The 56724-nt window shown below is 70.7% G+C and carries 54 protein-coding genes (2 of these 54 running past the window's edge); 12 read left to right on the top strand and 42 right to left on the bottom strand.

The annotated features are described in order from the left end of the window. On the top strand, positions 1-295 hold the final stretch of the coding sequence (locus tag ACIPJI_RS06590; protein ID WP_402244850.1) for a M28 family metallopeptidase. Its footprint begins 1022 nt before the window's first position; only the last 295 of its 1317 coding nucleotides appear in the window; its start codon lies beyond the left edge, outside the window; the stop codon is at positions 293-295. Between the two features lie 103 nt (positions 296-398). Here the strand turns inward: ACIPJI_RS06590 and ACIPJI_RS06585 are convergent, their stop codons facing one another. The 4 genes from ACIPJI_RS06585 to ACIPJI_RS06570 all read right to left on the bottom strand — a co-directional run bounded on the left by ACIPJI_RS06585 (position 399) and on the right by ACIPJI_RS06570 (position 4822). Then, positions 399-1352 (bottom strand): ABC transporter permease, encoded by a 954-nt coding sequence (locus tag ACIPJI_RS06585; RefSeq protein ID WP_402244848.1) that lies wholly within the window; start codon positions 1350-1352, stop codon positions 399-401. After that, a complete protein-coding gene (locus ACIPJI_RS06580; protein WP_402244846.1) occupies positions 1339-2277 on the bottom strand; it encodes an ATP-binding cassette domain-containing protein in 939 nt (312 codons plus the stop codon). The genes ACIPJI_RS06585 and ACIPJI_RS06580 overlap by 14 nt, the downstream gene beginning before the upstream one ends. 134 nt (positions 2278-2411) lie before the next feature. Next, a complete protein-coding gene (locus ACIPJI_RS06575) occupies positions 2412-3647 on the bottom strand; it encodes an outer membrane lipoprotein carrier protein LolA (protein ID WP_402244845.1) in 1236 nt (411 codons plus the stop codon). A 164-nt stretch (positions 3648-3811) separates the two neighbouring features. Beyond that, positions 3812-4822, bottom strand: a complete 1011-nt coding sequence (locus ACIPJI_RS06570) for a polyprenyl synthetase family protein (RefSeq protein ID WP_307707748.1) — start codon at positions 4820-4822, stop codon at positions 3812-3814. Positions 4823-5029: 207 nt separating this feature from the next. Between ACIPJI_RS06570 and ACIPJI_RS06565 the strand changes: the two genes are divergently transcribed. Together ACIPJI_RS06565 and fahA are read left to right on the top strand one after the other, a co-directional pair. Continuing rightward, positions 5030-7084, top strand: coding sequence for a CocE/NonD family hydrolase (locus ACIPJI_RS06565; protein WP_402244843.1), 2055 nt, complete (start codon positions 5030-5032; stop codon positions 7082-7084). 83 nt (positions 7085-7167) lie between these two features. Further along, positions 7168-8394, top strand: a complete 1227-nt coding sequence (gene fahA, locus ACIPJI_RS06560; protein WP_402244841.1) for a fumarylacetoacetase — start codon at positions 7168-7170, stop codon at positions 8392-8394. A gap of 87 nt (positions 8395-8481) precedes the next feature. On the opposite strand, the gene ACIPJI_RS06555 is transcribed toward fahA, so the two are convergent. From ACIPJI_RS06555 to ACIPJI_RS06475, 17 genes are all read right to left on the bottom strand, one after another. Continuing rightward, the gene (locus ACIPJI_RS06555) at positions 8482-9351 is read right to left on the bottom strand and encodes a carbohydrate-binding protein (protein ID WP_402244838.1); all 870 of its coding nucleotides are present in this window, start codon (positions 9349-9351) and stop codon (positions 8482-8484) included. A 39-nt stretch (positions 9352-9390) separates the two neighbouring features. Then, positions 9391-10344 carry an AraC family transcriptional regulator gene (locus ACIPJI_RS06550; RefSeq protein WP_402244835.1) on the bottom strand — a complete coding sequence of 318 codons (954 nt, stop codon included), beginning with the start codon at positions 10342-10344 and terminating at the stop codon, positions 9391-9393. A gap of 99 nt (positions 10345-10443) precedes the next feature. Continuing rightward, positions 10444-10764 (bottom strand): hypothetical protein, encoded by a 321-nt coding sequence (locus ACIPJI_RS06545; protein ID WP_402244833.1) that lies wholly within the window; start codon positions 10762-10764, stop codon positions 10444-10446. Between the two features lie 222 nt (positions 10765-10986). Further along, the gene (gene nuoN / locus ACIPJI_RS06540) at positions 10987-12642 is read right to left on the bottom strand and encodes an NADH-quinone oxidoreductase subunit NuoN (RefSeq protein WP_307707743.1); all 1656 of its coding nucleotides are present in this window, start codon (positions 12640-12642) and stop codon (positions 10987-10989) included. Then, positions 12639-14210 (bottom strand): NADH-quinone oxidoreductase subunit M, encoded by a 1572-nt coding sequence (locus ACIPJI_RS06535; protein WP_356625321.1) that lies wholly within the window; start codon positions 14208-14210, stop codon positions 12639-12641. Before ACIPJI_RS06535 ends, nuoN begins: the two co-directional genes overlap by 4 nt. 1 nt (position 14211) lies before the next feature. Then, positions 14212-16155, bottom strand: a complete 1944-nt coding sequence (nuoL, locus tag ACIPJI_RS06530) for an NADH-quinone oxidoreductase subunit L (RefSeq protein ID WP_307707741.1) — start codon at positions 16153-16155, stop codon at positions 14212-14214. Between the two features lie 15 nt (positions 16156-16170). After that, entirely contained in the window at positions 16171-16470 is a 300-nt protein-coding gene (gene nuoK / locus ACIPJI_RS06525; RefSeq protein WP_069927518.1) for an NADH-quinone oxidoreductase subunit NuoK, read from the bottom strand. Beyond that, positions 16467-17306: an NADH-quinone oxidoreductase subunit J gene (locus ACIPJI_RS06520; RefSeq protein WP_307707740.1), complete on the bottom strand. Its 840-nt coding sequence runs from the start codon at positions 17304-17306 to the stop codon at positions 16467-16469. The genes nuoK and ACIPJI_RS06520 overlap by 4 nt, the downstream gene beginning before the upstream one ends. Continuing rightward, positions 17303-18031, bottom strand: coding sequence for an NADH-quinone oxidoreductase subunit NuoI (gene nuoI / locus ACIPJI_RS06515; protein WP_356625320.1), 729 nt, complete (start codon positions 18029-18031; stop codon positions 17303-17305). Before nuoI ends, ACIPJI_RS06520 begins: the two co-directional genes overlap by 4 nt. Further along, positions 17985-19346 carry an NADH-quinone oxidoreductase subunit NuoH gene (gene nuoH, locus ACIPJI_RS06510; RefSeq protein WP_356625319.1) on the bottom strand — a complete coding sequence of 454 codons (1362 nt, stop codon included), beginning with the start codon at positions 19344-19346 and terminating at the stop codon, positions 17985-17987. The genes nuoI and nuoH overlap by 47 nt, the downstream gene beginning before the upstream one ends. Next, a complete protein-coding gene (locus ACIPJI_RS06505) occupies positions 19343-21829 on the bottom strand; it encodes an NADH-quinone oxidoreductase subunit G (RefSeq protein ID WP_402244829.1) in 2487 nt (828 codons plus the stop codon). Before ACIPJI_RS06505 ends, nuoH begins: the two co-directional genes overlap by 4 nt. Further along, entirely contained in the window at positions 21826-23202 is a 1377-nt protein-coding gene (gene nuoF, locus ACIPJI_RS06500; protein ID WP_307707736.1) for an NADH-quinone oxidoreductase subunit NuoF, read from the bottom strand. Before nuoF ends, ACIPJI_RS06505 begins: the two co-directional genes overlap by 4 nt. Next, the gene (gene nuoE / locus ACIPJI_RS06495; protein WP_356625317.1) at positions 23202-24032 is read right to left on the bottom strand and encodes an NADH-quinone oxidoreductase subunit NuoE; all 831 of its coding nucleotides are present in this window, start codon (positions 24030-24032) and stop codon (positions 23202-23204) included. The genes nuoF and nuoE overlap by 1 nt, the downstream gene beginning before the upstream one ends. After that, positions 24029-25351 (bottom strand): NADH-quinone oxidoreductase subunit D, encoded by a 1323-nt coding sequence (locus tag ACIPJI_RS06490; protein ID WP_402244827.1) that lies wholly within the window; start codon positions 25349-25351, stop codon positions 24029-24031. Before ACIPJI_RS06490 ends, nuoE begins: the two co-directional genes overlap by 4 nt. After that, positions 25348-26076, bottom strand: a complete 729-nt coding sequence (locus ACIPJI_RS06485; protein WP_356625316.1) for an NADH-quinone oxidoreductase subunit C — start codon at positions 26074-26076, stop codon at positions 25348-25350. Before ACIPJI_RS06485 ends, ACIPJI_RS06490 begins: the two co-directional genes overlap by 4 nt. After that, positions 26073-26627 (bottom strand): NADH-quinone oxidoreductase subunit B family protein, encoded by a 555-nt coding sequence (locus tag ACIPJI_RS06480; RefSeq protein ID WP_018528252.1) that lies wholly within the window; start codon positions 26625-26627, stop codon positions 26073-26075. Before ACIPJI_RS06480 ends, ACIPJI_RS06485 begins: the two co-directional genes overlap by 4 nt. A gap of 18 nt (positions 26628-26645) precedes the next feature. Continuing rightward, positions 26646-27005: an NADH-quinone oxidoreductase subunit A gene (locus ACIPJI_RS06475; RefSeq protein ID WP_003974383.1), complete on the bottom strand. Its 360-nt coding sequence runs from the start codon at positions 27003-27005 to the stop codon at positions 26646-26648. A 701-nt stretch (positions 27006-27706) separates the two neighbouring features. Here ACIPJI_RS06475 and ACIPJI_RS06470 point away from each other — a divergent pair. Then, the gene (locus tag ACIPJI_RS06470) at positions 27707-28510 is read left to right on the top strand and encodes a C40 family peptidase (RefSeq protein ID WP_307707733.1); all 804 of its coding nucleotides are present in this window, start codon (positions 27707-27709) and stop codon (positions 28508-28510) included. Positions 28511-28612: 102 nt separating this feature from the next. On the opposite strand, the gene ACIPJI_RS06465 is transcribed toward ACIPJI_RS06470, so the two are convergent. Together ACIPJI_RS06465 and ACIPJI_RS06460 are read right to left on the bottom strand one after the other, a co-directional pair. Continuing rightward, positions 28613-29167, bottom strand: a complete 555-nt coding sequence (locus ACIPJI_RS06465) for a GNAT family protein (RefSeq protein WP_356625314.1) — start codon at positions 29165-29167, stop codon at positions 28613-28615. Then, positions 29164-30450, bottom strand: a complete 1287-nt coding sequence (locus ACIPJI_RS06460; protein WP_307707731.1) for a geranylgeranyl reductase family protein — start codon at positions 30448-30450, stop codon at positions 29164-29166. Before ACIPJI_RS06460 ends, ACIPJI_RS06465 begins: the two co-directional genes overlap by 4 nt. A 122-nt stretch (positions 30451-30572) precedes the next feature. Here ACIPJI_RS06460 and ACIPJI_RS06455 point away from each other — a divergent pair, with 122 nt between their 5' ends. Beyond that, positions 30573-31103 (top strand): GNAT family N-acetyltransferase, encoded by a 531-nt coding sequence (locus tag ACIPJI_RS06455; protein ID WP_356625312.1) that lies wholly within the window; start codon positions 30573-30575, stop codon positions 31101-31103. A gap of 58 nt (positions 31104-31161) precedes the next feature. Here the strand turns inward: ACIPJI_RS06455 and ACIPJI_RS06450 are convergent, their stop codons facing one another. The 7 genes from ACIPJI_RS06450 to ACIPJI_RS06420 all read right to left on the bottom strand — a co-directional run bounded on the left by ACIPJI_RS06450 (position 31162) and on the right by ACIPJI_RS06420 (position 40164). Then, positions 31162-33699: a zinc-ribbon domain-containing protein gene (locus tag ACIPJI_RS06450; protein WP_402244823.1), complete on the bottom strand. Its 2538-nt coding sequence runs from the start codon at positions 33697-33699 to the stop codon at positions 31162-31164. Positions 33700-33843: 144 nt separating this feature from the next. After that, on the bottom strand, positions 33844-34755 hold the full coding sequence (locus ACIPJI_RS06445; RefSeq protein WP_402245765.1) for a glutaminase: 912 nt from the start codon (positions 34753-34755) through the stop codon (positions 33844-33846). Between the two features lie 31 nt (positions 34756-34786). Then, positions 34787-35482 (bottom strand): demethylmenaquinone methyltransferase, encoded by a 696-nt coding sequence (locus tag ACIPJI_RS06440; protein WP_189467065.1) that lies wholly within the window; start codon positions 35480-35482, stop codon positions 34787-34789. A 166-nt stretch (positions 35483-35648) separates the two neighbouring features. After that, positions 35649-36248, bottom strand: coding sequence for a hypothetical protein (locus tag ACIPJI_RS06435; protein WP_307707728.1), 600 nt, complete (start codon positions 36246-36248; stop codon positions 35649-35651). 7 nt (positions 36249-36255) lie between these two features. Further along, on the bottom strand, positions 36256-37455 hold the full coding sequence (gene mqnC, locus ACIPJI_RS06430) for a cyclic dehypoxanthinyl futalosine synthase (RefSeq protein WP_356624349.1): 1200 nt from the start codon (positions 37453-37455) through the stop codon (positions 36256-36258). A gap of 75 nt (positions 37456-37530) precedes the next feature. After that, positions 37531-39201 (bottom strand): serine/threonine-protein kinase, encoded by a 1671-nt coding sequence (locus ACIPJI_RS06425; protein ID WP_402244820.1) that lies wholly within the window; start codon positions 39199-39201, stop codon positions 37531-37533. Positions 39202-39288: 87 nt separating this feature from the next. Further along, complete coding sequence (locus tag ACIPJI_RS06420) at positions 39289-40164, bottom strand: menaquinone biosynthetic enzyme MqnA/MqnD family protein (protein ID WP_307707725.1); 876 nt, start codon at positions 40162-40164, stop codon at positions 39289-39291. Positions 40165-40459: 295 nt separating this feature from the next. Here ACIPJI_RS06420 and ACIPJI_RS06415 point away from each other — a divergent pair, with 295 nt between their 5' ends. Beyond that, on the top strand, positions 40460-40663 hold the full coding sequence (locus ACIPJI_RS06415) for a cold-shock protein (protein WP_003967102.1): 204 nt from the start codon (positions 40460-40462) through the stop codon (positions 40661-40663). A gap of 196 nt (positions 40664-40859) precedes the next feature. Here the strand turns inward: ACIPJI_RS06415 and ACIPJI_RS06410 are convergent, their stop codons facing one another. Further along, on the bottom strand, positions 40860-42782 hold the full coding sequence (locus ACIPJI_RS06410; RefSeq protein WP_402244817.1) for an AMP-dependent synthetase/ligase: 1923 nt from the start codon (positions 42780-42782) through the stop codon (positions 40860-40862). A 404-nt stretch (positions 42783-43186) separates the two neighbouring features. On the opposite strand from ACIPJI_RS06410, the gene ACIPJI_RS06405 reads away from it, so the two are divergent. Beyond that, the gene (locus tag ACIPJI_RS06405) at positions 43187-44056 is read left to right on the top strand and encodes a MaoC/PaaZ C-terminal domain-containing protein (protein WP_356624354.1); all 870 of its coding nucleotides are present in this window, start codon (positions 43187-43189) and stop codon (positions 44054-44056) included. Here the strand turns inward: ACIPJI_RS06405 and ACIPJI_RS06400 are convergent. The 6 genes from ACIPJI_RS06400 to ACIPJI_RS06375 form a co-directional block, all read right to left on the bottom strand. After that, the gene (locus tag ACIPJI_RS06400) at positions 44025-44702 is read right to left on the bottom strand and encodes a TetR/AcrR family transcriptional regulator (protein WP_307707722.1); all 678 of its coding nucleotides are present in this window, start codon (positions 44700-44702) and stop codon (positions 44025-44027) included. The genes ACIPJI_RS06405 and ACIPJI_RS06400 overlap by 32 nt on opposite strands. A 427-nt stretch (positions 44703-45129) precedes the next feature. Next, entirely contained in the window at positions 45130-46503 is a 1374-nt protein-coding gene (locus tag ACIPJI_RS06395; protein ID WP_356624355.1) for a dicarboxylate/amino acid:cation symporter, read from the bottom strand. Positions 46504-46798: 295 nt separating this feature from the next. After that, complete coding sequence (locus ACIPJI_RS06390) at positions 46799-47095, bottom strand: DUF4229 domain-containing protein (RefSeq protein ID WP_307707720.1); 297 nt, start codon at positions 47093-47095, stop codon at positions 46799-46801. 64 nt (positions 47096-47159) lie between these two features. Next, positions 47160-47684, bottom strand: a complete 525-nt coding sequence (locus ACIPJI_RS06385) for a GNAT family N-acetyltransferase (protein WP_307707719.1) — start codon at positions 47682-47684, stop codon at positions 47160-47162. A gap of 74 nt (positions 47685-47758) precedes the next feature. Continuing rightward, complete coding sequence (gene mqnE / locus ACIPJI_RS06380; RefSeq protein WP_005313880.1) at positions 47759-48922, bottom strand: aminofutalosine synthase MqnE; 1164 nt, start codon at positions 48920-48922, stop codon at positions 47759-47761. 50 nt (positions 48923-48972) lie between these two features. Further along, a complete protein-coding gene (locus ACIPJI_RS06375) occupies positions 48973-49428 on the bottom strand; it encodes an Lrp/AsnC family transcriptional regulator (RefSeq protein WP_005313883.1) in 456 nt (151 codons plus the stop codon). A gap of 129 nt (positions 49429-49557) precedes the next feature. On the opposite strand from ACIPJI_RS06375, the gene ACIPJI_RS06370 reads away from it, so the two are divergent. After that, positions 49558-49704 carry a hypothetical protein gene (locus tag ACIPJI_RS06370; protein WP_307707718.1) on the top strand — a complete coding sequence of 49 codons (147 nt, stop codon included), beginning with the start codon at positions 49558-49560 and terminating at the stop codon, positions 49702-49704. Here the strand turns inward: ACIPJI_RS06370 and ACIPJI_RS06365 are convergent. Beyond that, the gene (locus tag ACIPJI_RS06365; protein WP_402245763.1) at positions 49701-50363 is read right to left on the bottom strand and encodes a UbiX family flavin prenyltransferase; all 663 of its coding nucleotides are present in this window, start codon (positions 50361-50363) and stop codon (positions 49701-49703) included. The two genes, ACIPJI_RS06370 and ACIPJI_RS06365, sit on opposite strands and share 4 nt — an antisense overlap. Positions 50364-50473: 110 nt before the next feature. Between ACIPJI_RS06365 and ACIPJI_RS06360 the strand changes: the two genes are divergently transcribed. Then, on the top strand, positions 50474-51064 hold the full coding sequence (locus ACIPJI_RS06360; protein WP_356624358.1) for a rhomboid family intramembrane serine protease: 591 nt from the start codon (positions 50474-50476) through the stop codon (positions 51062-51064). 13 nt (positions 51065-51077) lie between these two features. Here the strand turns inward: ACIPJI_RS06360 and mqnP are convergent, their stop codons facing one another. Genes mqnP through ACIPJI_RS06345 form a run of 3 tightly spaced genes read right to left on the bottom strand, consistent with a single transcriptional unit; the run spans position 51078 to position 53919 of the window. Beyond that, positions 51078-51998: a menaquinone biosynthesis prenyltransferase MqnP gene (gene mqnP / locus ACIPJI_RS06355; protein WP_356624420.1), complete on the bottom strand. Its 921-nt coding sequence runs from the start codon at positions 51996-51998 to the stop codon at positions 51078-51080. Beyond that, a complete protein-coding gene (locus ACIPJI_RS06350; protein WP_307707715.1) occupies positions 51998-52471 on the bottom strand; it encodes a hypothetical protein in 474 nt (157 codons plus the stop codon). Before ACIPJI_RS06350 ends, mqnP begins: the two co-directional genes overlap by 1 nt. After that, positions 52468-53919, bottom strand: a complete 1452-nt coding sequence (locus tag ACIPJI_RS06345) for a menaquinone biosynthesis decarboxylase (protein ID WP_189467091.1) — start codon at positions 53917-53919, stop codon at positions 52468-52470. The genes ACIPJI_RS06350 and ACIPJI_RS06345 overlap by 4 nt, the downstream gene beginning before the upstream one ends. A gap of 90 nt (positions 53920-54009) precedes the next feature. On the opposite strand from ACIPJI_RS06345, the gene ACIPJI_RS06340 reads away from it, so the two are divergent. Both ACIPJI_RS06340 and ACIPJI_RS06335 read left to right on the top strand, forming a co-directional pair. Continuing rightward, positions 54010-54399 carry a PLD nuclease N-terminal domain-containing protein gene (locus tag ACIPJI_RS06340; protein WP_307707714.1) on the top strand — a complete coding sequence of 130 codons (390 nt, stop codon included), beginning with the start codon at positions 54010-54012 and terminating at the stop codon, positions 54397-54399. 1 nt (position 54400) lies between these two features. Next, entirely contained in the window at positions 54401-55294 is an 894-nt protein-coding gene (locus ACIPJI_RS06335; protein ID WP_402244813.1) for a LysR family transcriptional regulator, read from the top strand. Here ACIPJI_RS06335 and ACIPJI_RS06330 read toward each other — a convergent pair. Continuing rightward, on the bottom strand, positions 55251-56210 hold the full coding sequence (locus ACIPJI_RS06330) for a DMT family transporter (protein ID WP_356624362.1): 960 nt from the start codon (positions 56208-56210) through the stop codon (positions 55251-55253). The genes ACIPJI_RS06335 and ACIPJI_RS06330 overlap by 44 nt on opposite strands. A gap of 109 nt (positions 56211-56319) precedes the next feature. On the opposite strand from ACIPJI_RS06330, the gene ACIPJI_RS06325 reads away from it, so the two are divergent. Then, positions 56320-56724: the 5' portion of a nucleoside deaminase gene (locus tag ACIPJI_RS06325; protein WP_402244811.1), read on the top strand. 45 nt of this gene lie beyond the right edge of the window; 405 of the gene's 450 nt are visible here — the first part of the coding sequence; its start codon is at positions 56320-56322; the stop codon falls past the right edge of the window.

Here is a 56724-nt window from a genome sequence, read left to right as displayed (position 1 = left end):
CGTCACCTCCACCGTGTCCGTCACCGGCCGCACCGGCAACGCGCCCGCCGCCCTCAAGGTCGGCGTGGACATCAAGCACACCTGGCGCGGCGACCTGGTCGTGGACCTGGTGGCCCCGGACGGGACCGCCTACCGGCTGAAGAACTCGAGCGGCAGCGACTCCGCGGACAACGTCATCGCCACGTACACCGTGGACGCGTCCGCCGAAGCGGCCAACGGCGACTGGAAGCTGCGTGTACAGGACGTGGCGCGCTACGACACCGGGTACATCGACAGCTGGAAGCTGACCTTCTGAACCCACCGCCGGCGGGCCGTCACCGCCGACCTGCCGCATGCGCGTGCCTCCGGCTTCCGGGGCATGCGTATGCGGTCGTCGCGCGGGTCGGGGGATGCCGGGCTCAGGACGTGATGTCCCTGGTGGTGAAGCGGGCCCACGCCGCCGAGCCGAACACCGCCGCGTACGCGGCCTGCAGGCCGAGGTTCCGCAGCACCCCGTCCCACAGCAGCGGTTCGCGCATCAGGTCCGCGAAGGACATCCAGTGGTGCGTGAAGAGATACGGGTGGACGGCGTCCAGTTGCGGGACCGACTGAAGGATCTGCACGGTGATCAGCAGCCCCACGGTGGTCGCCATCGCCGCGATGCCGCTGCTCGTCAGCGTCGACACGAACAGTCCGATCGCGGCCAGTCCCACCAGCGATGCCGCGACGACCGCCGCGATCAGCAAGGCCCGCCACAGCCCCTCCGCGAACGGGACGGGAACGCCCGAGATGGTGGTGACGTCGCCGACCGGGAAGAGCAACACCCCCACGGCGAGCGCCGACAGAGCCACCGTCAGCGTGGCAACCAGGCAGAAGGCCATGACGGCGGCGAACTTGACGAGCAGCAGCCTCGCCCGTCCGGCGGGCGCCACCAGCAGGTACCGCAGGGTGCCGGCGCTCGCCTCGCCCGCGACCGAGTCTCCGGCGACGACCCCCACCGCCATCGGCAGGAAGAACGGCAGGGTCGCCGCCAGGGCGGCGAACACCAGGAACAGCCCGTTGTTGGTGATCTGCGAGACGAAGGCGACCCCGGCACCGCCGTCGGGGGCGCCACCTCCGCCCACCCCGCCGCCGTCGCTCGTCTCGATCTTCACTGCGACGCCGATGAGCACCGGCACGGCGGCCAGCACCCCCAGCAGGGCCAGGCTGCGCCAGCGGCGGAAGGTGAGCGTCAGCTCGGAGCGGAACAGGCCCGGCCGGCGGAACAGGCCCGGTGAGCGGAAGCGGCGGGGCGTCGACGGCGGCCCGGCGGCCGCCGGGCTCTCCACCGGCTCGGCCTTCTCCACCGGCCCGGCGGTCTCAGCCTGCGACATCGAAGCCCTCCCCGGTCAGTGCCACGAACGCGTCCTCCAGCGAGGCGCGCTCCACCCCGAATCCCCGTACCCGCACACCGCCGTGGACCAACGCGGCGTTGAGCCCGGCCAGTTCCGCCTCGTCCGCCGGCGGTTCCGCCGTTACCCGCTCGCCCTCACGGACCACACCGGCGAGGCCGTGCTCCGTGAGGATCCGCACCGCCTGCGCAGGATCCGGTGTGAGGACGGCGAGCCGCCCTCTGGCCCCGGCCGCGAGCTCCGCCACCGGGCCCTGGGTGATCAGGCGTCCCTGGGCCATCACCGCCGCGTGGGTGCACACCTGCTCGATCTCGTCCAGCAGGTGCGAGGAGAGGAAGACGGTGGTGCCGTCCGCGGCCAGCTCCCTCACCAGGGTGCGGATCTCCCGCATGCCCTGCGGGTCCAGGCCGTTCGTCGGCTCGTCCAGCACCAGCAGCTTCCTCGGCCGGAGCAGCGCCGCGGCCAGGCCAAGGCGCTGTTTCATGCCGAGGGAGTAGGCCTTGGCCTTCTTGCCGGCCGCCTGGGTCAGGCCCACCCGGTCCAGCGCGGACGCGACCCGCGCTTCACGGGTAAGGGGATCGGCGGCCGGATCGGCCGAGTCGTAGCGCAGCAGGTTGTCCCGGCCACTGAGGAACCCGTACAGCGCCGGGCCCTCGATCAGTGCGCCGACGTGCGGAAGCACCTGACCGGCGGAGCGGGGCATGGGCCGGCCGAGGACCGTCGCCGAGCCGGCGGTGGGCCCGATGAGGCCCATCAGCATGCGGATGGTGGTGGTCTTTCCCGACCCGTTGGGCCCGAGGAAGCCGAAGACGCTGCCGGCCGGCACGCTGAGGTCGAGCCGGTCGACGGCCGGCCGGCCGCCCCGGTAGCGCTTGGTGAGGCCGCGTGTCTCGATGACGGCGGTCATCGACTCTCCCGTTCGTCCGTGTCCGCCCGGTTCGACCTCCGCCCCGCCGTACGGAGCGTACGACGGGGCGGACGGCGGGGTGATGCCTGCTGGTGGTCCGTACCGGCCGGCGGTGCGCCGCCCGGCAGGTGCTGCTACTTGCCCTCGTTCGCGGCCTTCACCAGGGCGTCCTTGGTCACGGCGCCGACGTAGACCGTGCCGTCGTCGGTCATCAGGGCGTTGACCAGGCGGGTCTTGAAGACCGTGCCGGAGCCGAACTTTCCTTCGACCTTGTCGCCGAGGGCGTCGAGGAACTGCTGCGCCTCCGGCGGGACGTCGCCCTTCTCCTTCTTCGTCGCATCGGCGCCCTGGCCGGCTCCGGGTCCTTCGATCTTGGCGATGGACGTCCAGCCCTCGCCGATCACGTCGAGACCGCCCATGTCCCCGAGGCCCTCGAACTCCTCGTGGCCCTTGGGCGCCCGCGTTCCCTTGCCGTCCGCCGGCTCGTCCGCCTCGGTCACCTTGGCGCCCTTCGGCGGGGTGAAGTCGAACGTGGAGGCGGCAGGCCGGGAGAAGTCGACCTTGGTGAAGCCCACGTCGACCACGGCCTTGCCGCCGCTGCTCGGGTTGAGGGTGAACTTCAGCGGCACGCCGTTCTTGGCGTCCACCGCGATGGTGATCGAGCCGACCGTCGAGCCCTCCTGCTTGGGCTTGACGACCAGCTTGTACGCGTCACGCCCGGCGACCTGGGACGTGCCGTCGACGGTGACGGACGTGGTGTCGTCCGCGGCCGTCAGCACTTCGTCGGCGAGGTCCTTGGGGGTGGTGGGCAGGTCGTCCGGCGTCCGGCGGTCCTTGCCGTCCTCGCCCTCGCGCTGTCCGTCGCCCTCGGCGTGGAAGACCTCGTTCGAGGCGCTGTCGTAGCCCCATACGTCGTCGCCGTTGTGGATGAGGCTGTACTCGGAGGAGTCCTCCAGGATGGACACCTTCTGCCGGTCGGGGCCGTCGGCCGCGATCCGCAGGGTGTGGGTGCCCGTGGCGAGCTCGGTCAGCTTGGCGTCAGGAGCGGCGGAGGAACCCTCGCCCTCACCGCTTCCGCCGGTGAGCGAACCGGCGAGACCGCCGAAGGACGGCAGCCCGAGGTCCGTGTTGATCTTGACGGTGCCGGAGAGCTGCTGGGTCTCCGACGCGGCCATCTTCTCGATGAGTTCCTGCGCGCTGATCTTCGGCAGATCCGGGTCACCGGAGGCAGCGAGCGCCGGGACGAGCCCGATGGTCGCGGCCGCCACACCGGCCACCGCGACCGGGACGAGGTAGCGGGCTGTCTTGCGACGCCCCGCCGCGAGGTCCTTGGCCTCTTCGGTGGTCCGTGTGCTGTCGTTCGGTGCCATGGTGTGCCCTACCTCCGTGGTTGGTCAGGGGTGGTGCTCTCCATATGACCAAATCGGCCGGACGGAAGCGTCAGACCGCGGGCGCAACTTCCTCTACCCCTCTGGGATGAGAAGGACCCCCGGCAACTCACCCGTCCCGTAGGGGGTTCGGCGCCGTGAGCGGATCAGCCGGCGCGGTGGACCACCGCGTCACACAGCTCTTCCAGGGCGGCCTTGGCCGAGCAGTCCGGCAGCGGGGCGAGCAGCGCCCTCGCCTCCTGGGCGTACCGCACGGTGTCCTTGCGGGCCTGCTCGAGCGCGGGGTGCTCACGCAGCCGCCGCAGCGCTTCCGCGTGCCGGCCGTCGTCGGTCAGGTCGCTCTCGAGGAGCGCCACGAGCTCGAGGTCCTCCGGCCGGCCGTCGGCGTCCGCCATGGCGCGCAGGCGCAGGACCGGCAGCGTGGGGACCCCTTCGCGCAGATCGGTGCCGGGGGTCTTGCCGGACTCGTGGGAGTCGGAGGCGATGTCGAGCACGTCGTCGGCGAGCTGGAAGGCGACGCCGAGCCGCTCGCCGTACTGGGTGAGGGTGTCGACGACCCGGTCGTCGGCCCCGGACATCATCGCGCCGAAGCGTACGGAGACGGCGACGAGGGAGCCCGTCTTGCCGGCCATGACGTCCAGGTAGTGGTCCACCGGGTCACGGCCGTCGCGGGGTCCGGCGGTCTCCAGGATCTGTCCGGTCACCAGCCGCTCGAACGCCTCCGCCTGGATGCGCACGGCCTCCGGGCCGAGGTCGGCCAGGATGTGGGAGGCCCGGGCGAAGAGGAAGTCGCCGGTCAGGACGGCCACCGAGTTGCCCCAGCGGGTGTTCGCACTGTCCACACCGCGCCGTACGTCCGCCTCGTCCATGACGTCGTCGTGGTAGAGCGTCGCGAGATGGGTGAGCTCGACGACCACGGCGGAGGGCACGATCCCCGGCGCGTACGGGTCGCCGAACTGGGCCGCCAGCATCACCAGCAGCGGCCGGAAACGCTTGCCGCCGGCCCGCACCAGGTGCTGGGCGGCCTCCGTGATGAACGGGACCTCGCTCTTGGTGGCATCGAGCAGGCCCGCCTCGACGGCCGACAACCCGGTCCGGACATCGGCCTCAAGAGCCTGGTCCCGCACGCTCAGCCCGAACGGCTCGACGACGGTCACGAGGAGATCTCCTGTCTGATGACGATCACACGGATTGTCGATGTGTCGCTGGATTCACTCAAGTCAGCGTATCCGGTCGCCTTTCGATCACCATGAGCGCCTTCCCGCCACCCCCGGTATGTTCGTGATCAGCCTCAATGGTAGGAAATGCACCGTTTGATCGTTACCGTCGGACCACCGCCCCTCACGCGCCGCCGAGGTCCCGCCATGCGTATCCGTACCGACTTCCCGTACGAGACGGTCCACACGGATCTCCGCATCACGCTGCCCGGACCGCCGGGGATCGCGGGGGACTCCCCGGACGCCGGCGGACCCGTCGACCTGTACGCGCGGGTGTGGCGGCCGGTCACCGACGAGCCCGTGCCCGCGCTGCTCGAGTACGCGCCGCACCGGCTCACCGACGCGACGGCGGTCCGCGACGGTGAGCGCCACCCCTGGTACGCGGGCCACGGCTACGCCTCCGTGCGGGTCGACGTACGCGGCCACGGGAACAGCGGCGGCGTCCCCGGCGGAGAGTACGACGCGGTCGAGCTCGCCGACGGCGTCGCGGTGATCGAGTGGCTGGCCCGGCAGCCGTGGTGCAGCGGCCGGGTCGGCATGTTCGGGATCGGCGCGGGCGGCCGGAGCGCGCTGCGGATCGCGGCACTCGCGCCGGAGCCGCTGCGGGCGGTGGTGGTCGTGGACGCGAGCGACGACCCGTACGACAACGACGGCCCCTACATCGGCGGCGCCGTCGCCGCCCAGGGGCTGCACTCGACGGCCGCGGGCCGGCTGGCGCTCGCGGCCCGGCCGCCCGACCCGCTCCACACGGGCGACGGATGGCTCGCGATGTGGCTCGCGCGGCTGGAGGCCCTCACCCCCACGGTCCACACCTGGCTGGCCCACCCGCTGCGCGACGAGTTCTGGCGGAGCGCCGGCGTCAGCGACGACACCGCGGCGGTGCGGGCCGCCGTGCTGGTCGTGAGCGGACTGCACACGCCGTACCCGGACACGGTCCTCAGGCTGGTCGGGCAGCTCCCCGCGGACCGGGTGCGCGGACTGATCGGGCCGTGGCCGCACCAGTACCCGGACCGGAACCCCGATCAGGAACACGGGCAGGAGTATCCGCGGGAGCGGGGCCCGGCGATCGGCTTTCTCCAGGAGACGCTCCGGTGGTGGGACCACTGGCTCAAGGACAAGGACACGGGCGTGCTGTCGGAGCCGCTGCTGCGGTGCCGGCTCGGGACGACCGACCCTTCGCGGGGCCACTGGACCGGGACGGACGCGTGGCCGCCGCCGCAGGTCACCGTCGTCCCCTACGCGCTCGGCGGCGGCCCTGTCGTCGTCGACTCGCCGCTCCGCACCGGGACGGACGCGGGCCGCTTCCTGCCGGTCGGCCACGACGGCGATCTGCCGCCGGACCAGCGGGAGGAGGACGCGCGCTCGGCGTGCTTCGAGTTCCCCGTCGGCGACGACGCCCTGACCGTTCTCGGCCGCCCCCGGGTCACGCTGCGGCTGCGCCCCGCCGCCTCCGGCGGGACCGTCGTGGCGCGGCTGAGCGACGTCGCCCCCGACGGTCTGTCCACGCTCGTCACCCGCGGGGCGCTGAACCTCGCCGCCCGGCGCGGTCCGGAGCGTGCGGAGCCCTGGCCCGCCGGCACGGTGGAGGACGTGACGTTCGAGCTCACGGCGGCCTGCCACGTCTTCGAGCCGGGGCACCGCATCAGGCTCGCCGTCTCCTCCGCGTACTGGCCGTGGATCTGGCCGCACCCGGCACCCGGGGGCTTCACCCTCGACCCGGCGGGCTCCCGGCTCGACCTGCCGGTCCGGCAACAGCCCGGGGCACAGGAGCGGGAGGAGCCCGTCCGCTTCGCGGAGCCGGAGCACTCCGCGGCACCCCCGGTCGCCGTCCCGCAGACGCTCGACGAGCCGCCGCCGCGGCTGCTGCTCACCCGCGATGTGCCGGCCGGCCGCTGGACCCTCGCGGCGACACCGCACCGTGGCGGCACCCATGTGCACCCGGACGGCCTGGAGTACACGCAGGAGAGCCACGAGACGTACACGATCGAGGACGGCGACCCGCTCTCCGCCGGCGCCCGCGCCGAGTGGACGATCCGGCTGCACCGGCCGGAGGCGGCCTGGGACGTGCGCGTCGAGACCCGTTCCGGGATCAGCTGCGAGGCGGCCGGCTTCGTCACGTCCGACGAGCTGGTGTGCAGGCACGGCGACGAGATCGTCTTCCACCGCACCTGGGAGAAACGCGTCTCCCGGCCGGCGGGCTGAACCGGCTGCCCGGCACGGTGCCATGACCGTGGGGCGGCCACGTAACGTGTCACCCACATCCGTGGAAAGCGAGGCAAGCACCGATGCCCGAGCAGAGCCCGCTCGATCTCGCCGAGGGCGACCCCTTCGGCCCGCACAACCTTCCGTACGGCGTCTTCACCACGGCCGGCGAACCCGACCGCAGGCGGCTCGGTGTCCGGATCGGGAACCACGTGCTCGACGTCGGCGCCGCCGCGCACGCGCTCGGCTCCCCCTATGCCGGACTGCTGGCCCGGCCGAGTCTCAACCCGCTGCTGGCGGCCGGGCGTACGACGTGGCGCGATGTGCGCAGGGCCGTCACCGCCTGGGTCACGGTGCCGGCGCACCGGCCCGACATAGAGCCGCTGCTGCACCCGCTGGACGCCGTGACGATGCACCTCCCGTACGAGGTGGCGGACTACGTCGACTTCTACGCGAGCGAGCACCACGCCACCAACGTGGGCCGGATCTTCCGCCCCGACGGCGAGCCGCTGACGCCCAACTGGAAGCACCTGCCGATCGGTTACCACGGCAGGGCCGGCACGGTCGTCGTCTCCGGCACCGATGTCGTACGCCCCTCGGGGCAGCGCAAGGCGCCCACCGACCCCGCGCCCGTCTTCGGGCCTTCCGTGAAGCTCGACATCGAGGCCGAGGTCGGCTTCCTCGTGGGTACGCCCTCGGAGCAGGGGAAGCCGGTGGCCCTCGCGGACTTCCGCGACCACGTCTTCGGTCTCTTCCTGCTCAACGACTGGTCGGCACGCGACATCCAGGCCTGGGAGTACGTGCCGCTCGGCCCGTTCCTCGGCAAGTCCTTCGCCACGTCCGTCGCCGCCTGGGTGACCCCGCTGGAGGCACTGGACGCCGCAAGGACCGCCCCGCCCGCCCGTGACGTCGAGCTGCTGCCCTACCTCGACGACTCGGCGGAGGAGGAGCCGGGCGGGTTCGACGTACGGATCTCGGTGGCGATCAACGGCCAGGTCGTCGCGGAACCGCCGTTCGACACCATGTACTGGACGGCCGCCCAGCAGCTGGCCCATATGACGGTCAACGGCGCCTCTCTCCGCACGGGCGACCTCTACGGCTCCGGCACCGTCAGTGGCCCCGAGGTGAACCAGCGCGGCTCGCTGCTCGAGCTCACCTGGAACGGCCGCGACGCCCTCGAACTGCCGGAAGGCAAGCGGACGTTCCTCGAGGACGGCGACGTGGTGACACTGACCGCCTGGGCCCCGGGCCCGGACGGTGTACGGGTCGGGCTCGGCGAGGTCGCGGGGCGCATCGTCCCGGCGCGCTGACGTCCCTCCTGGTCAGCATGAAGGCCCGGCCCCCGGCTCAGGGGTGCCGGGCCTTCGCGCGGTCCCCTCAGCCGCGCCCCGCCGTGGTCACTCGGCCTGCCAGAGCGCCGGGACCGACGGTGGCTCCCAGCCGGGCTGGGCCTGATGCCCCTGGAGGCACACATAGGTGCCACCTCCGTAGCTCACGCGGGCACCCGGCGCGTACGTCGTGCCCGCGGCCCATGTGCCGCCGGGCGGCGGTGTGGTCGGCCCCTCGGTCGGGCCCGGTCCCGGGGTCTGCGGCACGTTCAGCACGAAGTCGAAGGCCGCCTCCCGCGCGCCGCCGCTGTCGCGCACGGTCATCAGCAGCCGCGGGTCGAACAGCGGGTCGGTGTTGTTGCGGGGCTCGTTCGGGAAGTACAGCTGGGTGGTCAGCACCGGGCGGCCGGGGGCCTGCACCTTGACGTGGAGGTGCCGCGTACGGCCCGGGTACAGGCCCGGCACGATCGTGGTGAGGGAGAACGCGCCCCGGGCGTCGGTGAACTGGTGCCCGCGGAAGCGGAAGCCCACGGTGTCGTAGGCGCCGTTGACGTCGGCCTGCCAGAAGTCGAGCAGGACACCGCTCAGCGGGAGGCAGGCCAGCCCGAAGACGTAGCCGGTCACGGTCAGCCGCGTGCCCGGGGTACCGGGCTCCAGCAGCGACGACCGCCTCGGCGAGTCGGGCTTGAAGTAGGGGCCCTCCATCTGCGGCGGCGTCGGGTCGTCGCCGTCGTCGCACTCGGGGGTGAGGGCAGGGGCCACGCCTGCCGCCGAGGCGGTGCGCGCCGGCGCCGGCACGCCCATGAGGGCGATGGGCGCCGCCACGGACGCGGCGAGCGCCGCGCGCAGCACCGTCTTGCGGCTGGGACGGCGGTCCGGTGCCGCCGCGGTGGCCGTCGTCTCTGGAAGTTCACCGGTCGTGCCGGTGTCGCCGTCCATGCCTGCTCCTTGGTGGGGGGCGGGGGGTCGGCAACGAACCTACGCGGACGGCTCCGGGCGGACGATGGACCGGAGCCGGTGGTCGTGGTGAATATCGCCGTGGACGTCGCCGCCACGCCGGAAGGCGCCGGGGCTCACCCCGGTCTCCCGCCGGAAGAAGCGGCAGAAGTACGCCGGGTCGGTGAAGCCCACGCGGTCCGCCACCTGCCGCACCGTGAGGTCCGTCCTGGCCAGCAGCCGCTTGGCCTCATGGGTGCGGGACTCGCGGATCAGCCGGCCGGGAGTCCTGCCGGTCGCCGCCTTGACCGCCTCGGCGAGGTATCCGCCGCTGACGCCGATCCGGTCCGCGCATGCCGCCGCCGACCACAGGGCGGGCTCGTTGCGGGCGACGAGCCGCAGGAACTCCTCCGCCACGGCGCCGGGGCGCGTGAGCGGCGGTGGCGGTGCGGGCTCCGGCAGGCGTGCCGTGCGGACGACGAGGATGTGGAGCAGCGCCCGCAGCACGGTGGCGAACCCCGCCGCGCCGCGGCGGTACTCGTCGTCGAGGTCCGCGATCAGGTGGGCGGTCCGCTCGTGGGTCTGCTCGTCCAGGTCCCGCCACGGGCGCTCCGCGAGCCGCCGCAGCAGCTCCCGGTCGCCGGGATGGTCCAGGAGGAAGTCCTCGGTGAACAGCACGACGGTCCCCTCCAGCCCCTTCGCGCCCTCCCAGTGGTGCACCTGCCCCGGGGCGATGACGCACAGATGCGGCGGCCGCAGCTCCCACCGGGAGAGGTCGACCACATGGGCACCGGTCCCGGCGGTGACATGGACGATCTCGTAGAAGGTGTGGCGGTGCGGAAAGTCGGCCCGGGACATGGGGCCGATGGTGTCGAAGGTGCCGATGGCGAACGGCATGGCGTTGGGCATCGGCACCTCGAGGCGGTGCATGGGCAGCACGCCCTCCCGTGCGGCACGGCAGGGCGTCGTCCCGGGTAACACCGTCGTACCGCGCATGGTCCTGCTCCCTCGCGCTCGCGACCCACCGACAGGTCCGGACCAGTCGCGGTCACCATGGCACGCCTCGCACGGCCGCGGAACAGGGCGTGCGGGCCCCTAACTCTCGACGAGTCGGGCGACGACGACGAAGGAGGCTCCGATCAGCAGCAGACCGGCACCGGCGGCATGCCCCCGCCGGTGCCCGCGCACCAGATTCCGCAGGCACCCGGTGAGGGCGACGGCGGCCGCGGCTATGCCGAGGACGCCGAGCACGGCAGCGGTCCAGTACGCCCAGGAGTGCTCACCCAGGAACCTGAGCAGCAGCATCGACGGCAGGAGCAGCACGACCGGCCAGGTGCCGGCGCTCCGGGCTCCTTCCGGCGCACTCGCCGTCGCCTGTGGAGTGTTCTGGTCCTGCGGAGTGTTCTGGCCGCTCATGGGTCCCCCATGGTCCGTATCGGTCATCGGTCGACAGCGCCGGACGCTGGTCGGGCGCCCGGTACTCGCGCAGGAAGTCAACACGAGGTGATTCCTTCATCCGTGCGCGGGGTGCCGGTCCCTTTCCCCCCGCAACGCGGGCGCTCCCGCGAGCAGCGGGAACACGACGAAGGTCCGGCCTCTCCCCCGAGGAGACGCCGGACCTTCTCGCCGCGTTGCCCGTCAGCGGACGAACACGCCCGCCTGGCTCGCCAGATCCAGGAAGTACTGCGGGGCGAGACCGAGCACCAGCGTGACCGCCACGCCGACTCCGATCGTCGTCATCGTCAGAGGCGACGGCACCGCCACCGTCGGGCCCTCCGGCTTCGGCTCGCTGAAGAACATCAGCACGATGACCCGGATGTAGAAGAACGCGGCGATCGCCGACGAGATCACACCGACCACGACCAGCGCCCCGGCGCCGCCCTCCGCCGCCGCCTTGAAGACCGCGAACTTGCCGGCGAAGCCTGAGGTCAGCGGGATGCCCGCGAAGGCCAGCAGGAACACCGCGAAGACCGCGGCCACCAGCGGCGAACGCCGCCCGAGACCCGCCCACTTGGACAGGTGCGTGGCCTCGCCGCCCGCGTCGCGGACCAGGGTGACGACCGCGAACGCGCCGATCGTCACGAAGGAGTAGGCCAGCAGGTAGAACAGGACGGACGAGATGCCCTCGGGGGTCGTGGCGATGACACCGGCGAGGATGAAACCGGCGTGGGCGATCGACGAGTACGCCAGCAGCCGCTTGATGTCGGTCTGCGTGATGGCGACGATCGCACCGCCGAGCATGGTGACGATGGCGATCGCCCACATGACCGGCTGCCAGTCCCAGGCGAGACCCGGCAGCACCACGTACAGCAGCCGCAGCAGCGCGCCGAAGGCGGCGACCTTGGTGGCCGCGGCCATGAAGCCGGTGACCGGGGTCGGCGCGCCCTGGTAGACGTCCGGCGTCCACATGTGGAACGGCACCGCGCCGACCTTGAACAGCAGGCCCATCAGGATCAGCGCGCCACCGATCAGCAGCAGCGCGTCGTTGCCCATGGTGTCGGCGAGCGCCGGGTCGATGGTGCGCACGTTGCCCTCGACGACGTCCGCGATCCGGGCGTACGAGACGGAGCCCGCGTAGCCGTATACCAGGGCGATGCCGAAGAGCAGGAACGCGGAGGAGAACGCGCCCAGCAGGAAGTACTTCACCGCGGCCTCCTGCGACATGAGCCGCTTGCGCCGGGCCACGGCGCACAGGAGGTACAGCGGGAGGGAGAACACCTCGAGGGCGATGAACAGCGTCAGCAGATCGTTGGCGGCCGGGAAGACCAGCATGCCGGTGATCGCGAACAGCACGAGCGGGAACACCTCGGTGGTGGTGAACCCCGCCTTGACCGCGGCCTTCTCGTGCTCGCTGCCCGGTACGGCGGCTGCCTCCGCGGCGAACGAGTCGATGCGGTTGCCGTGCGCCGCCGGGTCGAGCCGGCGTTCGGCGAAGGTGAACACCGACACCAGCGAGGCCAGCAGGATCGTGCCCTGAAGGAACAGCGCCGGGCCGTCGACGGCGATGGCGCCCATCGCCGCGATCTGCTTCTCGGTGGTGCCGTACCCGCCGGCGGCGAGCCCGACGACCGCCGCGAAGGCGGCCGCGAGCGCGACGGTCGTGAGGAACAGCTGGGTGTAGTAGCGGGCCCTGCGCGGGACGAAGGCCTCCACCAGGATGCCCAGGACGGCCGCGCCGACGACGATCAGCACGGGCGCCAGTTGTGCGTACTCGATGTGGGGCGTGGGGATCTTGCCGAGGGGCTCGACCTCCGCCGCCGTTGTCCACAGGCTGTGGACAGCTGTAGCGCTCACTTGGCCGCCTCCACATCGGGCCGGGGGTCCTGCTTCTGTACGTCGGACATCGTGTGCTCCACGGCCGGGTTGATGATCTCCGTCAGCGGCTTCGGGAAGACGCCGAGGAAGAGCAGCAGGGCGATCAGCGGGGCGACCACCGCCAGTTCACGCACCCTGAGGTCCGGCATCGTGCGCACCTCGGCCTTCACCGGACCGGTCATCGTCCGCTGGTAGAGGACGAGGGTGTAGAGCGCGGCGAGCACGATGCCGAAGGTCGCGATGATCCCGGCCACCGGATAGGCGGCGAACGTGCCGACCAGGACCAGGAATTCACTGACGAACGGCGCGAGCCCCGGCAGCGAGAGGGTGGCCAGGCCGCCGATCAGGAACGTGCCGGCGAGCACCGGGGCGACCTTCTGCACACCGCCGTAGTCGGCGATGAGCCGCGAGCCGCGCCGCGAGATCAGGAAGCCGGCCACCAGCATCAGCGCCGCCGTGGACAGGCCGTGGTTGACCATGTAGAGCGTCGCGCCGGACTGGCCCTGGCTGGTCATGGCGAAGATGCCGAGGATGATGAAGCCGAAGTGCGAGACCGACGCGTAGGCGATCAGGCGCTTGATGTCGCGCTGGCCGACCGCCAGCAGCGCGCCGTAGACGATGCTGACCAGCGCCAGCACGATGATCGCCGGGGTCGCCCACTTCGACGCCTCCGGGAAGAGCTGGAGGCAGAACCGCAGCATCGCGAAGGTGCCGACCTTGTCGACGACCGCCGTGATGAGCACGGCGACGGGGGCCGTCGCCTCGCCCATGGCGTTGGGCAGCCAGGTGTGCAGCGGCCACAGCGGCGCCTTGATCGCGAAGGCGAAGAAGAAGCCGAGGAACAGCAGCCGTTCGGTGGTGGTCGCCATCTCCAGCGAGCCGTTCGCCCTTGCCTCCGCGATCTCGGAGAGCGAGAAGCTGCCCGCGACCACGTACAGCCCGATGACGGCGGCGAGCATGATCAGGCCGCCGGCCAGGTTGTACAGCAGGAACTTGACCGCCGCGTACGACCGCTGGGCGGCGGCGTTCTCGTCGGTGCCGGAGTGGGCGCGGTCGCCGAAGCCGCCGATGAGGAAGTACATCGGGATGAGCATGGCTTCGAACAGGATGTAGAAGAGGAAGACGTCGGTGGCCTCGAAGGACAGGACCACCATCGCCTCGACCATGAGGATCAGGGCGAAGAAGCCCTGAGTGGGCCGCCAGCGTGACGACTTGTTCTCGAGGGGGTCGGCGTCGTGCCAGCCCGCGAGGATGACGAACGGGATCAGCAGCGCGGTGAGCGCCACCATCACGACCCCGATGCCGTCCACGCCGAGCTCGTAGCGGACGCCGAAGTCGGCGATCCAGGCGTGCGATTCGGTGAGCTGGTACCTCTCGCCGCCGGGCTCGAACCGTACGAGCACGATCGCGGCCATGACCAGGGTGGCGAGCGAGAAGAGCAGGGCCACCCATTTGGCGGCGGTCCTGCGCGCGGCGGGGACGGCGGCGGTGACGATGGCGCCCACCGCCGGGAGCACCGCCGTGGCCGTCAGGATCGGGAAGGACATGTCAGACCGCCCTCATCAGCAGGGTCGCGGCGATCAGGATCGCCGTACCGCCGAACATCGAGACCGCGTAGCTGCGGGCGTAGCCGTTCTGCAGCTTGCGCAGCCGGCCGGAGAGCCCGCCGAACGAGGCGGCCGTGCCGTTCACCACGCCGTCGACCAGGCTGTGGTCGACGTAGACCAGGGACCGGGTGAGGTGCTCGCCGCCGCGGACCAGGACCACGTGGTTGAAGTCGTCCTGGAGCAGGTCGCGGCGGGCGGCCCGGGTGAGCAGCGAGCCGCGCGGTGCGGTGACCGGCACGGGCCGGCGCCCGTACATCAGGTAGGCGATCAGCGCGCCGGCCAGCAGGACGACCATGGTCGCGGTCGTGATGGCCGGGACACTGATCACCGGGTGCGGGTGCTCGAACTCGGTGACCGGGGCGAGCCAGTTGGCGAACCGGTCGCCGATGGAGAAGAACGCTCCCGCGAAGACCGACCCGAAGGCGAGCACGATCATCGGGATCGTCATCGACTTGGGCGACTCGTGCGGGTGCGGCATCTCGCCGGGGGTCACCTCGACGCCCGGCTCGACACTCGCGGCCTTGTCCGGGTCGGGCGCCGGCTGCCAGCGCTTCTCACCGAAGAAGGTCATGATCATCACGCGCGTCATGTAGAACGCGGTGATGCCCGCGCCGAGCAGCGCCACTCCGCCGAAGATCCAGCCGCGGATCCCGTCGTCGTAGGCGAACGCCGCCTCGATGATCTTGTCCTTGGACCAGAAGCCGGACAGGCCGGGGAAGCCGATGATCGCCAGGTAGCCGAGACCGAAGGTGACGAAGGTGATCGGCATGTACTTGCGCAGACCGCCGTACTTCCTCATGTCCACCTCGTCGTTCATGCCGTGCATGACCGAACCGGCGCCGAGGAAGAGTCCGGCCTTGAAGAAGCCGTGCGTCACCAGGTGCATGATCGCGAAGGCGTAGCCGATCGGGCCGAGGCCGGCCGCGAGGACCATGTAGCCGATCTGCGACATCGTCGAACCGGCCAGCGCCTTCTTGATGTCGTCCTTCGCGCAACCGACGATCGCACCGAAGAGCAGCGTGACCGCGCCGACGATGACGACGGCGAGCTGCGCGTCCGGGGCGGCGTTGAAGATCGCGCCGGAGCGGACGATGAGGTAGACACCGGCGGTGACCATGGTGGCCGCATGGATCAGGGCGGAGACGGGGGTCGGGCCCTCCATCGCGTCCCCGAGCCAGGACTGCAGCGGCACCTGGGCCGACTTGCCGCACGCGGCGAGCAGCAGCATCAGGCCGATGGCCGTCAGCATGCCCTCGCTCGTCTCCCCGGTCGCCCCCAGCACCGGGCCGAACGCGAAGGTGCCGAAGGTGGTGAACATCAGCATGATCGCGATCGACAGGCCCATGTCGCCGACGCGGTTGACGAGGAACGCCTTCTTCGCCGCGGTCGCAGCGCTGGGCTTGTGCTGCCAGAAGCCGATGAGCAGGTAGGACGCGAGACCGACGCCCTCCCAGCCGACGTACAGCAGAAGGTAGTTGTCGGCGACGACCAGCAGGAGCATCGCCGCGAGGAAGAGGTTGAGGTAGCCGAAGAAGCGGCGGCGCCGCTCGTCGTGCTCCATGTAACCGATCGAGTAGATGTGGATCAGGGTGCCCACACCCGTGATCAGCAGGACGAACGTCATCGACAGCTGGTCGAGCTGGAAGGCGATGTCCGCCTGGAAGCCCTCGACGGGGATCCAGCTGAACAGCTTCTGGTGCAGGGCCCGTTCCTGCGGGCCCTTGCCGAGCATGTCGACGAACAGCACCGCGCCGACCACGAAGGACGCGGCGGCGAGCAGGGTGCCCAGCCAGTGACCGGTCCGGTCGAGGCGGCGCCCGCCGCACAGCAGGACCGCAGCTCCGAGCAGAGGCGCCGCGACGAGCAGCGCAATCAGGTTCTCCACGATTCTTCCGACCCCTTACAGCTTCATCAGGCTGGCGTCGTCGACCGAGGCCGAGTGGCGGGAGCGGAACAGCGACACGATGATCGCGAGCCCGACCACGACCTCCGCCGCGGCGACGACCATCGTGAAGAACGCGATGATCTGGCCGTCGAGATTGCCGTGCATACGGGAGAAGGCGACGAACGCGAGGTTGCAGGCGTTGAGCATCAGCTCGACGCACATGAACACCACGATCGCGTTCCGCCGGATCAGGACGCCCGCCGCGCCGATGGTGAACAGCAGGGCGGCGAGATAGAGGTAGTTGACCGGATTCACCGCTTGGCCTCCTGTCCGTCCCGGTCCCGGGCGTCCTTGTCACGCCCGAGGCGCTCCTCGGAGCGCTGCTCCAGGGCCTTGAGGTCGTCGAGCGCCTCCGTCGAGACGTCCCGGATCTGACCGCGGTCGCGCAGCGTCCTGTTGACGGTGAGCTCGGACGGGGTGCCGTCCGGCAGCAGACCGGCGACGTCCACCGCGTTGTGCCTGGCGTAGACACCGGGCGCGGGCAGCGGGGGCAGATGCTTTCCTTCGCGCACGCGCTGCTCGGAGAGTTCGCGCTGGGTCTTGGCCCGCTCGATGCGCTCCCGGTGGGTGAGCACCATCGCGCCGACGGCCGCGGTGATCAGCAGCGCGCCGGTGATCTCGAAGGCGAAGACGTACTTGGTGAAGATCAGCGCCGCGATGCCCTCGACGTTCCCGCCGTGCGCGGAGTTGGCGGCGCCCAGTCCGTTGAAGTTCTTCAGGGAGGCGTTGCCGATGCCGGCGATCAGCAGGATGCCGAAGCCGAGGCCACAGGCCGCGGCGAGCCAGCGCTGTCCCTTCAGTGTCTCCTTGAGCGAGTCGGCGGCCGTGACGCCGACCAGCATGACGACGAAGAGGAACAGCATCATGATCGCGCCGGTGTAGACGACGATCTGGACGACGCCCAGGAAGTACGCCCCGTTGGCCAGGTAGAACACCGCGAGGACGATCATCGTCCCGGCCAGGCACAGGGCGCTGTGCACGGCCCGCTTCATCAGGATCGTGCAGAGCGCCCCGATCACGGCGATCGTGCCGAGGACCCAGAACTGGACGGCCTCGCCGGTGGAGGTGACGGATGCCGCGAGCGTGTTCATGCGCCGATCACCTTCTTCGAGGCGGGCTCGTCCTCGCCGAAGCTCGACTCGCCCTCCTGCGGCGCGGCCGAAGGCCCTGCCGATCGGTGCGGCTCGTCCTTGGAGACGGCCGCCTGCTGGACGGTGCCGGGGGCGGCCTCGGTGACCAGGCCCCGGTAGTAGTCCTGTTCGTCCATGCCGGGGTAGATCGCGTGCGGCGAGTCGACCATGCCCTCTTCCAGACCGGCGAGCAGCTGCTCCTTGGTGTAGATGAGGTTCTCGCGGCTCGAGTCGGCGAGTTCGAACTCGTTCGTCATCGTCAGCGCGCGGGTCGGACAGGCCTCGATGCACAGACCGCACAGGATGCAGCGGGCGTAGTTGATCTGGTAGACGCGGCCGTACCGCTCACCCGGGGAGTAGCGCTCCTCCTCGGTGTTGTCCGCGCCCTCCACATAGATCGCGTCCGCCGGGCAGGCCCAGGCGCACAGCTCGCACCCGACGCACTTCTCGAGTCCGTCCGGATGACGGTTGAGCTGGTGCCGGCCGTGGAAGCGCGGCGCCGTGACCTTCTGCTGCTCCGGGTACTGCTCGGTCAGCCGCTTCTTGAACATGGCCTTGAAGGTCACGCCGAAGCCGGCAACCGGATTCAGGAACTTGCTCTCGGATTCCTTGCCACCGGATTCCTTGCGCTGGGATTCCTCAGACACCGTCAGCCTCCTTTCCGTCCCGAGGACCATCACTGTCATTGGGGCCGCCACTGACGATCAGCTCGCGCTCGTGCCGGGGCCGCCTGCGCGGCACCGGCGGCAACTCCTGGCCGGGCAGCGGCGGTACGGGGAAGCCGCCCGCCATCGGGTCGAAGGCCGCGGGCGGCGGCTCGGCCGCCTGTTCGGCCTTCTCCTTACGGCCGCGGAAGACGTCGGCGACGAAGGAGAGCAGCAGCACCGCGATCACCGCGCCGCCGACGTACAGCACGATCTGCTGGAAGTCGTAGTTCTCGTTGCGCAGGGCGCGCACGGTCGCCACCAGCATCAGCCAGACCACGGAGACCGGGATCAGGACCTTCCAGCCGAGCTTCATCAGCTGGTCGTAGCGGACCCGGGGCAGCGTGCCGCGCAGCCAGATGAAGAAGAACAGCAGCAGCTGGACCTTGAGGACGAACCAGAGCATCGGCCACCAGCCGTGGTTCGCGCCCTCCCAGAAGGAGGAGATCGGGTACGGCGCCCGCCAGCCGCCCAGGAAGAGCGTCACGGAGACGGCGGAGACGGTGACCATGTTGACGTACTCGGCCAGCATGAACATCGCGAACTTGATGGAGCTGTACTCGGTGTTGAAGCCGCCGACCAGGTCGCCCTCGGACTCCGGCATGTCGAACGGAGCACGGTTGGTCTCACCGACCATCGTGACGACGTAGATGATGAAGGAGACCGGCAGCAGGATGATGAACCAGCGGTCGGCCTGCGCCTCCACGATCGCCGAGGTCGACATCGACCCGGAGTAGAGGAAGACGGAGGCGAACGCCGCGCCCATCGCGATCTCGTACGAGATCATCTGCGCGCAGGAGCGCAGACCGCCGAGCAGCGGGTAGGTCGAGCCGGAGGACCAGCCGGCGAGCACGATGCCGTAGATACCGACGGAGGCGATCGCGAGGATGTAGAGCATCGCGATCGGCAGGTCGGTCAGCTGCATCGTGGTGCGCTGGCCGAAGATCGAGACCTCGTTGCCGGCCGGGCCGAACGGGATCACGGCGATCGCCATGAACGCGGGGATCGCCGCGATGATCGGCGCGAGGATGTAGACGACCTTGTCGGCCCGCTTGACGATGACGTCTTCCTTCAGCATCAGCTTGATGCCGTCGGCGAGCGACTGGAGCATGCCCCAGGGGCCGTGCCGGTTCGGGCCGATGCGCAGCTGCATCCAGGCGACGACCTTGCGCTCCCACACGATGGAGAAGAGCACGGTCACCATCAGGAAGGCGAAGCAGAACACGGCCTTGATGAGGACGAGCCACCAGGGGTCGCGTCCGAACATCGACAGGTCTTCCAATGCCAGGACGGTCATGCCTCCACCTCCGTCGCGCCCGTCGCCGCCGCGATACGGACCAGCTCGCCGGGGCGTGCCCCGGTGTCCGTGGTGACGCCGCCGCCGACGGAGTTCATCGGCAGCCACACCACCCGGTCGGGCATCTCGCTCACCTGGAGCGGCAGCCGTACGGAGCCGGCCGGTCCGCGGACCTCCAGCTCGTCGCCGTCCTTGACGCCGGTCTCCGCCGCCGTGGCCGCCGACAGCCTGGCGACCGCGGCGTGCCGGGTGCCGGCCAGCGCCTCGTCGCCCTGCTGGAGCAGGCCCTGGTCGAGCAGGAGCCGGTGTCCGGCGAGGACCGCCTCGCCGGAACCCGGCCGGGGCAGCGGTTCGGCGCTCTGCGCCGGCTCGGTGGCCCGGGGGCCGTCCCAGCTGCCGAGCCTGTCCAGTTCGGTGCGTACGGACTTGAGGTCCGGCAGGCCGAAGGGCACGTCGAGCGTGTCGGCCAGCATGTGCAGCACCCGTGCGTCCGTCGGCGCGAGGGTCCGGGTCATCTGCTCGGGCTTGAGCGCCGCCTCGAACATCCGGGCCCTGCCCTCCCAGTTGAGGAAGGTGCCGGGCTTCTCCGCGACGGCCGCGACCGGGAAGACGACGTCCGCCCGTTCGGTGACCTCGCTGGGGCGGAGCTCCAGCGACACGAGGAACCCGACCGCGTCGAGCGCCTCTCGCGCCCGCGCCGGGTCGGGCAGGTCCGCGACCTCGACGCCCGCGACGAGCAGCGCGCCCAGTTCGCCGGTGGCCGCGGCCTCGACGATCTGGCCGGTGTCGCGGCCGTAGCGGTGCGGCAGTTCACGTACCCGCCAGACCTCCGCGGTCTCGGTACGGGCCCGCGGGTCGGTCGCCGGGCGGCCGCCCGGCAGCAGCGACGGCAGCGCGCCCGCCTCCACGGCGCCCCGCTCTCCGGCGCGGCGCGGGATCCACACCAGCTGTGCGCCGGTCGCGGCCGAGGCGCGTACGGCGGCGGTGAGACCGCCGGGCACGGCCGCGAGCCGTTCGCCGACCACGATCACCGCGCCCTCGGCGCGCAGCGCCTCCGCCGCCTTCGTGCCGGCCTCGTCGAGGCCGGTGCCCGAGGTGAGGGCGTTCAGCCACTCGGTCTCGGTGCCGGGTGCCGCGGGCAGCAGGGTCCCGCCCGCCTTCTCGAGGCCGCGCGTGGCGTGCGTGGCGAGGGAGAAGGCACGCTGTCCGTGCTTGCGGTGGGCCTTGCGCAGCCGCAGGAAGACGCCGGGGGCCTCCTCCTCCGACTCGAAGCCCGCGAGCAGCACCGCCGGGGCCTTCTCCAGCGACGTGTAGGTGACTCCGGTGCCGGACAGGTCCTTGCCCTGCCCCGCGACCCGCGCCGCGAGGAAGTCGGCCTCCTCCGCGGAGTGCGCCCGCGCACGGAAGTCGATGTCGTTGGTGTCGAGCGCGACCCGGGCGAACTTGGCGTACGCGTAGGCGTCCTCGACGGTCAGCCGGCCGCCGGTCAGGACAGCGGTACGGCCCTTGACGAGGCCGCGGGCCGCGGCCTCCAGCGCCTCCGGCCAGCTCGCCGGCTCCAGCACACCCTGCTCGTTGCGGACGAGCGGCGTGGTGAGCCGGTCACGCTGCTGTGCGTAGCGGAAGCCGAAGCGGCCCTTGTCGCACAGCCACTCCTCGTTGACCTCCGGGTCCTCCGCGGCGAGGCGCCGCATGACCTTGCCGCGGCGGTGGTCGGTGCGCGTGGCGCAGCCGCCCGCGCAGTGCTCGCACACGCTCGGCGAGGACACCAGGTCGAAGGGGCGGGAACGGAAGCGGTAGGCGGCCGAGGTCAGCGCGCCCACCGGGCAGATCTGGATGGTGTTCCCGGAGAAGTACGACTCGAACGGGTCGCCCTCACCGGTGCCGACCTGCTGGAGCGCGCCGCGCTCCAGCAGCTCGATCATCGGGTCGCCCGCCACCTGGTTGGAGAAGCGGGTGCAGCGGGCGCAGAGCACGCACCGCTCTCGGTCGAGGAGCACCTGCGTGGAGAGCGGGACCGGCTTCTCGAAGGTGCGCTTCTTGCCGTCGAACCGCGATTCGGCCTGGCCGTGCGAGACGGCCTGGTTCTGCAGGGGGCACTCGCCGCCCTTGTCGCAGACGGGGCAGTCCAGCGGATGGTTGATCAGCAGCAGCTCCATCACGCCCTTCTGCGCCTTCTCGGCGACGGGCGAGGTGAGCTGCGACCTGACGACCATGCCGTCGGTGCAGGTGATGGTGCAGGAGGCCATCGGCTTGCGCTGGCCCTCCACCTCGACGATGCACTGGCGACAGGCGCCGGCCGGGTCGAGGAGCGGGTGGTCGCAGAAGCGCGGGATCTCGATGCCGAGGAGTTCGGCGGCCCGGATGACCAGCGTCCCCTTGGGGACGGAGATCTCGATGCCGTCGATGGTCAGCGTCACGAGGTCCTCGGGCGGGACCGGGGCCTCGGAGCCCCCGGAGGGGGCAGACGTCGTGACCGTCATGCGTTCACCTCCATGTGCTTGTCCGCCCAGGCCGTCGACCTGGCAGGGTCGAAGGGGCAACCGCCCTGCGTGATGTGCTGCTCGTACTCGTCGCGGAAGTACTTGAGCGAGGAGAAGATCGGCGAGGCGGCGCCGTCGCCGAGGGCGCAGAACGACTTGCCGTTGATGTTGTCGGCGATGTCGTTCAGCTTGTCGAGGTCGGACATGACGCCGTTGCCGGCCTCGATGTCACGGAGCAACTGGACGAGCCAGTACGTCCCTTCGCGGCACGGTGTGCACTTGCCGCAGGACTCGTGGGCGTAGAACTCGGTCCAGCGGGTGACGGCCCGCACCACACAGGTCGTCTCGTCGAAGCACTGGAGCGCCTTGGTGCCGAGCATCGAACCGGCGGCGCCCACGCCCTCGTAGTCGAGCGGGACGTCGAGGTGCTCGTCGGTGAACATCGGCGTCGAGGAGCCGCCGGGTGTCCAGAACTTCAGCCGGTGGCCGGGCCGCATGCCGCCGCTCATGTCGAGCAGCTGGCGCAGGGTGATGCCGAGCGGCGCCTCGTACTGGCCGGGGCTCGCGACGTGACCACTGAGCGAGTACAGCGTGAAGCCCGGGGACTTCTCGCTGCCCATGGACCTGAACCAGTCCTTGCCCTTGTGCAGGATCGCGGGAACCGACGCGATGGACTCGACGTTGTTCACCACGGTGGGGCAGGCGTACAGGCCGGCGACCGCGGGGAAGGGGGGCCGCAGCCGGGGCTGGCCGCGGCGGCCTTCCAGGGAGTCCAGCAGCGCGGTCTCCTCACCGCAGATGTAGGCGCCGGCGCCCGCGTGCACGGTGAGTTCGAGGTCGAGGCCGCTGCCGAGGATGTTCTTGCCGAGGAATCCCGCCTCGTACGCCTCGCGCACCGCCTCGTGCAGCCGCCGCAGGACGGGGACGACCTCGCCGCGCAGATAGATGAAGGCGTGGCTGGAGCGGATCGCGTAGCAGGCGATCACGATTCCCTCGATGAGGGAGTGCGGGTTGGCGAAGAGAAGGGGGATGTCCTTGCAGGTGCCGGGCTCCGACTCGTCGGCGTTGACGACGAGATAGTGCGGCTTGCCGTCACCCTGCGGAATGAACTGCCACTTCATGCCGGTGGGGAAGCCGGCGCCGCCGCGGCCGCGCAGGCCGGCGTCCTTGACGTACGCGATCAGGTCGTCGGGCGACATGGCGAGCGCCTTGCGCAGGCCCTCGTAGCCGTCGTGCCTGCGGTAGGTCGCGAGCGTCCACGACTGCGGGTCGTCCCAGAAGGCCGACAGGACGGGGGAGAGGAGCTTTTCAGGGCTGCTCTCTCCCCCGACCTCCGGCCGGGAGCCGCCGCCGTGCTCGGTGGACAAGGTCATCACTCACCCTCCGCGACAGGTCCGGCCGGGTTGTCCGGGTCGGATGCCGAAGTCTTCTGCGGTGCGTCGTGCGAGCTGAGGTGCTCGGATCCGGCCTGCGGACGGCCCTTGGGGTACTCGCCGCGCGGGTGGACCACACGCGCGGGAGCGGCCTCGCCCTTGGCGAGCTTGAGCCCGATGAGCGACGCGGGTCCCGCGCCGCCGCCGGCCTCCACCGCGCCCGGCCGCTGGTCGGGGAAGCCGGCCAGGATGCGGGCCGTCTCCTTGTAGGTGCACAGCGGCGCGCCACGGGTGGGGACGACCTGCTCGCCGGCGCGCAGGTCGTCGACGAGCTGCTTGGCGGACTCGGGCGTCTGGTTGTCGAAGAACTCCCAGTTGACCATCACCACGGGCGCGAAGTCGCAGGCCGCGTTGCATTCGATGTGCTCGAGGGTGATCTTGCCGTCGTCGGTCGTCTCGTTGTTGCCGACGCCGAGGTGCTCCTTCAGCTCCTCGAAGATCGCGTCGCCGCCCATCACCGCGCAGAGCGTGTTGGTGCAGACGCCGACCTGGTAGTCGCCGGACGGCTTGCGCCGGTACATCGAGTAGAAGGTGGCGACCGCGGTGACCTCTGCCGTGGTCAGGTCCAGCATCTCGGCGCAGAACCGCATGCCGGTGCGGGAGACATGGCCCTCTTCCGACTGCACCAGGTGCAGCAGCGGCAGCAGGGCGGACCGGCTGCCGGGGTAGCGGGCGATGATCTCCTTCGCGTCCGCCTCGAGCCGCGCGCGCACCTCGGCCGGATAGTCCGGTGCGGGCAGTTGCGGCATGCCCAGCGATACGTCCGTCATCGGTCGACGCCTCCCATCACGGGGTCGATGGACGCGACGGCGACGATGACGTCGGCCACCTGGCCGCCCTCGCACATGGCCGCCATGGCCTGCAGGTTGGTGAACGACGGGTCCCGGAAGTGGACCCGGAAGGGCCGGGTCCCGCCGTCGGAGACGACATGGACGCCGAGTTCGCCCTTCGGTGACTCGACCGCGGCGTACGTCTGCCCGGCCGGCACCCTGAACCCCTCCGTGACCAGCTTGAAGTGGTGGATCAGGGCCTCCATCGAGGTGCCCATGATCTTCTTGATGTGGTCCAGGGAGTTGCCGAGACCGTCGGGGCCGAGCGCGAGCTGCGCCGGCCAGGCGATCTTCTTGTCGGCGACCGTCACCGGGCCCGGCTCGAGCCGGTCCAGGCACTGCTCGACGATCCGCAGCGACTGCCGCATCTCCTCGAGGCGGATGAGGAAGCGGCCGTAGGAGTCGCAGGTGTCGGCGGTCGGTACGTCGAAGTCGTACGTCTCGTAGCCGCAGTACGGGTCGGTCTTGCGCAGGTCGTGGGCGAGGCCCGTCGAGCGCAGGATCGGTCCGGTCGCGCCGAGCGCCATGCAGCCGGTCAGGTCCAGGTACCCGACGTCCTGCATACGCGCCTTGAAGATCGGGTTGCCGGTGGCGAGCTTGTCGTACTCCGGCAGGTTCTTCTTCATCGTCTTCACGAACTCGCGGAGCTGGTCGACCGCGCCGGGGGGCAGGTCCTGGGCGAGTCCGCCGGGCCTGATGTACGCGTGGTTCATGCGCAGGCCGGTGATCAGCTCGTAGATGTCGAGAATCAGTTCACGATCACGGAATCCGTAGATCATGATCGTGGTGGCGCCGAGCTCCATACCGCCGGTGGCGATGCACACCAGGTGCGAGGAGAGGCGGTTGAGCTCCATCAGCAGGACGCGGATGACGGTCGCCCGGTCGGGGATCTGGTCCTCGATGCCGAGCAGCCGCTCCACGCCGAGGCAGTACGCCGTCTCGTTGAAGAACGGCGTCAGGTAGTCCATGCGCGTCACGAAGGTGGTGCCCTGCGTCCACGTCCGGTACTCGAGGTTCTTCTCGATGCCGGTGTGGAGGTAGCCGATGCCGCAGCGGGCCTCGGTGACCGTCTCGCCGTCGATCTCGAGGATCAGGCGGAGCACCCCGTGCGTGGAGGGGTGCTGCGGGCCCATGTTGACGACGATGCGCTCGTCGTCGGCCTTGGCCGCGGACCGGACGACCTCGTCCCAGTCGCCACCGGTGACCGTGTACACGGGGCCTTCGGTGGTTTCGCGTGCGTGTGCAGACGGTGTAGTCACGAGTACGACCTCCGCTGGTCCGGAGCCGGGATCTGGGCGCCCTTGTACTCGACGGCGATGCCGCCGAGCGGATAGTCCTTGCGCTGCGGGAAGCCCTGCCAGTCGTCCGGCATCATGATCCGGGTGAGGGCGGGGTGGCCGTCGAAGACGAGCCCGAAGAAGTCGTAGGTCTCGCGCTCGTGCCAGTCGTTGGTCGGATAGACCGACACCAGCGACGGGACGTGCGGGTCGCGGTCCGGTGCCGAGACCTCGAGCCGGATCAGCCGGCCGTGGGTGAGCGAGCGCAGGTGGTAGACGGCGTGCAGCTCCCGGCCCTTGTCCTCCAGGTAGTGCACGCCGCTGACCCCGGTGCAGAGCTCGAAGCGCAGCGCCGGGTCGTCACGCAGCGTCTTCGCCACGGGCAGCAGGTGTTCGCGCGCGATGTGGAAGGTCAGTTCGCCGCGGTCGACGACGGTCTTCTCGATGGCGTTCTCGGGGACGATGCCCTGCTCCTCGAGTGCGCCCTCGAGTTCGTCGGCCACTTCGTCGAACCAGCCGCCGTACGGGCGGACGGCCGGCCCGGGCAGCCGTACGGAGCGGACGAGCCCTCCGTAGCCGGACGTGTCCCCTCCGTTGTTGGCGCCGAACATGCCGCGCTGGACGCGGATCTCCTCGCCGTGCTCGCCACGCTGGCCGGGAAGGTTCTGCGCGGAGAGGTCCTTCTCGGGATTCGGCTGGTCCGTCATCGCAGCAGCCCCTTCATCTCGATCGTCGGGAGCGCCTTGAGGGCCGCCTCCTCCGCCTCGCGGGCCGCTTCCTCCGCGTTCACACCGAGCTTGGAGCTCTGGATCTTCTGGTGGAGCTTGAGGATCGCGTCCATCAGCATCTCGGGGCGCGGGGGGCAACCGGGCAGATAGATGTCAACGGGGACAATGTGATCAACACCCTGCACAATCGCGTAATTGTTGAACATTCCGCCCGATGATGCGCAAACGCCCATGGAGATGACCCACTTGGGGTTGGGCATCTGGTCGTAGACCTGGCGCAGGACGGGTGCCATCTTCTGGCTCACCCGGCCGGCCACGATCATCAGGTCGGCCTGGCGCGGCGATCCGCGGAAGACCTCCATGCCGAAACGCGCCAGGTCGTACCGGCCGGCACCGGTCGTCATCATCTCGATGGCGCAGCAGGCCAGACCGAACGTCGCGGGAAAGACGGATGACTTGCGCACCCAGCCCGCGGCCTGTTCGACGGTGGTCAGCAGGAAACCGCTCGGCAGCTTCTCTTCGAGTCCCATGGTGTGCCCCTCAGCCCCTCAGTCCCATTCCAGGCCGCCGCGCCGCCATACATACGCGTAGGCGACGAAGACGGTGAGCACGAAGAGCAGCATCTCCACGAGCCCGAAGATCCCCAGGGCGTCGAAGGTGACGGCCCAGGGATAGAGGAAGACGATCTCGATGTCGAAAATGATGAAGAGCATCGCCGTCAGGTAGTACTTGATCGGAAAGCGTCCGCCTCCGGCGGGCGTAGGTGTGGGCTCGATGCCGCACTCGTACGCTTCGAGCTTTGCCCGGTTGTACCGCTTGGGGCCGATAAGCGTGGCCATGACCACGGAGAAGATCGCAAACCCTGCCCCGAGGGCGCCGAGCACAAGGATGGGCGCGTAAGCATTCACCCTCCCCGCTCCTTCCAGTCGTCCTTGACCGTTGGACCGCACCCGGGCGATCACCTCGCCACCTCGAGAACCGTGCCGAAGATCGTGCACATGTGAGGCAGTTCACAAGCCCGGAACCCGCATCCTATGCCTGTCGGTCTGTGATCTGCGACACGGGGTCGGGCATCGACTTTGTGATCTCCACCACCCGACGAAGGATCATGAAGCCGGATGAGCGGTGATCTTCGTACGCGAAGCTCCCGGGTGATCACCAGACGTGACATCTGGAGCTGTTACCGCTGGTCGGAGGCGGGGTGCTCTATCAAGCGGTGACGGGTGCACGCAAATTCGAGATGGACCGCATCGGGTGATATTGGACCACCGGGTCACCCGGCAGTGGGATGGGGCGGATCGCGGTGGACCGGAGCGTCGACCCGCGGCCTCCCGAGCGCCCGGACGTTGACCATTCTGTGACCTGCGCCACTCCTTCAAGAGTTCAACAAAAGCGGGCTTGGCCAACGAACTAAAGGGGTGGTAAGCCCACGGCAATTCGGACCTTTTACGGAAACCCCATGATCACAGCTGTGATCATGTCTGACCGGTTTGCCCGTTACGGCGTCAATAAGGGTCCATGCGCAGCGGATTCAGAGGTTCCGGTCGTAACTGTGGCGCAACACACGTTTCTTGAAGGGAACCGTCCTGCCCTGATAGCGGTTGTACTCATGTCCCACACCGCTCACATACCCAGCCACCGGAAGCCCCGCCGCAGCGCCTCGAAGATGGCGATACGCGCCGGAGTTGCCGGTGGCTTCCTCAGCACCATCGCGGTGGCCGGTGCTGCCGGGCCGGCGAACGCCGAGCCGGTGACCGAGACCATCGAGATGCCCTTGCTCACCGCCGACTCCCTGGCCGCGGTAGCGCAGTCCGCGGAGGCCACCCAGCAGGTCGCCCTCGACCTCGAGCTCCAGGCGCAGTTGCAGGCCCAGGAAGAGGCCGCCGCCGTCAAGGCCGCGAAGGCCGCAGAGAAGGCCAAGGCCGAGGCGGACCGCGCGGCCGAGGCCAAGGAGAAGGAAGAGGCGCGCAAGCGCGCCGAGGCCGCCGCCCAGGAGCGCGCGTCCCGCGACTCCGAGCGCACCACGCTCTCGGCCTCCGCCTCCACCGGCACCGCCACGGGCAGCGCCGCCACCGTGGTCGCCTTCCTCAAGGCGCAGCTCGGCGACGCGTACATCATGGGCGCCACCGGCCCCAACGCCTGGGACTGCTCCAGCCTGGTCCAGGCCGCGTACCGCACCGTCGGCATCGACCTGCCGCGCGTCTCCCAGGACCAGTCGCTGGCCGGCACCCAGGTCGGCACCTCCAACCTTCAGGTGGGCGACATCCTTTACTGGGGCGGCGCCGGTTCCGCGTACCACACGGGCGTCTACATCGGTGACGGCCAGTACCTGGACGCCGCGAACCCCAGCAAGGGCGTCGTCATCCAGGACCTGTCCGGCTACCCGGCGAGCGGCGCGGTGCGCGTGCTCTGACGTTCCCGCAGTGCCTGGAAGGGCCGTCGTTCCCTCGGGGGGAGCGGCGGCCCTTCGACGTGCCGGGCCGGGCCGCCACCGATGACGCGGGCGGCGTGGCCGTCAGGCGGGCGGGGCGTCGTGCAGGATGCGCTGGAACAGCCGGTGGTCGCGCCACCGGCCGTCGATGTGCAGATAGCGCGGCGCGGTGCCGATCGGCTCGAAGCCGCACCGCTCGAGCACGCGCTGCGAACGCAGGTTGTCCACCAGTGTGGTGGCCTCGATCCTGTGCAGCCCCAGCTCGCCGGCCGCGATGCCGCACACCGCCTCCACGGCCGCCGTCGCCAGGCCCCTGCCCTGGTGGCCGGCCGCCGTCCAGTAGCCGAGGTAGGCGCTGCAGAAGGGCCCGAGGGTGATGCCCGAGAGCGTGATCGTCCCGACGACACGTCCGTCGCCTGCGACGAGCAGCCAGGGCACCATGCGGCCGGCCTCGTACTCACGCAGCCGTTCGGCGAGGCGGCCGGCCTGTCCCTCGACGGTGAAGAAGCGTTCGTCGCGGCGCGGTTCCCAGGGAGCCAGGTGCTCCCGGTTGTCCACGTACGCCGCGCACAGCGCCTCAGCGTCGGCGGGCGTCGCCGTCCGCAGCACCGTGCCGTCGGGCAGCACCGCGGCGCTCACGCCTTCGGAGCCACCTTCGACAGGCCGTTGATGATGCGGTCCATGGCGTCGCCGCCCGACGGGTCGGTCAGGTTCGCCAGCATCTTCAGGGTGAACTTCATCAGCAGCGGGTGGGTCAGACCGCGCTGCGTCGCGATCTTCATGACCTTCGGGTTGCCGATCAGCTTCACGAACGCGCGGCCCAGCGTGTAGTAGCCGCCGTAGGTGTCCTTGAGGACCTTCGGGTAGCGGTGCAGCGCCAGTTCGCGCTGGGCCGGGGTCTGCCGGGCGTGCGCCTGGACGATGACGTCGGCCGCGATCTGGCCCGACTCCATCGCGTACGCGATGCCCTCGCCGTTGAACGGGTTGACGAGGCCGCCCGCGTCGCCGACCAGCAGCAGGCCCTTGGTGTAGTGCGGCTGGCGGTTGAACGCCATCGGCAGGGCCGCGCCACGGATCGGCCCCGTCATGTTCTCGTCGGTGTAGCCCCAGTCCTCCGGCATCGAGGCGCACCAGGCCTTCAGGACCTCGCGCCAGTCCAGTTCCTTGAAGGACGCCGAGGTGTTCAGGACGCCGAGACCCACGTTGGACGTGCCGTCGCCCATGCCGAAGATCCAGCCGTAGCCGGGCAGCAGCCGGTCCTCGCCCGGACCGCGCCGGTCCCACAGCTCCAGCCACGACTCGAGGTAGTCGTCCTCGTGACGCGGTGAGGTGAAGTACGTACGGACCGCCACGCCCATCGGACGGTCCTCGCGGCGGTGCAGGCCCATCGCGAGCGAGATCCGGGAGGAGTTGCCGTCGGCGGCGACCACCAGCGGGGCGTGGAAGGTGACCGGGGTCTTCTCCTCGCCGAGCTTGGCGTGCACGCCGGTGATCCGGCCGGTGCGGTCGTCGATGACGGGGGCGCCGACGTTGCACCGCTCGTACAGCCGCGCGCCCGCCTTCTGGGCCTGGCGGGCCAGCTGCTCGTCGAAGTCGTCGCGCTTGCGGACCAGTCCGTAGTCCGGGTACGAGGCGAGGTCCGGCCAGTCGAGCTGGAGACGCACACCGCCGCCGATGATCCGCAGGCCCTTGTTCCGCAGCCAGCCCGCCTCTTCGGAGATGTCGATCCCCATGGAGACGAGCTGCTTGGTGGCGCGCGGGGTGAGGCCGTCGCCGCAGACCTTCTCGCGCGGGAAGGCGGTCTTCTCCAGCAGCAGCACGTCCAGCCCGGCCTTGGCCAGGTAGTACGCGGTGGTGGAGCCGGCCGGGCCCGCCCCGACGACGATCACATCGGCAGTGTGCTCGGTGAGGGCTTCGGTCACGGCGGCTTCTCCCGAGTATTCGATGGGGCATTCCGATATTTGCGTACCGAACGGCACAGGACCTGTGCAGTCTTGTGCAGTCTAAGGTGGCGTACCGATCAACCGACCGAAGGGCTCCGTCTATGAGCAGCAGGCCGCTCCCCGTCATACAGCTCCGGGTGCCCACGGACGAGGACGCTGTCATCTGGCACCGGGTCTTCGACGACCCGGAGGTCATGGAGTTCCACGGCGGAAGAGCGGCCGAGCTGTCCGTGTACGAGGAGCTGACGGCCCGGCAGCGCAGACACGACGCCGAGCACGGGTTCTGTCTCTGGACGATGCTCGACGAGGACGGCGAGGTCGTCGGCTTCACGGGCGCCCAGCCCTGGCCGCACGAGGACTTCGGCCCTGTCGGCGAGATCGAGATCGGCTGGCGGCTGGCCCGTTCCGCCTGGGGCCGCGGCTACGCGACCGCCGCCGCCCGCACCACGCTGGAGCGGGTACGGGCGGCGGGGGTGGAGCGGGTCGTGGCGATGGTGAACTCCCGCAACGAGCGGTCCATCGCAGTGGCGAGGCGGCTCGGCATGGAGCTCGCGGAGACCTTCACGACCCCGGTGTCCCGGCAGAGCGGGTACTGCTTCCGGCTGGAGCTCGGCGGCCCCGGCCGCCCCTGAGCGCCGACGGGGCGCTCAGGGGGCGGTCGCCTGCGGGTGCCGGGCCGCGGCGGCGGGCTCAGCCGACCTTGAACGTGCTGATGGCGGTGGAGAACACGACGTCCTCGGCCGGGTTCCATGTGTCGGCGCGTCCGGCGGCAAGAATCGCGTACTCGGTCCCGTCGGCGGCGACGAAGGCCTGGTCGATCACATGGCGCCGCAGGTCGCTCTCGTCGGGCTCGGGGACGTGCGTGAACTCCCAGATCGCGCCCGGACGGCCCTGGTAGGTGTTCTCCTCCAGGCGGAGCCGCTCGTAGTCGCTCCCGGCCTTGGCCAGATGCTTCTGCTCCAGGCCGGTGAAGTTGTCGTACGAACTCATCGGCGTGTTCCTGACGATGCCGATCTGGATGTAGTCGCCGCCGGTGGGCGCCTCGTAGAAGACCTGGCTGCCGGCCTGCCGGCGTGACCATCCCTCCATCACGCCGACGGTGAACCCGGCGGGGTCCCGCTTCAGCACGAAGCCGGCCGGGAGCACCGGGTCGGCGCTGGGCGACGGCCCCGTCGCGCTCGGGGACGGCGTCGTGGTCGGCGTGGTGGACGCCGCAGGGGGCGGCGGGGTCGGCGAGGGCGATGTGGAGCCCTTCGCGTCGCCGTCGGGCGTCCCGACGATCTCGATCGACGGATCGGCCTGGTCGTCACGGTCCTGGAGCATCAGCACGCCCGCGGTCGCGCCGCCGCCGATGACGAACGCGGCGGTCAGGGTCGCCGTCCACACCAGGACCCGGCGCTTGCCGCTCCCGTCGGCGGCGGGCTCGTCGTACACGCCGGGGAGCGGGGGCTGCGGCGCGTACGGTGCGGGGACGTGGGCCGCCGCGCCGCCGTCCACGGCGGTGGGCGTGGGCACGGAGGCGACCGGGCCCGGCTCGGGCGCGGGCCCCACGGCCCCTGCGGCCTCCGGCAGAACGGCCGGGTCCGCGCCGGCGGGCGCGGCGGGGTGCGGCGTCGCCTCTGCGGGGGCGGCAGGGGCGGGCGCCGCGCCGGCCGGGCCGGGGCCGGGCCCGTAGGGCGGCGGGGTGTGGCCCATGGGCGCTTGCCCAGGCATGGGCCACACCGGCGGAGGCGGGGCGGAGCCCGTGCCCACAGGCGTCGGCCCGCCGCCCGTGAGGCGCAGCAGCACAGGGCCGAGCAGCAGCGCTCCGCCCACCCACAGCAGCCCGAACAGCAGCGCGTCCGGCACGCTCGGGGCCACCTCCGTCCTGCCCAGGGCGCCGATGTCGCCCAGGGCGCCCGCGAGATCCGTGGTGACGCCGCTGACGCCGGTGAACGTCAGGAGCAGCGCCAGCGTGAACCCGCCTGCCAGCGCCTGCTCACGGCGGTCGGCCGAGCGGCGGGCCGTCCAGAGGCCGATGGCCAGGGCGCACACGGCGCCGAGCACCAGGGCGCCGGCCACCGCGCCGCCGCCCCACTCGTCGGAGATCTCCCCGAGGCCGATGCTGCCGCGCTCCACGGCGGTGTCGCCCCAGCCGACGCTGCCCCTGAAGCTGTACTCCACGGGCACGCCCCAGCTCAGCCCGAGCACGGCGAAGCCGATGTTGGGCAGGATCGGCAGGGCGAGCAGCAGTGCCGTGCCGTCCACGTCGTCGGTGCGGGCGAAGGTCACGAAGCCGACCAGCGAGCACAGCGCGACCACCGCGCCCACCACGCCGACCGCCGTGCCCAGTGCGCGGACCGCCGACCGGGCGGCCGGACGCTGCGCGAGCGCGGCCGCGAGCTGGTCCCGCTGGAGCACCCCGGCGGTCACCACCAGGGAGATCACGAGGGCGCCGAGCGCGGCGAGCACGGGCGAGGAGGAGACCTTCACACCCAGGATCTCGGGCTGGGCGAACAGGCCGAGCACCAGTACCGCGCCCGTCACCAGCAGGGAGACGCGCACCGCTGCCTCGAGGCCCTCGCCGCGCCGGCGCAGCGTCCGGGCACCCAGCCAGAGGGCGGCGATCCACAGCGCGGTCACCGTCAGCGGTACGACCGACAGGGACGCCGCTCCCTGCGCGAGTTCGTCCATGCCGGAGCCGTAGGAGCCGTCACCGTCGGACCCGAAGCCCGATCCGGAGCCGAAGCCGGGTCCGTCCGGTCCGTACGGTGACGCTCCGGCCGCCTTCAACTCGAAGCCGCCGCCGACGCCCTGGAGCAGCAGGGCGAGGGCGATACGGAGCCGCTCGCTCCAGCCGACGAAGACCTCGTCGTCCTGGCCGTAGGACGGAATCGCCAGCCCGATCGCGAGCACCAGCAGCAGTCCGGTCGGCCACACGGCGGCCTTGGCGGCCGACAGCCAGTCGCCTCGCATCGCCCGTCCGAGGAACGCGCCGACGGGCGACGGCTGTACGGGGCCGGGCCCGTACACCGGCGGGGGCGGCACAGCGGGAGCGGGCGGAGCGGCCGGTGCCGAAGCGCTCGGTGCCGAAGGGGCCGGCAGGGCGGCGGGGGCCGGTGGCTCGGCGGGGGCCGGCGGCCCGGCCGGCGCGGACGGAACTTCGGGCAGCCGTTCCTTCCCGCATTTCATGCAGAAGCGCGCCTCGTCCGGGAACGGGGTGCCGCAGTGCAGGCAGTACGACGCCATGGGGAGACTCCGAAAGAGCAAGCGGTGACGGGGAGACGGGGACGAACGACATACGAGCCGTGAGCAGTCTTAGACAACTGACTCATCTTCACCATCGGGCGGTTCCCGTCAACTCGCCCTTCCACAAGGGAAGTGGGCGCCGCCTCAGAACACCGACAGACCCGTCAGTGTCGTGAAGCGGTCCAGCGCCGCCACCCCCGCCACCGAGTTGCCCCGCGCGTCCAGCCCCGGGCTCCATACGCACAGCGTGCACCGCCCCGGCACGACCGCCACGATCCCCCCGCCCACCCCGCTCTTGCCGGGCAGGCCGACCCGGTAGGCGAAGTCCCCGGCCGCGTCGTAGGTACCGCACGTGAGCATGACGGCGTTGATCTGCTTGGCCTCGCTGCGGGTCAGCAGCCTCGAGCCGTCGGCGCGCAGTCCGTGCCGGGCCAGGAAGCGGGCCGCCAGGGTCAGATCCGCGCAGCTCATCTCGATCGAGCACTGCCAGAAGTAGTGGTCGAGCAGTGTCGGCACGGGGTTGACGATGTTGCCGTACGAGGCCATGAAATGGGCGAGGGCGGCATTGCGGTCGCCGTGCGCGGACTCCGACTCGGCGACCTCTGGGTCGAAGGCCAGGTCCGGGTTGCCGCTCTCCTGCCGCAGGAACTCCAGCAGTTCGCTGCTCGCGTCGCCGGTCAGGGTCTGCAGCCGGTCGGTGACGACGAGGGCTCCGGCGTTGATGAACGGGTTGCGCGGGATCCCGTTCTCGTACTCCAGCTGCACCAGCGAGTTGAAGGGGTTGCCCGAGGGTTCACGGCCGACGCGTTCCCACAGGCTCTCGTCGTCCGCGGCGAGGGCGAGCGCGAGGGTGAAGACCTTGGTGATCGACTGTACGGAGAAGGGGTGTTGCCAGTCCCCCACTCCGTACACCGTGCCGCTGACGTCGGCGATCGCCATGCCGAAGCGTCGCGGGTCGACCGAGGCGAGAGCCGGGATGTACTCGGCGGGCGTGCCGCTGCCGATCAGCGGGGCGACGTCGGCCGCGATCTGTTCCAGGACCGCCTGGTAGTCCACGGCGATCCCCTGGAGCTCCATGTCCGGCTGCCTACCGGGGCCTGGTGCCGCGGTGCAGCGCCACGATGCCGCCGGACAGGTTGCGCCAGGCGACCTGGGACCAGCCGGCCCGCTGGAGGCGGCCGGCGAGCGCGGGCTGGTCGGGCCAGCTCTGGATCGACTCGGCGAGGTAGACGTAGGCGTCGGGGTTGGAGGAGACGGCACGCGCCACGGGCGGCAGGGCACGCATCAGATACTCCTCGTACACCGTGCGGAACGGCGCCCAGGTCGGATGCGAGAACTCGCAGATGACCACGCGCCCGCCCGGCTTGGTCACCCGGTACAGCTCGCGCAGCGCGGCGTCGGTGTCCTGGACGTTGCGCAGCCCGAAGGAGATCGTCACGGCGTCGAAGACCCCGTCGGCGAACGGCAGCTTCGTCGCGTCGCCCGCGGTGAGCGGCAGCCAGGGGTTGCGCTTCTTGCCTTCGCGCAGCATGCCGAGGGAGAAGTCGCACGGCACGACGTACGCGCCGGTGGCCGTGAAGGGCAGGGACGAGGTGCCGGTGCCCGCGGCGAGGTCGAGGACCTTCTGCGCGGGGCGGGCGTCGACCGCCTTGGCGACCTCCTTGCGCCACAGCCTGGCCTGGCCGAGCGAGAGCACGTCGTTGGTGAGGTCGTACTTGGCCGCCACGTCGTCGAACATCGAGGCGACTTCGTGCGGCTGCTTTTCCAGGGAGGCTCGGGTCACGGACCCATTGTGCAACCCGGCCCGTCCCTGTCAGGGACCAGGGTTGCGCCCGCGCGCCACGGGACGGCTCGACTGTCCCGCCGAACGGCCCGGTGGGCCGGAACGCGGTGGATCCGTCTGTCGTGGATCCGTCCGCCCGGATCGGGCCTGATCCAGACGTGAGGCCCTAGCTGCGCCGGTGGACCAGCCGCCCGCCGATGACGGTGGCCACGCACGTCGACGCCCCGCGCCGCACCAGTTCGGCCCGGTCCGGCACGTCGAACACCGCGAACCGTGCGGGCCCGCCCGGGTTCGGCATGGGGAGCAGGACGAGCGGCACCGGTGAGAAGGACGGGGGTCCGGGCAGCTTCGGCGGGCGTCCGCCCACGACCAGCCCGGCACGGCGCACGGCGTCCAGCGCGGGCCGGCTGCGCAACTCGCCCGCGATGGCGACCGTTCCGTGTGCCAGCAGACGCTGGACACCGCGGCGTGCGCTCGCGCCTCGCCGTGCCGCGTCGGCGCGGAAGAGGGCCTGCGCGCGTTCCCCGGTGATCGGCTCGGTGCCCAGCTCGGCGGCCTCGCGCGGGTCGGGGTGGTAGGTGGCTTCGAGCAGCTCGGGCCCGTAGGGGTTGAGCAGCCCCGGGGTGAGGATGCCGGGCCACCGCCGTACCCGTGCCTGCGGGCGGACGGCGGCCAGTTCCTCGTACGGGCCGACGGCCGCGACCTGCGCGCCGTCGACGAGGACGGCGAGCTCGGGCGAGGCCTCGGCCACATGAATGGTCAGCAAGGCGGCCTCAGTTCGAGGCGAGCAGCTTCAGCTCGGGGTGCGCCGTCCCGCCCTCGATCGCCGTGGACGAGATGTGCGACACGACCCGCTCGTCGACCGGGTCGTCGGCCGGGTCGTCGTGCACCACGATGTGCTCGTACGTCGTGGTCCGCTGCGCCGGGACGCGGCCCGACTTGCGGATCAGGTCGATGATCTCCATGCGGTTGGAGCGGTGCTTGGCGCCCGCCGAGGAGACGACGTTCTCCTCGAGCATGATCGAGCCGAGGTCGTCCGCGCCGTAGTGCAGCGACAGCTGGCCGACCTCCTTGCCGGTGGTGAGCCAGGAGCCCTGGATGTGCGCGACGTTGTCGAGGAAGAGCCGGGCGATCGCGATCATGCGCAGGTACTCGAAGAGCGTGGCCTGCGTACGGCCCTTGAGGTGGTTGTTCTCGGGCTGGTACGTGTACGGGATGAACGCGCGGAAGCCGCCCGTGCGGTCCTGCACGTCGCGGATCATGCGCAGGTGCTCGATGCGCTCGGCGTTGGTCTCGCCGGTGCCCATCAGCATCGTGGAGGTGGACTCCACGCCCAGGTTGTGCGCGATCTCCATGATCTCCAGCCACCGCTCGCCGGACTCCTTGAGCGGCGCGATCGCCTTGCGGGGCCGCTCCGGCAGCAGCTCGGCGCCGGCGCCGGCGAACGAGTCCAGACCGGCGGCGTGGATGCGGGTGATCGCCTCCTCGACGGACACCCCGGAGATCTTGGCCATGTGCTCCACCTCGGACGCGCCGAGCGAGTGGATCACCAGCTGCGGGAACTCCTTCTTGATGGCCGCGAAGTGCTCCTCGTAGTACTCGACGCCGTAGTCCGGGTGGTGACCGCCCTGGAACATGATCTGCGTGCCACCGAGCTCGACGGTCTCCGCGCAGCGGCGCAGGATGTCGTCGAGGTCACGGCTCCAGCCCTTCGCGGTGTCCTTCGGTGCGGCGTAGAAGGCGCAGAACTTGCACGCCGTGACACACACGTTGGTGTAGTTGATGTTGCGCTCGATGATGTACGTCGCGATGTGCTCGGTGCCGGCGTACCGGCGCCGGCGCACGGCGTCCGCCGCCGCGCCCAGGGCGTGCAGCGGAGCGGAGCGGTAGAGCTCGAGCGCTTCCTCTGCCGTGATCCGCCCGCCTTCTGCGGCACGGTCCAGGACGGGCTGAAGATCGGCCTTCTCGGTCACCGGGCGTCACCCTTCGGCGGTTTTTCGGTGGATCTACGGACCGATCCAGGCTACGCCACCCCTCCGGCCCTTCCGTCAGCCGGTCTTCTTGGTGAGCGTGGCGGTCGGCCGGCCCGCGGCCTCCTCGTCGGACCGGTAACGCAGTGTCCCGTCGTCGTCGAGCGTGAAGAGGAGTCCGGCCTTGCCCGAGGTGCACTGGCCCTGCTGTCCCGGCCGTTCGGGGTCGGCGCGCTCCTCGACGCGCAGGGACCGCTGCGTGCTGCCCGCGGCGAGCTTGCCGACGCCGTGGCACTCGACGCTCACCCCCAGCACGGAGATCGACGTGGTCGTGCGCACGACGTCGTCCCCCTTGCCGCCCTCGGTGAAGGTGACGGTCAGCGTGCCGTGCGGCAGGCCGGTCCGCTCGACCGCCGGTCCGCTCCAGGTGCCGAGGAACGCCTGAGGCACCTCATCGACCTGGGCGGAGGCGGAGGCGCTCGGGCTTTTCGACGCTGTCGCGGCAGGTGGCTGGGCGCCGGTGTCGCCCTGGTCCGTGCCGCCGGCGCCGTCCCGCCACTGGTCGAGCAGCACAGCACCGCCGACCGTGACGGCGGCGAGGGCGCCGGCGACCGTGAGCGCCAGGGTGCAGCTGACCCGGCGGCCCGGCCGGCTCCCGCCGGCGGTAGCGGTGACCGAGAAGCCGTTCCCCGGCGTCTGGGACGGGCCGGTCGGTCTCGCGCCCGGCTGCGACGCCCAGCCGGCCGGGGCCTGCCCGGGCGAACCGGGTTCGATCGGCGGGCCGAAGACACCGACAGCCGGGCTGCTGAACGCGACGGGTCCCGATGCGGCGCCCTCGGGCGGGACGGGCGGGGGCTCCGGCAGCGATTCAAGGTGGAGCAGTTCCACCGCCGCGCGGCTGATCTGCTCGACCAGCGGCCCCGGCAGCCACCCCGACGACTGCCCCGCGGTGACGGCGAGCCCGTCCGCGATCTCGCCGGGGCCCGGCCGCGCGGCCGGGTCCTTGGCCAGGCAGGCGGCCACCACGTCCCGCAGTTCGCCGTCCAGCGCGCCGAGTTCGGGCTCCTCGTGGACCACCTTGTAGAGCAGCGCGGCCGAGGAGTCGCCGTGGAAGGGGGCGGTGCCGGTCGCCGCGTACGCGAGGACCGCGCCGAGCGAGAAGACGTCTGCGGCGCCGGTGACGCCCTTGCCGAGGATCTGCTCGGGAGACATGTAGCCGGGCGACCCGACGGAGACGCCGGTGGAGGTGAGCGATGCCGTGCCGTCCGTGGCACGGGCGATCCCGAAGTCGATCAGCCGCGGCCCCTCCAGCGTCAGCAGGACGTTGGACGGCTTCACGTCCCGGTGCACCAGCCCCAGCGCGTGCACGGCGACGAGTGCGCGTGCCAGTCCCGCGCCCAGCACCCGCACCGCGTGCACGGGCAGCGGCCCGTGGTCCGTGACCGCCTGGGTGAGGGAAGGTCCGGCGACGTACCCGGTCGCCACCCATGGCACCGGCTCGTCGGGGCCGGCGTCGAGGACCGGGGCGGTCCACTCCCCGCCGACCCGGCGTGCCGCCTCCACCTCACGCCGGAAGCGGGCACGGAACTCGTCGTCGAGCGCGAAGTGCGGATGGACGACCTTGACCGCGACGGTGCGCCCGCCGGCGCTGCGCCCCAGATAGACGCGCCCCATCCCGCCCGCCCCGAGCCTGCCCAGCAGCCGGTACGCGCCGATGCTGCGCGGCTCGCCGGGATCAAGCGGCTGCATCTGAACTCCCCCGTTCGGCATCCTGCGCCAGTCGGCCCTCAGCCTAGGGGCTTTCGTTCGGATCGGGCCGGAGTGCCCGGACGCCGGTCAGCTGCCGAGGAGTTCGACCTTCACGTCCGCCGGGAAGCCGGTCGTCGGACCGGTCCTGCGGGCGAATTCCGTGACGCCGGCGAGCTGGTCCGGACCGAAGCGGAAGTCCAGCGTCGTGAAGTACCGCTCCAGCAGCTCCGCGTCGAAGGCCTCCCAGCGCGCCGCCTGCTCGGCGACCTTGCCGACCTCTTCGAGGGACAGGTCCCGCGAGGCGAGGAAGGCCTCGTGCACCTTGCGCACCACGTGGGGCTCACGGGCCAGATAGTCCTTGCGCGCGGCCCAGACGGCGAAGACGAACGGAAGTCCGGTCCACTCCTTCCACATCTGCCCGAGGTCGTGGACCTGGAGACCGAGGCGGGGAGCATCGTGGAGGGAGGCCCGCAGCGCGGCGTCGCCGATCAGGACGGCCGCGTCGGCCTCCTGCATCATCACGCCGAGGTCGGGCGGGCACGTGTAGTAGTCGGGGGCGACCTGGTACTGCTCGGCCAGCAGCAGCTGGGCCAGCCGTACCGACGTACGGGAGGTCGAGCCGAGCGCGACCCGCGCCTTGTCGAGCTGCTCCAGCGGAAGCTGCGACACGATCACGCAGGACATCACCGGGCCGTCGCAGCCGACCGCGAGGTCGGGAAAGGCTACGAGGTCGTCGGCATTGCGAAGGAATTCCACGAGCGTGACGGGCGCGATGTCGAGTTCGCCCCTCACCAGCCGTTCGCTGAGCTTCTCCGGGGTGTCCTTCGTCAGTTCGAGATCGAGGAGAGTTCCGGTCCTGGCGAGCCCCCAGTAAAGGGGGAGACAGTTCAGGAACTGGATGTGACCGACACGCGGCCGGCTGCGACGGAGGTCTGTTGCTGTGCTTTCTCCAAGACTGTCCACATCGTGAGGCTAGACCTGCCCCCCGGATCTCCCCGCGCCGGGTCGCCGCGATTGCCGGGCGCGGCCCCTCCGAGCTGGGCTTCGTCAGCGCGACGAGGAGTCAGTCAAACGTCCGGGTGACGTGATCTTTCCCTCTACCGCTGCGCACACGCTGCGTGCTAGGCTCGACGCAAGTTGCAGTTTGGTTTCCCTTGCAGTACAGAGCCTGCGGAGCATGTAACCCGCAGGCTTTTGTAGTTTTCAGACTTCTTGCAGGTTCTGGAGCAGGGCAACCCTTTGGCCCATAGGAGGGCTTATGGCTACCGGAACCGTCAAGTGGTTCAACGCTGAAAAGGGCTTCGGCTTCATCGCCCAGGACGGCGGCGGCCCGGATGTCTTCGTCCACTACTCCGCGATCAACGCGTCCGGGTTCCGCTCCCTCGAGGAGAACCAGGTCGTGAACTTCGACGTCACCCAGGGCCCGAAGGGCCCGCAGGCGGAGAACGTCACCCCGGCCTAGTCAGCCAGGGTCGGCGATCGCGCACGACTCAGCAGTACCCAAGGAGCCCCGTCCCCGTACGTCGTACGGAGCCGGGGCTCCTGCCTTTCCCGGGCCTTTCCGGGATCTTTCCCGGCCCTTTCCCGGATCTTTCCCGCCTCTCCCCAGATCCGCGGCAGGTCCGAGGCAGACCCTGCCGCGGATCCCGAGAGGGCGCTCAGTCGCGCCGGCCGTCGTACAGGGCCTCGATGTCGGTCTCGAAGTCGTGGGCGATCGCCTCGCGCTTGAGCTTCAGTGACGGCGTCAGATGCCCGCTCTCCTCGGTGAAGTCCACCGTCAGCACCGTGAAGCGGCGGATCGACTCCGCCCGGGAGACCAGCCGGTTGGCCTCGTCGACCGCACGTTGCAGCGCGCCCAGCAGTTCCTCGTCCCGGACCAGGTCCGCCAGTGGCAGATGCACCTTCTTCTTCATCCGACGCCAGTGGTCGAGCCCGTCCTGCTCGAGGGTGAGCAGGGCCGTGATGTACGGGCGGTTGTCGCCGACGACCATGCACTGGGACACCAGGGGATGCGCGCGCAGCCAGTCCTCCAGCGGCGCGGGGGCGACGTTCTTGCCGCCGGAGGTGATGATGATGTCCTTCTTGCGCCCGGTGATCGTCAGGTATCCGTCGTCGTCCAGGGCCCCGAGGTCACCGGTGGGCAGCCAGCCCTCGGCATCCGTCAGCGGTACGGCCTCGCCACGCTCCGAGTCCCAGTGGCCGGCGCAGACCTGGCCGCCGCGCAGCAGCACCTCGCCGTCGTCGGCGATGCGCACCGCCGTGCCCGGCATCGGCCAGCCGACCGTGCCGAGCCGGGGCCGCAGCGGCGGGGTCACCGTCGAGGCGGCCGTGGTCTCGGTGAGCCCGTACCCCTCGAAGACCTCGATGCCGGCGCCCGCGTAGAACGAGGCGAGACGGCTGCCCAGTGGCGAGCCGCCACAGATGGCGTAGCGGACCTTGCCGCCGAGGGCCGCCCTGATCCGGCGGTAGACCAGCGGGTCGTACAGGGCCCGCGCCGCCCTGAGGCCGAGCGAAGGGCCGGGGCCGGTGCCGTGCTCCGCCGCCTCCACGGCCCGCCCGTAGCGCCGGGCGATCCTCGCGGCACGGTCGAACGAGGAGGCGCGGCCGAGTTTCTCCGCCGTGGCCCGGCCGGTGTTGAAGACCTTCTCCAGGACGTACGGGATCGCCAGCAGGAAGGTCGGCCGGAAGCCGGCCAGGTCGGCGAGCAGGTCCTCGGTCCGGATCGAGGGTGCGTGTCCGAGCCGCACCCGGGCGCGCAGGCAGCCGATGGCGACCATGCGGCCGAAGACATGGGAGAGGGGCAGGAAGAGGAGGGTCGAGGCGGGTTCCTTGCTGAGCGACTTGAAGACGGGGTGCAGCAGTTCGACGGCGTTGTCGACCTCGGCGAAGAAGTTCGCGTGGGTGAGCACACAGCCTTTGGGGCGGCCGGTGGTGCCCGAGGTGTAGATCAGCGTCGCGATCGCGTCCGGCGACAGTCCGGCCCTGCGTGCCGTGACGACGGCGTCCGGGATCCCGGCCTTCTCGCCCGCGTCACGGAGTTGGGCGACGGCCCCGGTGTCGAACGCCCACAGATGGGTCAGGCCGGGCAGTTGCCTGCGTTCCTGACTGATCGTCCTGGCCTGTGCGGCGTTCTCGACGACGCAGGCGACGGCCCCGGAGTTCTCGAGGATCCAGCGGGCCTGGAAGGCGGAGGAGGTCGGGTAGACGGGGACGGTGACGAGGCCGGCGGCCCATGCGGCGAAGTCGAGGAGCGTCCATTCGTACGTCGTACGGGACATGATCGCGACCCGGTCGCCGGGTTCGAGCCCTTCGGCGATCAGCCCCTTCGCCACGGCGAGGACGTCCTCGGCGAATTGCGCCGCGCTCACTTCCCGCCAGGCGCCGTGCGCATCCTTGACGCTGAGGACGGCGTCGTCGGGGGCCTCGCGGGCGTTGTGGAAGGGGATGTCGGCGAGCGAGCCGCGGGTGACGGCCGGCACGAGCGCCGGCACGGAGACCTCCCGCACGACGCCGTTCACCAGCTTCTTGTGCGGTTCCACCGGCACGGGCGCACCGCCGGGAACAACCAGATCGACTGACACGTGCGGCTCCTCGTCATGAAGGCTGACAGGCGGGCTGCGCAGGGGCCGGCCGGCTCACGCGCGTTCGGCGACCGCGGTGACGTCCTGTCCTTCCGCGGCTCGGGGGGAGTTGGGCCCGCGGCCCGGCGCTCGCGTACCGCGGGGCGTCGTCGGCACCGTCTCGACCAGCTCCTGACTTCCCAGTAACCTTACTCATGAGTAAATCTACGACCGAGCAGGAGTCAGGACAATGGCCGATCCCCGTCCGAACTTCACCGGCAGGCCGTCGGCCGGACCGGTTGCACGGCGGGCAGGGCGGGAGTCATGAGCGGCGTCGCGGCGGCGAAAACCTGCGTGGCGCATCCTGGTTCGGGCCCGGCAGGCGGCCCGCTCACGCGTGTCTGCGGCCGGAACCTGCCGGGGGCGTGACCGTGCGGACCGTCACCCTCGCCTCGGCGCCCGCGCTCACGCCGCTGCTCGTCCGCGGGGCGGCGCTGTCACCGCTGAAGCGCCGCGTCCACGCCGGGGCGCAACTCCCCGGCACCCGGCTGGTACTGCCCGGCGCCCGTACCGACGCCGCGCGACTCGCCGCGTACGCCGGCGTCTGCGGCTTCCCGGCGGGCGGGCCGCTGCCGCTCCCCTACCCGCACATCCTCGGATTCCCGCTCGCCATGCGGCTGATGGCCGACCGGGCCTTCCCGCTGCCGCTCCTCGGCCTGGTCCACACCCGTATCGAGATCACCCGGCACGGGCCTGCACTGATGCCGGCCGACCGGCCCGAAGTCGCGGTGCACGCCGAGGAACTGGTCCCGCACCGGCGCGGCACCGAAGTGGTCATGGTGACGCGCGCGCGATTGGACGGCGAGCTGGTGTGGGAGTCCCGCAGCTCCTATCTCGCCCGGCACCGCACCGGTTGCGACGGTCCGCGGGAAAGCACCCCCGCCGCCGAGCCGCTGCCCGCCGTCACCGGGTGGCGGGTCCCCGGCGACCTCGGCCGCCGCTACGGCGCCGTCTCCGGTGACCGCAACCCGATCCATCTGCACCCGCTCACGGCGAGGCTCTTCGGATTCCCCCGCGCCATCGCCCACGGCATGTGGACGTTCGCCCGCTGCCTGGCGGAGGCCGAGCGGACCGGTGGGCCGGCAAAGGGCGCACGGGCCGAGTTCCGGGCGCCCGTGCTGCTGCCCACCGATGTCACCTACGCGGCACGCACCGCCCCGGGCAGCACCCGCTTCGAACTGCGCAGCGGCGACCGCGTGCACCTCACCGGGGAGACCAGCGCTCCCCCTGCATGAGGCCGCCGAGGCCGGTCCACGCGAAGTTCATCAGAAGGCCGGCGGCCTCCTTCGCCGAGATGCCGCCGGCGTCGTTCGCCCACCCCGCGAGCGACTCCGCGGCCCCCACGAGCGCCTGCGCGAGGCCTTCGATGTCCCGGTCGGCCAGCTCGGAGCTGCGATGCGAGCCCGCCGTTCCCGGCGCCGGGGGAACCCCCTGTTCGGCCGCCGCGCCGATCAGCACGGTCACGAAGGCGGCGATCTCCGCCCGCATCCGCGCGACCTCCGCCGCGAACGGCTCGCCGTGCGTACGCGCTTGGCGGTGCAGCACCGACCAGCCGTCCGGGTTCTCCTGCGTGTGCCGGAAGAAGGCCTCCAGCCCCGCCCACATCTGCTGATCCGCCGTCAGCCCCGGCTGGATCGCCGCCTGCACGGACTCGGTCAGCCGCTGAGCCTCCCGCCTGATGCAGGCGGTGAAGAGCTCCTCCTTGGAATTCAGGTACAGGTACACCAAGGGCTTGGACACACCGGCGAGTTCCGCGATCTCGTCCATCGAGGCCGCCCGGTAGCCCAGCTGTCCGAAGGTCCGCACGGCGGCGTCCATCATCTGCTGCTCGCGCACGGCCCGCGGCATGCGCTTGGTCCTCGCGCTCTTCACCGCACTCATCTCAGTGTTCCTCCCGCCCCGTGCCCTTACTCAGCAGTAAGCCTACGACCCTGGCAGTTGACTGCGTCATAGCGGCGTTCATGGCCCGCATTAAGGTCCACGCCGCGCGGCGGGTCAACCGCGCGCGACGGGTCTCGGCCGTATCCGGGCCGGCCCCCGACATACGTGTGCTGTGCCCGCGGCGAGGCGGACACAGCACACGGTCGGCGTTCCCGGCATGACGAGGTGCCGGGAACATCAATGGATCAGGGCCGGATCTGCTTCATGCCCTCTCGATCACTATGCCCGACCTGCCGGAGCTCTACCGGCGGCACCATCGCGAACGGGTGGTTCGCGCCGGCCCGCAGCAGACCCGTGGGCCTCACCCGCTGACGGGAGAGGCCCACGAGGGGAGGCGGTCGCACGGGCCGCCGGACGCGGTGGGGCATCAGGCGGGGACCGGCACGGTCCCCTTCTCCTCGGCCGTCACGGCGTCGGTGCCGGCCTCGGTGCCGCCGTCGATGTCGTCGATCGGCGAGGAGGTGGCGCTGTTGTACGCGTCATGGTCGAGGATCTGCTCACGCGCCGCGACGATGACGGGGACGAGCGCCTGTCCCGCGACGTTGGTGGCGGTGCGCATCATGTCCAGGATCGGGTCGATCGCCATCAGCAGGCCGACGCCCTCCAGCGGCAGGCCCAGGGTGGACAGGGTCAGCGTCAGCATGACCGTGGCGCCGGTCAGACCGGCGGTCGCGGCGGAGCCGACCACGGAGACGAACGCGATCAGCAGGTAGTCCTGGATGCCGAGCTGCACGTCGAAGATCTGCGCGATGAAGATCGCGGCGAGCGCCGGGTAGATGGCGGCGCAGCCGTCCATCTTGGTGGTCGCGCCGAACGGGACCGCGAAGCTCGTGTACTCCTTCGGGACGCCGAGACGCTCGGTGACCTTCTGGGTGACCGGCATGGTGCCGACCGAGGAGCGGGAGACGAACGCCAGCTGGATGGCCGGCCAGGCGCCCCGGAAGAACTGGACGGGATTGACCTTCGCGACGGTCGCGAGCAGCAGCGGGTAGACGCCGAACAGGACCAGTGCGCAGCCGATGTAGACGTCGGCGGTGAAGGTGGCGTACTTGCCGATGAGCTCCCAGCCGTAGTCGGCGATGGCGAAGCCGATGAGGCCGACGGTGCCGATGGGGGCGAGGCGGATGACCCACCACAGGGCCTTCTGGAGCAGCTCGAGCACCGACTCGCTCAGGTCGAGGATCGGCTTGGCGCGGTCACCGAGCTTGAGGGCGGCGATTCCGGCGACCGCGGCCATGAAGACGATCTGGAGCACTTCCAGCTCGGTGAACGGCGTGATGATGTCCGTCGGGACGATGCCGGTGAGGAAGTCGATCCAGGTTCCGGCGTTCTCCGGCTTCTGGCCGTCCTTCGGGGTGAGGCCGGTGCCCGCGCCCGGGTCGGTGACCAGTCCGATGACGAGGCCGATGGCGACGGCGATCAGCGACGTGATCATGAACCACAGCAGCGTGCGGCCGGCCAGCCGTGCGGCGTTGTTGACCTTCCGCAGGTTGGTGATCGACACCAGGATGGCGAAGAACACGAGCGGCGCGACGGCCAGCTTCAGCAGCTGGACGAAGATCGAGCCGACCTGGTCGAGGGTGTCCTTCAGCCAGCCGATGTCCTGGCTGCGAGCGAGGGCGCCGAGCAGGACGCCGAGCGCCAGACCGGCGACGATCTGGGCCCAGAAGGGGACCTTGGGTATACGGAATCCGGAGCCGGACTGCTTTCCGGCAGGGGTGGACGCGGTGTTCGCGGACACGGACGCACTCCAGTGGTGGCGTTCGGAAGTACAGGGGGACGGGGTGCGGCGCCCGTGCGCGTGAAGGCGCGGCGCCGCTGCGTGATGCCGGGTTGTCAGATGTGGCGGCAACAGACCGCGGACATGCAGCGGCACAGATCGACATGCAGGCGCGCCACGAGCAGGAGGCTCGCGGCGTCTGGGTGGCGCACTGCTGTCTTCACGCCGAACACGTTAACACTTGAACTTATCGAAGCTCAAAGCTCCCCTTTGGGGCCCCTGTCGGCCCGCCCTGCCGGGTGACCGTCGGCCCGCCCTACTGGGTGACGCCGTCCTCCTGCTTGCGGTTGGCCTCGAGACGGGCCTTGGCGCTGTCCACCTTGGTGACGATCTGGGCGGACATCGCGTCACGCTGCTTGCGGAGCAGCACGAAGCTGAGCGGCGCGGAGAGCACGAGCGCGAGCAGCACGACCCAGACGAAGTTGGAGTCGCCGAGCCCCTTGGGCAGGGCGCCGACCTGGACCAGTCCTGCGACGACGACGAAACAGCCGACGAAGATCGCCAGACGCAGTGCGGTGTACTTGATCGCGGCACTCGTCCTTGCAGCGGACACGGCGGGCCTTCTTCCTTGCGTACGACGTGGGTGCCTGTCCAGTGAAGCACGCCGCTCCGAGGGGCTAGCCAAGGGGCAGCAGCATGATGACGTCGTCGCGGTCGTCGCCGTCGCCGACCCGGATCGCCCCGGGGACCCGGCCGACCTCCTTGTAGCCGCAGGCGGCGTAGAAGCGGTCGGCGCCGGTGCCGCCGCGGCAGGTGAGACGTATCGCCTCGATGCCCTCGAACCCGCGGGCGGCCTCGGCTGCGGCGGCCATCAGGTCGCGTCCGTAGCCCTTGCCCTGGTGGCCGGGGTGGACCATCACCGTGTAGAGCCAGATCCAGTGCTTCATCAGGCGGTGGGTGTTGAAGGCGAGGAAGGCGGTGGCCGCTGTCGCGCCGGCCTCGTCGCGGCCGACGAGCAGCCTCATCCGGCCCTCGGCGATGGCGGTGAGGTGGCCCAGCCACCCCGGCCGGACGTCCTCGGCCGTCACGGGCGGGACGAAGCCGACGGCGCCGCCCGCGTTGCTGACGTCCGTCCAGAGTGCGACGACACCGTCCCGCAGCTCGTTCGTGATTTCCGGGTCGAGTTCGAAGGTGAGGGCCATGCGGGCCAGCGTAGAAAACGGCGAACCCCGGCCGGGGCCGGGGTTCGCAGAGCGAGACGGACGCGGTCCGGGTCTCAGACGCGCATGGGCTGCGGCGACTCGCGGCGGTCGGCGTCGGGGCCCGGGTACTCGCGGATGATCTCGTAACGGGTGTTGCGCTCCACGGGACGGAAGCCGGCGTCGCGGATCAGGTCGAGCAGGTCGTCACGGGTCAGCTTGTTCGGCGTGCCGTAGTTGTCCGCGTCGTGCGTGATCTTGTACTCGACGACCGAGCCGTCCATGTCGTCCGCCCCGTGCTGAAGGGCGAGCTGGGCGGTCTGCACGCCGTGCATCACCCAGAAGACCTTGACGTGCGGCACGTTGTCGAACAGCAGCCGCGACACGGCGAAGGTCTTGAGCGCCTCCGCGCCGGTCGCCATCGTGGTGCGCGCCTGGAGCTTGTTGCGGACCTTGCCGTCCTGCATGTCGACGAAGTCGTGCTGGTAGCGCAGCGGGATGAAGACCTGGAAACCACCGGTCTCGTCCTGGAGTTCACGCAGCCGCAGCACATGGTCGACCCGGTGGCGCGGCTCCTCGATGTGCCCGTACAGCATGGTGCACGGGGTCTTGAGACCCTTCTCGTGCGCCAGGCGGTGGATGCGCGACCAGTCCTCCCAGTGGGTGCGGTGGTCGACGATGTGCTGGCGGACCTCCCAGTCGAAGATCTCCGCGCCGCCGCCGGTCAGCGACTCCAGACCGGCCTCGATGAGCTCGTCGAGGATCTCGGAGGCGCTGAGCCCGGAGATCGTCTCGAAGTGGTGGATCTCGGTGGCGGTGAAGGCCTTCAGCGAGACGTTCGGCAGGGCCTTCTTGAGCTCGGAGAGCGAGCGCGGGTAGTAGCGCCAGGGCAGGTTGGGGTGGAGCCCGTTGACGATGTGCAGCTCGGTGAGGTTCTCGCCCTCCATCGCCTTCGCGAGGCGGACGGCCTCCTCGATGCGCATGGTGTACGCGTCCTTCTCGCCCGGCTTGCGCTGGAACGAGCAGTAGGCGCACGACGCGGTGCACACGTTGGTCATGTTGAGGTGGCGGTTGACGTTGAAGTGGACGACGTCGCCGTTCTTGCGGGTGCGCACCTCGTGCGCGAGACCGCCGAGCCATGCCAGGTCGTCCGACTCGTAGAGGGCGATGCCGTCCTCACGCGTCAGCCGCTCACCGGCCCGGACCTTCTCCTCGAGCTCGCGCTTGAGTCCTGCGTCCACTTCGGGCCGCCTCCCATACGTCTACCAATCGGGCTCCACCCACGGTATCCCTAGCTCTCCTCCGGCAGGTCGCCGACCCGGTTCTCCCACTTGGTGGAGAGCACGATGGTGGTCCGCGTGCGGGAGACGCCACGCGTCCCGGAGAGCCGGCGGATCGTCTTCTCGAGGCCGTCCACGTCGCTGGCGCGCACCTTGAGCATGTACGAGTCGTCGCCGGCGATGAACCAGCAGTCCTCGATCTCCGCCAGGTCCTTCAGCCTGCGCGCCACGTCCTCGTGGTCGGCGGCGTCGGAGAGCGAGATGCCGATCAGGGCCGTGACGCCGAGGCCCAGGGAGCGGGCGTCGACGGTGGCGCGGTATCCGGTGATGACGCCCGCCGCTTCCAGGCGGTTGATGCGGTCGGTGACGGAGGGGCCGGAGAGCCCCACGAGCCGGCCGAGCTCGGCGTACGAAGCCCTGCCGTTCTCGCGCAGGGCCTGGATGAGCTGCCTGTCCACGGCGTCCATATGCCTGAGCCTTCCATTATTCAGCGATACCGCAAGTTTACGTGTAGAATCTAAGGTGTGCAGGGTCGACACCCTGCGATTACTCAAATGATCAGAGCTGATCCCACAGGATCACGATCCATACAGGAGATGACACTCACCGTGTACACGATCGAGATGGCCTACGCCCACATGCGACAGCTGCAGGAGCTGGCCAACCGCTCGCGTGCCCACCAGCCCTCTGCCGCGCGCAAGGCCACCACGGCCCGCACCCCGCGCACCGGCAAGAAGCGCTAATCGCCTCCGGAGCCACCACCCAGCTCCCCCTTCCAGCGGCGGTACAGCCGATGCGGCACCTCTGCCGCGTCGAGCACCCGCCCCGCGACGAAGTCCACCAGATCCTGGATGTGCGTCGCCCCCGCGTAGAACGCCGGAGAGGCGGGCAGCACCACTGCGCCCGCCTCGTCCAGCGTGACCAGGTGCTTGAGCGTCTGTCCGTTCAGCGGGGTCTCCCGCACGGCGACCACCAGCGGGCGCCGCTCCTTGAGCGTCACGCTCGCCGCCCGCTGCAGCAGGTCCTTCGAGAGTCCGAGCGCCACACCCGCCACACAGGCGGTCGACGCCGGCACGATCAGCATCCCCTTGACCGGGTACGACCCCGACGACGGCCCGGCGGCGAGGTCCCCGGCCGCCCAGTGCCGTACGTCGCTCACATCGACGTCGAAGCTGTCCGGCTTCCCGTCGGCTCCCCGGGCCAGCCACTGCCGCAGGTCCTCCTGCCAGTGCGCGTCCCGGAAGGCGATACCGGTCTCGTCGAGCAGCGTCAGTCGCGAGGCCCTGCTGACCACCAGGTCCACGCTCTCGCCCGCGGCCAGGAGACCGCGCAGCACGGCGGCCGCGTACGGCGTGCCGGAAGCACCGGACACCCCCACGACCCAGGGCCGTCGACTGTTCACTTCTCGCTGCTCCACACCGCCGAGCCTATCCGGCGCCGCGAACGCGGAACCGGGCACGGTGCGCGGGACGTTCCCGTCACACAAGCGCGTGCACACCGCAGGGGGCGACGATGACCCGTACAGAAGCGACCGAGTGGGGCAGATCGGAGCGGGCCAGGGCCGCGGCCAAGCTGGTTCTGGCCTTCGTCGCGCTGCTGTGGGTGCTGGAAGCGGTCGACGTGGCGACGGGACACGCCCTCGACTCCTACGGCGTGGTGGCCCGTGAGCCCGGCGAGCTGGTCGACATCGTGCCGTCGGCGTTCATGCACTTCGGCTTCGCGCATCTCGCCGCCAACAGCGTCCCCCTGCTGGTCTTCGGCTTCCTCGCCGCGCTGACCGGCGTGCGCCGTTTCCTCGCCGTGGCCCTGATGATCATCCTGGTGGCCGGCCTCGGCGTCTGGCTGTTCTCCCCCTCGGGGGCCAACACGGCGGGCGCCTCCGGCCTGGTCTTCGGGCTCTTCGGCTACCTCGTGGTGCGCGGCTTCGTGGAGCGCAAGCTGCTGGACGTGTGCGTGGGCCTGCTGATCGGCGCGGTGTGGGGCAGCTCGATCCTGCTCGGCCTCTCCCCCGCGAACACGGGCGTGAGCTGGCAGGGCCACCTCTTCGGCCTGCTGGCGGGCATCGCGGCCGCGTTCGTCTTCCGCAACCGCGTCCGCGCCTGAGCCCGCGGGACCGTCAGACCGTCAGGCCCCGCACCACGAGATCGAGCAGGGCGCAGACGAAGAGCGAGATCCCGATGAAGCCGTTCGTCGTGAAGAACGCCCTGTTCAGACGGGACAGGTCGTGCGGCCGGACGATCGTGTGCTCGTAGAGGAACGCCGCCGCGACGATCACCAGGCCCGCCCAGAACAGCACCCCCGCGTCCGTCGCCAGCGCGAACCAGACCAGCAGGCCCGTCGTCACGACGTGCGAGGCGCGGGCGCCGTACAGCGCGGCCGGGATGCCGAAGCGGGCCGGGACCGACTTCACCCCGTGGGCGCGGTCGGCCTGCACGTCCTGGCAGGCGAAGATCAGGTCGAAGCCGCCGATCCACACGCCGACGGCCAGGCCCAGGATCACCGCGGCCCACGACCACTCCCCCGTGACCGCGATCCACGCCCCGACGGGGCCCATGGCCTGCGCGAGACCGAGGATGGCGTGCGGGAAGTCGGTGAACCGCTTGCCGTACGGATAGACCACCATCGGCACGACCGCGACCGGCGCGAGCGCCAGACACAGCGGGTTGAGCAGCGCCGCCGCCCCGAGGAAGACGACCAGAGCGATCAGCGCGCCGGTCCACGCCGACCGCACGGACACCGCGCCCGTGACCAGTTCGCGCCCCGCGGTGCGCGGGTTCCGCGCGTCGATCTCGCGGTCGATGATCCGGTTGCAGGCCATCGCGAAGGTCCGCAGACCCACCATGGCGACGGTGACGAGCAGCAGGTCGGTCCAGTGGACCTGCTCGTCCAGCTGGAACATCGCGGTGAGGGCGGCGATGTAGGCGAAGGGCAGCGCGAAGACCGAGTGCTCGATCATCACCAGCCGCAGGAAGGCCTTCACCTTTCCGGTGGGCTGCGGTGCCGGGCCGGAGCCCACGACCCCGTCGGCGGTCGTCATCATGCGAGGCTCCCGAGGAACGCGTCGAGGTCGGCCAGCAGCCCGGCGACGGGCAGCGGGCCCGTCTCCACGGTCAGCGGCGTCCCGGTTTCGTCGTCGGGCGGCGTGACGTGCGCCGTGAAGGCGTACGCGTCCGCGCCGGCCGGACGGGCGTCCAGACTCAGCACGGCCCCGCCGTCGACCGTGAACGGCCCGGACGCCGCGGCGAGCTCCGCGCGCAGCCGCGCCGCGAAATCTGCGGGCTCCGCGTCGCGCACACCGGGCAGCTCGAAGCCGTCGCCCTCGCCGTCGTTCTCCAGAAGGACCGCCCACGTGTCACCGGCGCCCGCGAACTCCTCGGGCGCCACGCCCGCCTGCTCGGCGGCCAGCCGGACGCCCGGGTCGGCGGGGTCGAGCTCGGGGCGCACCAGGGCCACATAGTCGGTGTCGGTGCCGATGAAGAGGGCGGGACCGCCCACGGCGACGGGACTCACAGGCCGTACTCCTTCCACCGGCGGTCGACGAGCGCCGCCGTCGCGGGATCGGACTCGACCATCTCCGGCCAGCCTCCGTCCCGCGTGTACCCCTCCTCCGGCAGTTTGCGCGTCGCGTCGATGCCTGCCTTGCCGCCCCAGAACTGCTGATAGGACGCGTGGTCCAGATGGTCGACGGGGCCTTCGACGACGGTGAGGTCGCGCGCGTAGTCGGTGTTGCCGAGCGCTCGCCAGGAGACTTCGTGCAGGTCATGGACGTCGCAGTCCTTGTCCACCACCACGATCAGCTTGGTCAGCGACATCATGTGCGCGCCCCAGATGGCGTGCATGACCTTCTGCGCGTGCTTCGGGTACTTCTTGTCGATCGAGACGATCGCGCAGTTGTGGAAGCCGCCCGACTCCGGCAGGTGGTAGTCCACGATGTCCGGCACGATGATCTTCAGCAGAGGCAGGAAGAAACGCTCGGTCGCCCGGCCCAGCGGCCCGTCCTCCGTCGGCGGCCGGCCCACCACGATCGACTGGAGCAGCGGCCGCTTGCGCATCGTGACGCAGTCGATGGTCAGCGCCGGGAAAGGTTCCTGCGGCGTGTAGAAGCCGGTGTGGTCGCCGAAGGGGCCCTCGGGCAGCATCTCCCCCGGCTCCAGCCACCCCTCCAGCACGACCTCGGCGTTCGCCGGTACCTGGAGCGGCACCGTCTTGCAGTCGACCATCTCGATCCGCTTGCCCGCGACGAAGCCGGCGAACAGGTACTCGTCGATGTCGCCGGGCAGCGGCGCGGTCGAGGCATACGTCACGGCCGGCGGGCAGCCGAACGCGATGGCGACCGGCAGCCGCTCGCCCCGCTCGGCGGCCACGGCGTAGTGGTTGCGGCTGTCCTTGTGGATCTGCCAGTGCATACCGATGGTGCGCCGGTCATGGCGCTGGAGGCGGTAGAGGCCGAGGTTCCGTACGCCCGTCTCCGGGTGCTTGGTGTGGGTGAGGCCCAGGTTGAAGAAGGAGCCGCCGTCCTTGGGCCAGGTGAACAGCGCGGGCAGGGCGTCCAGGTCGACGTCGTCGCCGCGCAGGACGACCTCGTGCACGGGCGCGTCCTTCACCTTCTTCGGCGGCACGTGCACCATCGACCCGAGCTTGCCGAACGCCTCGCGCACCCCGATGAAGCCGTGCGGCAGCTCGGGCTTGAGCAGCCCGCCGATCTTGTCGCTGATCTCCGCGTAGGACTTCAGTCCGAGCGACTTCAGCAGCCGGCGGTCGGTGCCGAACACGTTCATCGCGAGGGGCATCGCGGAGCCGCGCACGTTCTCGAACAGCAGGGCCGGGCCGCCTGCCTTGTTCACCCGGTCGACGATCTCCCCGACCTCGAGATACGGGTCGACTTCGGCCTTGATGCGCTTGAGGTCGCCCTCGCGCTCCAGCGCCCGGAGCAGGGAGCGAAGATCGTCGTAAGCCATGGGGTCAAGTATCGGTCACCCGCTACCCTGGCCCCGTCACCGGGGCCGGGGAAACGCCGCCCCGCCTAAGTCTCCAGGGGGCTGTCCCACATGCTCAGGGCGCTGATGTACATCCTGCCGCTGGCGCTGACGATCTACGCGTTCGTCGACTGCCTGAACACCCCCGAGGACGAGGCCAAGCATCTCCCCAAGCTGGCCTGGGTGTTCATCATCCTGCTCTTCTGGATCGTCGGCCCGATCGTCTGGTTCGCCGCCGGCAAGATGCGGCACGCCCCGGCCGGCGGCCGCACCCCCTCCGAGTGGCACCGCAACCACCGCACGCAGTGGGTCGCCCCCGACGACAACCCCGAATTCCTGAAGTCCCTCAAGGACGAGACCGAGAAGGACGAAGCGGTCCTCAAGGACTGGGAGGCCGACCTGCGCCGCCGCGAGGAGGAGCTGAAGAAGCGCGAGCAGGGCGGCGAGGGCGACAAGTCCTGACGTGGAGATCCGCCTGCTGGTCACCTTCGAGAAGGTCGCGGCCCACCTCAGTTTCACGCAGGCAGCGGCCGAGCTGAAGTACGCCCAGTCGAGCGTCACCAGCCAGATCCGCTCGCTGGAGAGCTCCCTGGGCACCGAGCTGTTCGACCGGCTCGGCAGCCGCATCCGGCTCACGGAGGCGGGCGAGCGGCTGGTGCCCTACGCCCGCAGGATCATCGAGCTGTCCGAAGAGGCGCGGGCGGCGGTCGTCGAGACCGACGAACCGGCGGGCACCATCAACATCGGCACCATGGAGTCGCTCACCTCCTACCGGCTCCCGGAACTGCTCGAGCTGTTCCACCACCGCTATCCGCAGGTCAAACTGTCGCTGCGCCCCACCCTGGGCGACGAGACCCGTCAGGCGCTGCGCCACGGCGTGTACGACATCGGTTTCCTGATGGAACGGGAGACGGAGCACACGGGCCTTGAGAGCGAGGTCCTGGCTCCGGAGCCGCTGGTGCTGGTGGCCGCGCCCGGCCATCCGCTGACCGGGGCCGGGGAGCTGACCACCGCCGACCTGGCGGACGCCCAGCTGGTGGGCACCGAACCGGGCTGCCCGTACCGGGACCTCTTCGAGGACGAACTGCGCGAGCGGACCGGGGCGCCGCCGCCGTTCATGGAGTTCGGCACGATCGAGGCCACCAAGCGGGGTGTGGCCGCAGGTCTCGGGGTCGCGCTGCTGCCCCGGATGACGGTCCGTGCGGAGCTGGCGTCCGGGGCGCTGGTCGCGCTGCCGTGGAAGCCGCCGTTCCGGCTGCACACGCAGGTGGCGTGGCGGGAGGGGAAGCGGCTGCCCCGGCATGTGCGGCTGTTCATCGACGAGACGGTGCGGCTGGTGCGGGAGCAGGAGTCGTAGCGGGAGCCTGAGTCGTCGTGGAGCGGGCCACGGTGCGCGGCTGCCGGGCGCGGTTGATCCGCAGCGAGGCCAGCAGGATCAGCGGGACGCCCAGCGCCTGGACGAGCCCGATGTGATGCCCGTACACCGCCCGGTCGGCGACCATGGCGACGGCCGGGTAGACGAAGGCCAGCACGGCGATCTTCGCGGTGGCGAGCTTCTGGTAGGCCGAGTACATCAGCACGTACATCAGGCAGGTGTGGATCAGGCCGAGGCCCACCAGCCAGGCCCAGCCGGCGCCGAGGCCGCTCACCGCCGCGAAGTCGGCGAAGGGCAGCAGCAGCGGAATGCCGACCAGCACCTGCACCAGCGCGACCAGATGCGGCTTCACACCGGTGACGCGCTTGGTGATCACCGTGGAGACCGCGTAGAACAGCGCGGCCAGCAGGGCGAATCCCAGCCCGACGAGCGGGCCGGGGTCGGTGGGGCTCACCCCGGAGACGAGGACGAGACCGGCGAACGCGACGCCGAGCCAGCCGAAGGTCGCGGCAGTCAGCCGCTCCTTGAACAGCAGCGCGCCGAGCAGCACCACGTAGAACGGCTGCGTGTGGTAGACGACGGTCGCGAGCGAGATGGACGACTCCTCGTACGCCTCGAAGAGGAACACCCAGTTGAAGACGATGAACACGCCGCCGAGCGCGGCGAGCGCCAGCTTCTTCGGGGTGAAGGCGTGGTCGGTGAAGTAGCCGCGTGCCAGGCAGTAGGCGCCGAGCGCGAGCGCCCCGAACAGGCAGCGGAAGAACACGACCTCGAACGGGGAGGCGCCCGACTCGACGACGAAGATGCCGATGGTGCCGGAGAGCACCATGGCCAGGGTGAGTTCGACGGTGCCGCGCCTGGTGGCGTTCGCGGCGGTCTGCGCGGTCTCGGTTGTCATGTCTGTGAAGCTACGAGCGGCACACCGGGGCGGTCCACGCGCCAGTGGGGCGTCCTGCCGATGGGCCCATAGGCGCGTCCGATGGGCCCCGACGCGGAGAGGAAGCGGCATGGCACAGGACAGGTACGGGACATGGCTGGAGACGGCCGTGGCCGAGGCTCGGGCCGGCCTCGCGGAGGGCGGCATCCCCATCGGCGCCGCGCTCTACGCCACGGACGGCACTCTTCTCGGCCGTGGCCGCAACCGCCGTGTGCAGGACGGTGATCCGTCGGCGCACGCCGAGACGGAGGCGTTCCGTGCCGCGGGGCGGCAGCGTTCCTACCGTGGCACGACGATGGTGACGACCCTGTCGCCGTGCTGGTACTGCAGCGGGCTGGTTCGGCAGTTCGGCATCTCGCGGGTGGTGATCGGCGAGGCGGAGACCTTCCACGGCGGCCACGACTGGCTGGCCGCGAACGGCGTGGAGATCGTGCTCCTCGACGACCCCGCGTGCCGGTCGATGATGCGCGACTTC

It is taken from the genome of Streptomyces sp. NPDC086835, from assembly GCF_044745705.1.
GTDB lineage: Bacteria > Actinomycetota > Actinomycetes > Streptomycetales > Streptomycetaceae > Streptomyces.
Note: the sequence above shows the minus strand (reverse complement) of the source record. Positions and strands in the feature narration are given on the sequence as shown.

Coding starts and splice junctions, on each gene's coding strand:
- ACIPJI_RS06585 (WP_402244848.1), bottom strand. CDS start 1,352: ATGTCGCAGGCTGAGACCGCCGGGCCGGTGGAGAAGGCCGAGCCGGTG.
- ACIPJI_RS06580 (WP_402244846.1), bottom strand. CDS start 2,277: ATGACCGCCGTCATCGAGACACGCGGCCTCACCAAGCGCTACCGGGGC.
- ACIPJI_RS06575 (WP_402244845.1), bottom strand. CDS start 3,647: ATGGCACCGAACGACAGCACACGGACCACCGAAGAGGCCAAGGACCTC.
- ACIPJI_RS06565 (WP_402244843.1), top strand. CDS start 5,030: ATGCGTATCCGTACCGACTTCCCGTACGAGACGGTCCACACGGATCTC.
- fahA (WP_402244841.1), top strand. CDS start 7,168: ATGCCCGAGCAGAGCCCGCTCGATCTCGCCGAGGGCGACCCCTTCGGC.
- ACIPJI_RS06555 (WP_402244838.1), bottom strand. CDS start 9,351: ATGGACGGCGACACCGGCACGACCGGTGAACTTCCAGAGACGACGGCC.
- ACIPJI_RS06550 (WP_402244835.1), bottom strand. CDS start 10,344: ATGCGCGGTACGACGGTGTTACCCGGGACGACGCCCTGCCGTGCCGCA.
- ACIPJI_RS06545 (WP_402244833.1), bottom strand. CDS start 10,764: ATGAGCGGCCAGAACACTCCGCAGGACCAGAACACTCCACAGGCGACG.
- ACIPJI_RS06535 (WP_356625321.1), bottom strand. CDS start 14,210: ATGTCCTTCCCGATCCTGACGGCCACGGCGGTGCTCCCGGCGGTGGGC.
- ACIPJI_RS06520 (WP_307707740.1), bottom strand. CDS start 17,306: ATGAACACGCTCGCGGCATCCGTCACCTCCACCGGCGAGGCCGTCCAG.
- nuoI (WP_356625320.1), bottom strand. CDS start 18,031: ATGACAGTGATGGTCCTCGGGACGGAAAGGAGGCTGACGGTGTCTGAG.
- nuoH (WP_356625319.1), bottom strand. CDS start 19,346: ATGACCGTCCTGGCATTGGAAGACCTGTCGATGTTCGGACGCGACCCC.
- ACIPJI_RS06505 (WP_402244829.1), bottom strand. CDS start 21,829: ATGACGGTCACGACGTCTGCCCCCTCCGGGGGCTCCGAGGCCCCGGTC.
- nuoF (WP_307707736.1), bottom strand. CDS start 23,202: ATGACCTTGTCCACCGAGCACGGCGGCGGCTCCCGGCCGGAGGTCGGG.
- nuoE (WP_356625317.1), bottom strand. CDS start 24,032: ATGACGGACGTATCGCTGGGCATGCCGCAACTGCCCGCACCGGACTAT.
- ACIPJI_RS06485 (WP_356625316.1), bottom strand. CDS start 26,076: ATGACGGACCAGCCGAATCCCGAGAAGGACCTCTCCGCGCAGAACCTT.
- ACIPJI_RS06480 (WP_018528252.1), bottom strand. CDS start 26,627: ATGGGACTCGAAGAGAAGCTGCCGAGCGGTTTCCTGCTGACCACCGTC.
- ACIPJI_RS06470 (WP_307707733.1), top strand. CDS start 27,707: ATGTCCCACACCGCTCACATACCCAGCCACCGGAAGCCCCGCCGCAGC.
- ACIPJI_RS06455 (WP_356625312.1), top strand. CDS start 30,573: ATGAGCAGCAGGCCGCTCCCCGTCATACAGCTCCGGGTGCCCACGGAC.
- ACIPJI_RS06450 (WP_402244823.1), bottom strand. CDS start 33,699: ATGGCGTCGTACTGCCTGCACTGCGGCACCCCGTTCCCGGACGAGGCG.
- ACIPJI_RS06425 (WP_402244820.1), bottom strand. CDS start 39,201: ATGCAGCCGCTTGATCCCGGCGAGCCGCGCAGCATCGGCGCGTACCGG.
- ACIPJI_RS06415 (WP_003967102.1), top strand. CDS start 40,460: ATGGCTACCGGAACCGTCAAGTGGTTCAACGCTGAAAAGGGCTTCGGC.
- ACIPJI_RS06400 (WP_307707722.1), bottom strand. CDS start 44,702: ATGAGTGCGGTGAAGAGCGCGAGGACCAAGCGCATGCCGCGGGCCGTG.
- ACIPJI_RS06385 (WP_307707719.1), bottom strand. CDS start 47,684: ATGGCCCTCACCTTCGAACTCGACCCGGAAATCACGAACGAGCTGCGG.
- ACIPJI_RS06375 (WP_005313883.1), bottom strand. CDS start 49,428: ATGGACGCCGTGGACAGGCAGCTCATCCAGGCCCTGCGCGAGAACGGC.
- ACIPJI_RS06370 (WP_307707718.1), top strand. CDS start 49,558: ATGACACTCACCGTGTACACGATCGAGATGGCCTACGCCCACATGCGA.
- ACIPJI_RS06360 (WP_356624358.1), top strand. CDS start 50,474: ATGACCCGTACAGAAGCGACCGAGTGGGGCAGATCGGAGCGGGCCAGG.
- mqnP (WP_356624420.1), bottom strand. CDS start 51,998: ATGACGACCGCCGACGGGGTCGTGGGCTCCGGCCCGGCACCGCAGCCC.
- ACIPJI_RS06345 (WP_189467091.1), bottom strand. CDS start 53,919: ATGGCTTACGACGATCTTCGCTCCCTGCTCCGGGCGCTGGAGCGCGAG.
- ACIPJI_RS06340 (WP_307707714.1), top strand. CDS start 54,010: ATGCTCAGGGCGCTGATGTACATCCTGCCGCTGGCGCTGACGATCTAC.
- ACIPJI_RS06330 (WP_356624362.1), bottom strand. CDS start 56,210: ATGACAACCGAGACCGCGCAGACCGCCGCGAACGCCACCAGGCGCGGC.